Origin of the sequence: Occallatibacter savannae (assembly GCF_003131205.1) — a bacterium.
In the GTDB taxonomy this organism is placed as follows: domain Bacteria; phylum Acidobacteriota; class Terriglobia; order Terriglobales; family Acidobacteriaceae; genus Telmatobacter; species Telmatobacter savannae.
Window position 1 is genome coordinate 112,598 of sequence record NZ_QFFY01000009.1, and the last position, 57,671, is coordinate 170,268.

The following is a 57,671-nucleotide window of genomic DNA, read 5'->3' on the forward strand; positions in this document are numbered from 1 at the left end:
GCACCGGGAGCAGGCGGAAAGGGGACGACGTAGATTTCGCTCTCGCCGGATTCGTTGGAGGTGTAGGCGACGAAGCGGCCGTCTGGGGAGAACTGGCCCTGGTCTTCGGTCGCGGCCGTCTGAGCAAGAACCAGGGGATGGGAGCCGGGCTGGCCGATGGGGAGCGCGAAGAGGTCGGCGCCCGTGCCGGGATTGATTTGCGCATAGATCAGATAGCGGCCGTCGGGCGACCAGCTTTTGGGAACGGCGAGCGTGTCGGAACGCACGATGAGTTCCTGCGGCGTGCCCCCGTCGGCGGCTTTGCGGAGATGCCGTGTTCGCCGTTGTAGGCAACATAGCGTCCGTCGGAGGACCAGGCAGGATTCATCCCGCCGTAAGCACCCAAGGTGAGGCGCGTTGTGGAGCCGTGAGCGAAATCGAGGAGGGTGATGACGCCGGAGGGATCGCCGACGAGGCGCTTGCCATCAGGGGAAATTCCGACCACTCCGCCGGCATCGCCAAAGAGCGAGATGGTTTTTCCGTCGCGGTCGCGCCAGGTGTATTGTCTTTGGCTGTTCTGGCCGGAAATATAGGCAAGGAGGCCGTTGTATGAAGCTGCGAGGAGAGCGCTGGAGTTGGTGCCGAGCCCGATCTGCTGGGCGACTGCGGATGGCTCGCCCGCCGCGATGAGGTTTTTGTAGTCGAAAGGCAGGGCCATCAGTGTTCCGGCCCGGGTGAACAGGATGGCTCCGATGTGGCTGCCGGGTGGAGCATCCACGATTGCCGTGCGCGAAATGTCGGGAAGGAGTTGACGCTCGTCATGGCCATCGAGGGAGTTGAGCCAGACGCCGGTGGCTCGTCGGCTTACGTAATGCTGTCCGTCGGGAAGAAAAGCTGGATACGTGGCGTTGCCGGGGAGCTCGGAACGGAGTGCGCCGGATTCGGAAATTCTCTGGACGCCGGTAAGTGCGCCAATGAGGATGTCGCCATTCTGGTTCCAGGTGCCGCCGACTGCGCCCAGAGCATCGCACAGGGTCTGCACCGGTCCGCCGGAGCGATCGATCTTTTTCAGACGGGCGTCCGCGAAGAAGGCAAGGTGGCGGCTGTCGGCTGACCAGAAGGGATCGACGGCATTGTCGGTGCCGGCGAGTGGGGTGAGTTCTGTCGCGTCTAGAGCGCGAACCCAGATTTGCTGGCGGCCGTCTTTGACCAGGACGATTGCGATGTAGCGGCCATCGGGAGAGACGGCGAGCGAGCGGACAAGAGACTTTTCGGGGAGAAGGATGTTGGTGCGCGTGAGCGGTTGCGGTGGTGCGCTGGGCCGGAGGTATGTGAAGGCGAGGGCGGCTGCGAGGAGTACGACCGCGGCGAGAGCGGAGAGGAGAAGGAGGTTGTGTCTGCGCGCAGGCGGCGCGGCGGGAGCTTCCGCGATGGACTCAAGCTCCCATTTGAGATCGCGCGCGGATTGCCAGCGCTCGTCAGGGTCGGGCTGGAGGCAGCGGTGAATGACGCGTTCCAGTTGAGGAGCCAAGTCGGTGGGATCGGCGCTGCGTTTGCCGGTGGCCATTTCGGCGAGGATGAGGCCGAGGGCGTAGATGTCGGAGCGGGGATCGGCGTCTTTGCCTTCGAGGCGCTCAGGTGCGAGATAAGCGGGAGTGCCCATGACGCCGTCGGGCTCGGTGAGGGAGAGATCAACGTCCGATTTGGCGAGGCCGAAGTCGAGGACCTTGATGCCGGATTTGCCACCGGATTTGGCGAGCATGATGTTGCCGGGCTTGAGGTCGCGATGGATGATGCCGGCGGCGTGGGCGATGGCGAGTGCTTCGGCGATCTGCGCACCGTAACGAAGGGTGTCGGCGAGGGAGAGCCTGCCGCGTTTGAGTCGGGCGGCCAGGGTTTCGCCGTCGACCAGTTCCATGACGAGGTAGTTGGGGCCGACATCGTAGAGGGTGCAGACGTTGGGATGGCTGATGGCAGCGATGGCGCGCGCTTCCTGCTCGAAGCGGTCGAGAAAGGGCTCGTTGCAGATCTTGATGGCGACGCGGCGGGTGAGCCGGGTGTCGGTGGCGCGGAAGACCTGGCCCATGCCGCCTTTGCCGAGGAGCGCTTCGATCTTGTAGGGGCCGAGGCGGGCTCCGGGTGAGACCGGCGTTTCGATGAGGTCGCGGATGAGGTCGGAGGCGCTGTGATCGAGGAGCCGCGGGCCGCTAGCGGAGTCCTGCGCGAGAAGCTTCTCGACTTCACGGCGAAGATCGGGGTCGGCGCCGTCGAGCACGGCTGCTCCGCGCTCACAGGCGGAGTGGTACAACGCCTCGATCTGGCGCCAGCGCTGGGAAGTCAAGGGCAGAGCAACCTCATCTGGATTGGGTGGATGGTATTATGACGCCGACTGCAGACGGTTGTACACGGCTGAGGCGGAGGCGGCGTGACGCAGAGCGGGTCTGGATCGCATTCCGGGGGGGACGAGACGTCAGAGACGACGCAGCTTCTGCGCGCCTGGGCCGATGGGGACCAGGGAGCGCTGGAGCGGTTGACGCCGCGGGTGTACCGGACGCTGCGCAGAATTGCGGGGCACCAGCTCAAAAATGAGCGCGCGGGCGACTCGATGCAGGCGACCGCGCTGGTTCACGAAGCTTATCTGGAACTGATCGATGTGACGAACGTCGACTGGCAGCACCGGGCGCATTTCTATGCGGTGTCGGCGCAGATCATGCGTCACATTCTGCTGGACCGCGCGCGCAAGCGGCTCTCGGCCAAGCGCGGCGGCAGCGCGGAGAAGGTGAACCTGGATGAGATTCCGGATCTGAGCGGTAGCCGCGCCGGAGAGCTGGTGGCGCTGGATGACGCGCTCACAACGCTGGCGAAGATGGATGAGCGCAAGGCGCGGGTCGTAGAACTGCGGTTCTTCGGCGGATTGAGCGTGGAAGAGACCGCTGAGGTGGTGGGTGTGTCCGCGGAGACGGTAATGCGCGACTGGAAGTGACGGTAATGCGCGACTGGAAGTTTGCGCGCTCGTGGCTGCACGCGGAGCTGAGCGGGAAGTGATGTCGTGCTGCCCGCATTTCGGATCGACGGCCGGGCAAGCAACACCGGTCCACAATCCAGCCCGCAGGCCATTCTGGTGAAAGAAGCCTTCCGTATCGGCGGTGATTGGACCAGAACTCGGTTTACGGCTCGACGAGTGACGTGGCGTTTTGGCGTAAACCCAGGAGAGGCGTGACCGCAGGCAACTTGCCCGCTCCGACTGGCCTAGTCTGAAACGCGGAGTGTTTCAATTAGCGCTGCCAAGGCGGCTGGCTGGTTTCGGCGACTCGGGTAATAGAGGAAGTATCCGGGGAACGAAGGGCACCAGTCCTGTAGCACCTGCACCAGGCGTCTTCGATTCAGCAACACCGCAAGATTCCCCTCCATCGATGTGCCAATGCCGACTCCGTCCAACACTGCCTGGATCACCAGGTCGGGATCATCGAATGAAACGGGGCCTTGTGGACTAACGGTGAGTGCTTTCCGGCCCTTCTCAAATTCCCATCGATACAAGCCATTCGTGAAGCGGAAGCCAATGCATGGGTGGTCTTTCAAGTCTCGCGGGTGCCTGGGGATGGGGTTCGATTGGAAATAGGCCGGAGAGCCCACGACGGCCAGACGCATCTCTCCAGTCACGCGAACAGCAATCATGTCGCGCTGTATGTACTCTCCCAGCTGAACACCAGCATCATATTCGCCAGCCACGAGGTCGACGGGATCATTGGAAGAAGTAACTTCCAGCACGATGTCCGGATATTTCCGAGTGAATGCGGCGAGCTTCGGCATCAGCACCATCTCTGCGGCCGAGCGAGGAATGATGAGTCTGATTCTGCCCGCCGGACGCTCTCGAAGTTGCATTGTTTCCGCAACAGCTCGTCCAATCTTTTCCAAAGCAGGCGCCACTTCCTGCAACAGCGCGGCGCCTGCGGCTGTCGCGGAGACGCTGCGTGTCGTCCTTGCGATGAGCTGTACGCCCATGCGCTTTTCGAGACTGCGCATGGAGTGACTAAGTGCAGACTGCGAAACGCCGAGCCGAGCTGCTGCTCGTGTGAAGCTGCGCTCTTCCACGACCGTTGCGAATGCAGCTAAATCCGGCAGCTCGCTTCTGACCATTTATGAATCGTACTCATGTCGCCATGCCGAAACAAGTGGATCATAAGGGTAAAAGATGTCGTCTCATAATCAGTGAAGTCACTGATTGACCCGCCGAATCTGGTGAGTTGCAGGAGGGTGAATAATGAGCAACTGGACAAGTGCCGAACTGGCAACGATCGCGACAGCCGACGATCTTCACATCTCGCCCTTCCGCGAGGATGGCGTGACCTACGGGACGCCAACCTGGATCTGGTCGGTTGTTGTCGACGGCGCTCTTTATGTCCGCGCGTACAACGGAAAGAACTCGCGGTGGTACAAGGCAGCCGTGGCTCAGAAGAATGGGCGAGTGCGCGTGGCCGGGATCGAAAAGGAGGTCGTCTTTGAACCCGTTGAGGGCATCATCAATGAAGCGATTGATGCGGCGTATCGAGCGAAGTACGAGGGTAGCCCTTACCTTGCCCCGATGATCGGGAACCGTGCAGGCTCGGCAACAGTGAAGATCAAGCCTCGCTGAGAGAGCAATCAAAGGAGAGATTTCGATGGCGGCTAACAACACATTTCGTTCTACGATCACCCCAGCCGATGTGCAGGCAGTGTCACCCGCTCTCGCCAGCTACACCAGGAGTGCAGTGGTCGAAGGCGTATGGAACAGGCCGGGACTATCAAGACGAGATCGAAGCATCGTGACCGTCGCGACGCTGATCGCACGCATACAGACCATCGGGATGGAGCACTATTTTGCAATTGCCCTCAACAGTGGTGTGACTCCTGCAGAGGTTTCGGAGATCGTGACGCATCTTGCCTTTTACTGCGGCTGGTCGAACGCGTTTCAGGCGGTAGACGTCCTGCAAGGCATTTTTGCATCACGTGGCATTGGCGCGGACCAGCTTCCTGAGATCTCGCCGGAACTGCTTCCGCTCAACGAAGAAGCTGAGGCAAAGCGAGCTGCGCAGGTGCAGGAAAACTTCGGAGATACGTCACAGGGCGTAATTGACAACACCGCGAAGTTCCTCTTTCGCGACCTTTGGATCCGGCCAGCACTTGCCCCGCGCGATCGGAGTCTGGTGACCGTGGTTGCGCTCGTGGCGGCTGGTCAGGTCGCGCAGATTCCGTATCACCTGAATCGGGCTATGGACAGCGGCCTCACGCGCGATGAGGCATCGGAGGTGCTTACTCACATGGCCTTCTACTCCGGCTGGCCGACGATCTTTTCGGCTCTACCCGTCTTCAAAGACGTGTTCGCGGGACGAAAGAACTAGCTAAGTTATGTTTGCAAAGGATTGGAGTGAGTGATGGAAAAGCGAAAGCTTGGAAACAACGGTTTGGAAGTTTCGGCGCTGGGCCTCGGCTGCATGGGGATGAGCTGGTCCTATGGGCAGGCGAAAGATAAGCAGGAGATGATCTCGCTGATCCATGCTGCTGTGGAACGCGGCGTGACGTTCTTCGATACAGCTGAGGTCTACGGTCCGCTCGAGAACGAAGAGCTCGTGGGTGAAGCGCTGGCGCCTTACCGCGAAAAGGTAGTGATTGCAACGAAGTTCGGTTGGGAGCCCAATCCGGGCGACAGTGATCGTTGGAGCGCGCTCAACAGCAGGCCCGAACACATCAAGCAGGTGGCCGAGGCGTCCCTGAAGCGGCTAAGGACTGATGTCATCGACCTGTTTTACCAACACCGCGTTGACTTGAACGTTCCCATTGAAGATGTCGCTGGAGCGGTTCGAGATCTCATACAGGAAGGCAAAGTAAAGCACTTCGGCCTCTCAGAGGCGAGTGCACAGACCATACGCAAAGCTCATGCTGTTCAGCCGGTGACGGCGCTTCAGAGCGAATACTCCTTGTTCTGGCGCGAGCCGGAGCAGACCGTGATGCCCACGCTTGAGGAACTCGGTATCGGCTTCGTGCCATTCAGTCCGCTCGGCAAAGGATTTCTGACCGGCAAGATCGACGCGAATACGAAATTCGACAGCACAGACTTCCGCAACAGCGTGCCCCGGTTTAGCGAAGAGAATCGCAGGGCGAACCAGGCGCTTGTGGACGTGATCACTTCATACGCAGCGAAGCATCAGGCCACTCCAGCACAGATCGCCCTCGCGTGGCTTCTTGCGAAGAAGCCGTGGATCGCGCCGATTCCAGGGACAACCAAGCTTTCGCGCCTTGAGGAGAATCTTGGAGCCGCGCATGTAAAGCTCACGGCAGACGACGTGCGCTCGCTTGAAGAGGCGTCCTCGAAGATCAAACTCGAAGGAGCGCGATACCCTGAGTTCCATCAGAAGCTGGTCGGGCGATGAGTCTGGGAGAACAACGATGAAAACTTTACAATGGCTTCTGGTCGCGACTGTATTGATCGTGACCGGCGCTCAGGCGCAGTCTCCTAAGCGTTCTTCGGACAGAGATGCCCTGATCGGCGCATGGCATCTCGTTCGAATCGATGTGTCCGGTGCGGTTGGCAATGAGCCGCAACCGAAAGGCATGCTGATCTACACGCGCGACGGTCACATGTCTGTACAACTGATGTATCCAAAGTCAGCCAATTCGCCAGACAACGAGTATGTATTGGGTGGATACGAAGCATCGTTTGGCAGCTATGACCTTGACGAAGCAAAGCACATCGTCACGCATCATGTGCAAGGTTCCGTCACGCGGGATCTTCTCGTCGGCAAAGACCTGGCCCGTGCGTATCAATTGAAAGCAGACGGGCATTTGATCATTCGCTCGGCGGACCCTGGGGAGCACTGGTCCGTGACCTGGGAACGCTTCTAAGCTAGGGGACTAGCGTCTCCGGAGCTCGGCCAAAACTAAATTCCGAAATTCTTTTGAGATCGTGCCAGTTTTCTCCGGCGGTTTGCGCCTAGAGGGACAAAGGCGATCAGAACGCGGTCCGGAACGGTCCCGCTCGGTCTGATCCGTATCCCCAGTTCAAACCGAAAAGGAGAGTGACATGACAAAGAGTTTCTTTCGGAATTGCGTGATGGCGGTTCTCGGCCTGGCGGCCGTGCAGATGACGCTGGCAGCACAGGAGAGAGGCACGCTCGAGGGCGATTGGGACGTGAGCGTGACGGTGACAAATTGCCAGACGGGCGCGCCGATCCGGGTCGTCCGTTCGATCCAGGCGTATCACCATGATGGTTCGTTCACCGAGACGGCGAACAGCGCCTCGCGCGGCATCAGCGAGGGTGTGTGGAGCCCAGCCGGAGGTCAGAACTATGTGGCGCGGTACTGGTTCTTCCGGTACAAGGCCGACGGCACGTTCGCATCGTTTGCGAGCGCGCACAACACGGTGAGCCTGGGTACGGACGGGCACTTCACGGCAACGGGAACGATTCAGGACTATGACGCAAATGGAAACCTGCTTTCGACCGGGTGCGTGGTGCAGACTGCCTATCTGCTGGCAACTCGGAAACCAACCTCGCGAACCAGTAGAGAGTAAAGGTTTAGCGAACTTGTCGAGATCCGCGCGGTTGGCGCGGATCTCTTGTTTTTCAAGCAATTTGAGCTGGCCGGATCAGGGTTTTCCCCGGGGAAGCCAGCCTGAAGTGAGGCGCCAACCGACCGCAAAAAAAGATGATTTCCGGCGTTCAAGGCGACTGATTTGGGGCCACAATAGGTGCGGAGGATCACGCCATGGAACGGTTTATCCAGCTCAATTTGCGCAGCGACAGCGAGAAAGCCGCGGCCGACAATTCTCCCAACCCCATCATGCGAGAGCCCGAGCCCTCTGCGATGGGAAGCAAGCGATTGAACAAGATGCTGCGAAAGGCCGCGCACAAGGCGTCCGCGGAGTATGGGCGCGGCGGCAAGGGCGGCATCTTCTCGAAATAGGGCCTGACAAATGATTGAGCGCTGCCCGGATTTCGTATCTCGGGTGGCGGAGCTGAAGCCTGTCGTCCTGCGACGATCGGGCCGGCGGGCTTTGCGCTTGTATTGTTATGAAATTCTGCCCTGAACCTCATTCGATCTTTATGCCGTAGCCGTTCAAATACGGTATCGTGCGGAGCGGCTTTAAGTCGGGCAGCAAGAGATTCAGGATCGCCGTAGTGGTTGCGGTCATGGTTGCGGTGCTGACAGTTTTGATTGCGCCGTCGATCGATATGCCGGAGACCGTTCTGCGCGAACACCACGTTGCCGCGCACACCATGGTCAACGGCAATTCGGGAACACTGACCGTCGTCGGGATCATCTCGGTTGCAGATGCGATCGATGGGCACGCAGTCCTGCTGAACGACGGTTCGCGAAACCCCGAGCACGGCCATAGCCAGACGTCTCTCGTCCTGCGCTGTTAGAGAGCTGCCAAGCCTCTCCTTCCCATCAATTCAACATTTTTGCTGACGCGTGTTTGCAGGCCGATGAGGTCGCGTTGCGACTTATTGCGCTCGCAGCCGCTCGCGCCAGCGATGCCGGCCGGCTCACGCGTGTGCGTGCTGCAGACGGGCTGAATGTTGCATTGATGCGGAGCGACGGAAACCAGCACTCGACAGATTTGTCAGGAGTTCTTATGAGACGAAGTGGATCAATGATGTTTGCTGTTCTTTTGTTGTTGGTTGCCGGTTGTGCGATCGGCAATGCGCAAGGTTCTGCGCCGGCGCTCACGGTATCGAACGCGGACAACGCGTGGATGCTGGTGAGTTCGGCGCTGGTGCTGATGATGACGGGGCCCGGGCTGGCGCTGTTCTATGGCGGGCTGGTGCGGAAGAAGAATGTGCTTTCGGTGATGATGCAGAGCTTCGCGATGATGGCGCTGGTGACTCTGTTGTGGGCTTTGGTGAGTTACAGCCTTGCGTTCGATGCGGGAACGAGCTTTATCGGCGGACTGCATCATGCGTTCATGCGCGATGTGGCGCTGACGCCGGATCCGGATTACGGAGCGACGATTCCGGTGCAGACGTTCATGGTCTATCAGCTGATGTTCGCCATCATCACGCCGGCGCTGATCACCGGAGCGTTTGCAGAACGGATGAAGTTCAGCGCGATGGCGGTTTTCCTGATGCTGTGGTCGCTTGTGGTGTATTCGCCGATGGCGCACATGGTGTGGGGAAAAGGCGGCTTGTTGAATGCCGCGCTGGGTGGGGCGATTTCGACGCTGGATTTTGCGGGCGGAACGGTGGTGCATATTACGTCGGGCGTGTCGGCGCTGGTGTGCGCAATCTACCTGGGCAAGCGGCTTGGATATCCGCACGAGCCTGCGCCGCCGCACTCGGTGGTGCTGAGTTTTATTGGGGCATGTTTGCTGTGGGTGGGCTGGTTCGGATTCAACGCGGGCAGTGCGTTGTCGTCGGGAGCGCTGGCCACGAGCGCGTTTGTGAATACACATTTCGCAACGGCCGGGGCTGCAATGAGCTGGGCAGCGGCGGAGTGGATTCGGAACAAGAAGCCGAGCGCGCTGGGTGCGATTTCCGGCGCGGTTGCCGGCCTGGTGGCGATCACTCCGGCGGCGGGATTCGTGCAGCCGATGTGGGCCATTGTCATCGGGATCTTCGCGGGCGTCTGCTGCTACTTCATGGTGGCGAAGGTGAAGCACATGTTTGGCTACGATGATGCGCTGGATGCCTTCGGAGTCCACGGAGTGGGCGGAACGCTTGGCGCCATTCTCACGGGGATCTTCGCTTCAAGCGCAATCAATCCGATGTTCAAAGATGCTGCAGGGAACCCGCTTCCTTCAGGGCTCATTGAGGGGAACGGACACCAGTTGCTCAATCAGTTGGGCGGAGTCGCGATTGCGTGGGGTATCTCGATTGTGGGAACGCTGGTGCTGCTGTTTGTGGTGGACAAGACGATCGGGCTGCGCGTTTCGCCGAGCGAGGAGATTGAGGGACTGGATATTACACAGCATGGCGAAGAGGGGTACGACCGCGTGGCGTGATGAGTCTGCAGACGCTGCGGATTCATGACCAAAAGTTTCAGAACCCAGAGCAAGTGGAGGTTTGAGAGATGCAGAAGGTAGAAGCGATTATTCAGCCGTCGAAGGTTGAGGCAGTGAAGGCGGCTCTGATTGAGGCAGGCATTACCGGCATGACCATCGTGGAAGCGCGCGGGCACGGCAGGCAGAAGGGACACACCGAGTTCTACCGTGGGCGGGAGTATTCGGTGGATCTGCTGCCCAAAGGGAAGGTGGAGGTCGTGGTGCAGGACGAGATGGTGGAGACGGCTATCCGGGCGATCATTGCGGGCGCGCGAACCGGAAAGATCGGGGACGGGAAGATCTTTGTGTCGCCGGTCGCACAGGTGATCCGGATCCGCAATGACGAGCGCGGAGAGGGAGCTCTGTAGGCTGTCGGGTTTGCAGCGGGCGCCGGCAGAACGTCGGCGCTTTCCGCTTCTGGATGGTCGTTTGGCCCCTTGCGCAACGGAATCAGCGGACGGGGGCCGGACCCCCGGGATCCCAGAGCCCTGCCTTGACGAGGAGCGGCTCGATCTTGGGGACCATTCCCATTTTGGCCCAAGTTCCGAAATAACACTTAGGTAACATCTACCTACCACCTTCGTGACTCTGAGCACAAGGCGGCGTGAGTACTTCAGCTTAGATTACCCTCGTTGGTACGAAACTGTCCGTCTTTTTTCCGTTGAAGAAAAGGCTGCCGGATAGACGCCCGCTACTACGTTCAGGGGTTGCTAAATTGCACACTATAAGGGCCTTAATCCACTCTCTCCTTTCGAGTTCTGTTCGCCTCAACTCCAAAAATGCAAGCCGACTGGCAAGCAGTCTGGCTTTGGTACCTATGCTGATAGCCGGGCCGGGTCTGATGTCCGGTTGTGGCGCGAACACCTACACGGCGATGTCGCGAACCGCTTCGGGTGAAATGAGTTTCGAAGATACAGGCACTGCCGGCGGGGATTCCGGTTTACACCAGCCGTCCGTGGGCCGCGCGCCGGAGGCCGGCCAGTCCGAGTGGCGCATGGAACGCGGAAGACGCTCCGAGTCTCAGGGCGGGCCGGGCTCGACCGAAGCGGGGGGCAGTCCCACCACTTCGACGGCCAGCGCTGGACTGGCGGCCAGGGAGGTCTCCCCCTTCAAGGTTCGGAAGGTGCTTGGAGTGCGGTCGCTTTCCTGCGCGAATCAGTCGTTCACGGGCTCGGGCAGCACGACCTGCAGCCTGACGTTGAGTTCCACGGCGCCGAACGGCGGGTTGACGGTGAACCTGGCCAGCGACAACACGGCGCTGTCGGTGCCGGCGTCGGTGGTGATGCCCGCTGGAGCGTCGAAGGTTTCGTTTGCGGCGACTGCGGCTGCGGTGAGTACGACGCAGACGGCAACGGTCGCGGCGAATGCGGGAGGTTCGACGGCGAGCGTCAGCATTCAGCTGAATGCGTTCAGCCCGGCGCTTTCGCTCGGCGCCACGACGGTCAATCTCGGCGCAGTGGTCGTGGGGCAGACGGCGACGAACACAATCACGCTGACGTCGTCGGGGAGCGCGCCTTTGACAATTTCGTCAGTGGCGGTGACGGGTTCGGGGTTCACGGCGACGGGCGTGACCGCGCCTCTGACGTTGAATCCGGGGCAGACAGCGGCGTTGACGCTGCGGTTCTACTCCGATCACACGAGTTCGTTTTCAGGAACTGTAACGATCGCGAGCAATGCAGCGCAGGGCGCGGTGACGATCAGCCTGAGTGCGGACGGTGTTCCCGCGCTCAGCGGGGTGACGTGTGCGACGCAGTCGTATGTGGGCGCCGGGACGGACCTGTGCGTGGTGAGCCTGTACGGCGCGGCGACCTCGGCGGGGTTCCCGGTTTCCCTTACGAGCAACAGCGCTTCGGTTGCAGTGCCGGCTACGGTGACGGTGGCACCGGGCGCGATGAGCGCGACCTTTGCTGCGAATGTAAGCGCGGTGAGTACGAGCCAGACGGCTACGCTGACTGCGGCGGCCGGCGGTGGGTCGAAGAGCTTTGCTCTGCAGCTTGGACCGGGAACGGCGGCGTTGACGGCCAATGCGAGCAGTGTGTCTTTTGGCAGCGTGCTGGTGAATGCTCCGGCGGAGCAGTCGATCACGCTGACGGCGTCGGGCAACACGCCGGTGACGATCAGTTCAGTGGGAGTTACCGGAGCGGGGTTCAGCGCATCGGGGCTGACCGCGCCGGTAACTTTGAATCCGGGGCAGACGGCGACGGTGAATGTGCAGTTCACGCCGACGGCTGCAGGGTCCGCATCAGGTCAGCTGACGATCGGGAGCAATGCCACGGGCGGGGCGCTTTCGATCGCGATGACCGGAACCGGATACCGGCATAGCGTGCAGCTGAGCTGGAACGCGCCGTCATCGAGTGCCATTGCCGGCTACAACGTTTACAGGGCTGCGATTGGCACAACCGGGTATCAGCGGGTGAATACAGGCGCGGTGTCATCGACGGCGTTCGCCGATGGGAATGTGCAGTGCGGCGTGTCCTACACGTACTACGTGACCAGCGTGGACGGATCGGGAGTGGAGAGCGTGGCTTCGAACACCACGACGGCGGGGATTCCGACGCCGTAGAAAGACTCGTCGAGAGAGGCTCCGTCACCGTTCGGGGTGGCGGGCCTTTTCGTTTTGATGTGGCGTAAGGCGACCGGAAAATTGCTGGTCAGCGGTAAGCAGCGTCGGTAGGATGAGGGAAGCTTCCCTGGAGGTCCTTGTCTGAGCGCGATGCGCCGTCTTCCGCCATTGTGGGTGATGGGCCTGGCGAACGGCACGCTTGGGTTTGCAAGCGGGATCATGAACTTCGTGATGCCGCAGCTGATGGCGAGCGTGCACGTTCCGGAGCCGAAGATCGCGCTGATCACGGCAATCGCGGTGTCGCCGAATTTCTGGTGTTTCATGTTCGGGCCGATGCTGGATGTGCGGTTCAGCAGGCGCTGGTATGCGACTGTGCTGGCGATCGTGTCCGGCGCAGCCGCGACGATTGCGATGCTGAGCCTGCATCATCTGCTGGTTCTGCAAGCGGCGATGGTGATGTGCAACGCGTCGGCGGCGCTGTCAGCGGCGGCGCTGGGCGGATGGCTTTCGAACATTGTGCCGGACGTGCAAAAAAACTCTCTCAGCAAGTGGATCAACATCGCGTTGGTATGCGGGACAGGACTGATTGTGGGTCTCAGCGGGGAACTCGTGCGAGGTCTGGGGATTGTGCCGGCCGCGGTGGCGCTGGGATTGCTGATTGTGCTTCCGACCTGCACATTTGTTCTGATCCCGGCGCCCGGGCCGGATCGGCGGCTGGCGGGTGAGAGCTTTGCGCAGTTCAACCGCGAGGTGCTGGCGCTGCTGAGGAGGCGCGAGGTGCTCATCGTCCTGCTGCTGTTCCTCTCGCCGTGCAGTTCGTTTGTGATGCCGAACCTGATGGGTGGGCTGGGCGCGGACTTCCACGCCTCGGCCCGCGCGGTGAGCTTCTGGGGAGGCGTGGGGGCGTTCATACCGGGCCTGCTGGGATGTTTTCTGTTTCCAGTGATTGCGCGCAGACTCAAGCTGAGGTTCTTCTATCTGGCGAACGGGATTCTGGGATGTCTGTTCACGCTGAGCCTGGTGGCCATGCCGCATACGACGGCGACGTTTGCCGGAGCGCTCTTCGGCGAGTACATGTTCCAGGCGGTGGCATTTTCAATTCAGATCGGCATTGTGTTTGAGGCGATCGGGCCGGATAATCCGCTGGCGGCGACGACGTTCTCGTTTCTGACGGCGGCGACAAACGTGCCGGTGACCTATGTGACGGCGATCGATGGCCGGGCGTATGCGCGGGCGGGAATCACGGGGACGTTGTTTATGGATGCGGCGATCGGGATTGTGACGTGCCTCGTTGCCGGAGTGGTGCTGGCGCAACTGGAGCGAGGGCGCGGACAATCCGGCTCCGGAAAGATGGAGCTGGTCGAAGCGGTGCGCGAGGAAGTTTGATGCGGCGCGGAAGGCGCGGCCGCCGGTCACATCGCTCTGGGAAGACGAAACGCTATACTCGTCGTCGAATAAGGGCGGCGGTGTGATGGAAGTTGACGCGAGGCTCGTTCGAGGGATGAGCAGGGCTGCCCAGACTTCCTATGTGCTTGTGGCCATCCTGCTGGTGCTGATTGCGTGGCTGCACCTGGGCACGCTGCTGCTGACAGCGCTATTCGGCTACCTGGCGCTCCAGGTCTTCTACTTTCGGCGCAACAAGACGCTGAGCGTAACCCTGTATCTCTGTGCGGTGGTCGTGGTAGGAGCGGGGCTTATCTACTTCGCGGGCCTCGCTTATCGCACGCTCCCGAAACTCGCGCAGACCGCGATTCCCGCAATGGTTGAGTTTGCGGAGAAGCACGGGATCGATCTGCCGTTTACGGATTACGAGAGCCTGAAGAACTCTGCCGTGGCCCAGGCCAGCGAGGGCATCTCTACCATCGGCCGGTATGCGAGCGTGGTGTCGCTGCAGACTCTGCTTCTTCTCGCAGGCCTGGTGGTGGCGCTGAGCGTGTTCGTGAATCCTGCGTGGACGGCGGGCGGCGGAGACGCAGCAGACGGGCGGAATATTTACTGGCAGCTCACGCGAGAGATAGGCGCGCGATTCGAGAACCTCTATCTGAGCTTTGCAAAGGTGATGGGTGCGCAGATCAAGATTTCTGCGATCAATACGGTGCTCACGACAGCGTTTCTGATCATCAGCGGTTACCCCTCTGCCGCTTTGCTGGTGGGGCTGGTGTTCCTGTGCGGGCTGTTGCCGATTGTCGGGAATCTGATCAGCAACTCGATCATCGTGGGCGTCGGTTTCACGATCTCGCCAAGGGCAGGACTGGTGGCGCTGATCTTCCTCGTCGTCATTCATAAGCTCGAGTACTTCCTCAACAGCAAGATCATTGGACAGCGGATCGACAGCCCGGTGTGGCTGACGCTTATCGGCCTGGTGCTGGGCGAGAGGCTGATGGGGATATCGGGAATGATCCTTGCGCCGGTTCTGCTGTACTACATCAAGGTCGAAGCATCCGGCTTTGCAATCGGGAGTCCGGACGCCAAGGGTGGAGTGCTCGAACGGCGCTGAAGGGTCGGAGCGATTTGGCCCGGGCTACCGGCCGCGGCGAATCCCGGATCCGGCGGAAATCGATGCTTCAAGCCGGGTCCAGAGGCCCACGTATCGAGATGGTGACGCGTTTTCCAAATCTTCATGGCCGGTGGGATTGACGGAATTTGAGTCCAGCGCTACTCTCTCCCCATACATAGCCACTTGGTTGCCTGCGCCAATACGAAGTTCGCCGGGAAGGTCTTCAATCGAGTGCGCCTTATAGCTCCTTCGGCCGGTTCCGGCAGAAATTTCCACCCAATTCCGCTGCTGCAACATCCAATCAACAGCCGCACTCTGCCCGTTGGGCAGGGCTACAGGAGGAATTCTGAACGCTGATCTGGAGATCACGCCAAATCTTGAGCCCCTTTTTGGGACCCGCGATGAAAACCTCAGACTTATGGAGGACTCGCTCGGAGTCAGGATCGATCTTAGGTCTGACTCAGTGCATGTGAAGGGGCCGGACGAAGCAGTCGCCAGGGTCCAGCGCATCTTTCAGGACTTCGAGTCGCTGCGGCGCCAGGGGATCAATCTTCATAATGGCGAACTGAACGGAATGCTGCGGCTGGTGGTCGCAGACCCGGCAGTGACTCTGCGCTCGCTCGCGGATGCGGGAAAGGCTCGCTCCAGCGGGATCAAGCGCACGGTGCAGCCGCGGTCGATGAACCAGCGGAAGTACATCGAAGCCATCGAGCAGAACGACATGGTGTTCGGCGTGGGGCCGGCGGGTACGGGCAAGACATATCTCGCGGTAGCCATGGCCGTGGCGGCGATGAACGCGAAAAAGGTGAGCCGCATCGTGCTGGTGCGTCCGGCAGTGGAAGCGGGCGAAAGGCTGGGCTTTTTGCCGGGCACGCTGCAGGAGAAGGTGGACCCGTATCTTCGGCCGCTGTATGACGCGTTGTATGACTTGCTCGATCCGGAGAAGGTCGACAAGATGCTCGAGAAGAACATCATCGAGGTGGCTCCGCTGGCGTTTATGCGCGGGCGCACGCTGAATGATGCCTTCATCATCATGGACGAGGCGCAGAACACGACCATCGAGCAGATGAAGATGTTCCTGACGCGCATGGGGAACAACTCGAAGGCAGTGATCACGGGCGACATTACGCAGATCGATCTGCCCAATCCGCGGAAGTCGGGCTTGCTGGATGCGATCAACATTCTCGATGGGGTGGAGGGAATTTCATTCTGCCACTTCGCGGATGGAGACGTGGTGCGTCACGCGCTGGTGCAGCGGATCGTGCGTGCGTACGACGCGGCCAAGCCGCAGCAGCAGGAGCTGCCGTTATCGATGGGCGAAGGAATGCCGGCGCAGGCTGCGGAGCAACAGGGAACGCAGCAGCAGGCGGTGCATCCGGCGAAGCCGCAGTAAGTTCGCGATAGGCGTTGATTTGTTTGAAGGTCCGCTCTGAGGAGCGGACCTTCTTGCTTTGCAGGCTTGGTGAACCCGTGTAACACCGTTCATCTGCGGTCACCGTGCGTCTCTTGGAAATTCGGATACTATGTTCAAAATCATGTGAGCTGACAGCGAGTGGCTCATCTCATTCTGCGTTGAACCAACCGAAGGAGTGGGCCGATGGCCGAAAGCGCACTGGCGGGAGCACTAACTGCAGCACTCGAAGATCCTGAATCGGCTGAGAAGAAGATTCGAGAAGTCTCCATGGAGCCGGTAGTCACCGTAAAAGAAGCAGAACTCGTTGTCCGGTTGCTCAGAATGTTTCCGCTATCCGCAGATTCGGCAGCCAAACGTGCAGTCGGGTCCTCGCTGCGAGACGTCATTGGAATGATGCAGCGGCCAAAAGGTGAGGAAGCGGTCAAACTCCTTCGAGAGGCAGGCTGTCCTGAACTTCTTCGCATCTTCGATACATTAAGCGCCACGGCCGACAAGCGCACGAGAGACGACCTGCTTTTTCTCTTAAAAGTTGTTTCTATGTATGCGCCGCAGGGAGGCTTGAACAGGGTCGTCACGGCCGCGCGCTCCCCGCTGCTAAACGACGGATTTCCATGGTCAATGATCTTTCATATGCTCGCGAAAGATCGTCATCCGTGGAGGGCAGAGATCATCGAGGCGCTTCGCGAGCCTCTTCCTGAGGGCTTCGTTGCCATCACCTTTCTGGATCTCTGCAACGCGGCTGGAAGGTCTGGTGGGCTCAAGCATCACCCATTCGATACTGAGTCTGGACTGGAGATGCTACTGAGCTGGGTGCGTGAAACAGGAGACCGTTCGAGTCACGCACTTAGTGCCGCGGCGAGCATTCCGTTCCTGTCGCCAAGAGTGCGAGGGGAGGTGCAGACCCTCGCAAATCAGCATCCCGATCGCGGCGTGCAGTTAGAGGCGGCATGGGCTGCGGCTGCGTGCGGCGATGAACGTGGCTTTCAGAAGCTTGAGGCGGCGAGTGCTGTTCCACAGGACGCAGCCGCGGCCATGCATTATCTGACTGAACTTGGAGCTGAGAATCGAATACCACCGCAATCTCGAACGGACGACTTCAAAGCGATCTCGGAGATGTGCCAGTGGTTGGGACATCCGAATGAGTTTGGAGCACCACCGGAGGAAATCCAACAAGTAGATGCGCGTGAGCTCTTCTGGCCGCCGAAAGACGATCGGCGCAAGCTTTGGGTGTTTCGCTACAGGTATCCGCCGGACGAGGGTAAGACGGAGCCAAAAATGGGATACGGGATGGTGGGCTCAGTTACATTCGCACTTTTCGGCGAGGCCACTGCCGACCTCTCTCCGGAGCAGGTGTTTGGCCTGCACTGCGCCTGGGAACTGGAGTGTAATGGCGATCCGCGCGCTCCGAAGAAGCGAACGCCGGAGGCGGGGGTCGAAATATTGAAGAGGTACAATCCTGATTTCGGGTGATCCGCGAAAAGCAACTGCAGATGTGTCGACTCCCCCTTTACTTCGTGAAGGGTCCGCTCAATAGATCGATGTTTCGACGGCTCCTGTATACTCGCGGGCAATGTGACTGCGCTTTGCGCGGAGGAGATGGAATAGACATGTCCCTTAGTCGACGGGGTTTGCTGGTTCGTTCTGCGGCGGTGATGGCGGGTGTGCAGGTGGCCGGGGTGAAGCGGATGTTTGGCGCGGATGAGAAGTCCAAACCCGGCGTGCAGATGTATATGGTGCAGGCGGATTACAAGAAAGATCCGGCGGGGACCTTGAAGCAGCTGGCGGCGATCGGCTACGGCTATGTGGAAGCGTTTGCTATGGGGATCAGCAGCATTCCCGACTTCAAGAAGATGCTTGCGGATGCGGGGCTGGGATGTCCGGCGGGGCATTTCGGGTTCGGCTTCATGCCGACGGAGAAGGTGCTGGACCAGGCGAGCGAGCTTGGCGTGAAGTACGCGATCAGCTCGGTGCTGCCGCCGGGGCCGGCAAACGGGGCTGCCGCAGCGGCGGGGATGATGGCGAAGATGAATCATCTGACTGCCGATGACTTCAAAGGCATGGCAGCGAACGCGAACCAGATCGGCGAGGCCGCGAAGAAGAAGGGGCTCCAGTTTGCGTACCACAATCACAATGTGGAGTTCAAAAAGTTTGAGGGCGGGCAGACCGGGTACGACATTCTGCTGAAGGAAACCGATCCTGCGCTGGTGAAGCTGGAGGTGGACGCCGGGTGGGTGGCGGCCGGAGGGAGCGATCCGGCAAAGCTGATTTCTGCGCACGCCGACCTGGTGAAGCTGATTCACTTCAAGGATTTCAGCACGGTGACTCCGCCGATTAACGAGCTGGGACCTGAGGCCGGCGGGCATATTGTGGACCTGGGGACGGGTGTGGCTCCGCTGAAGGCTGCATACGAGGCGGCGAAGAAAGCGGGCGTGGAGTACTTCATCGTGGATCACGATCCGCCGTTCAAGGGCAAGACCGCACTGGAGGCGGCGAAGCTGGATTATGCGTATGTCGCGGGGTTGATGAAGGCCTGAAGGCGTCATTCGCATAAAATGTATGGACCGGGGCCTGCTGAGTGCGGGCTCCGCGTACGATGATCATTCTTGACCCAGACCTGGAGACTGACCGATCGAGCACGTCTTTGACGGCGGGTCGGCGGCGGTCGGCGGTAACCCCTTCCCGGGCTCAATCCCAGAGCAATCGAATTCCGTCTGCGCGCACGCTGGTGCGGTTTCTGCGCGAGGCGCAGAGCGTGGTGAAGCTGCGCGGGCAGGTCTCGGTGTTGCTGACGACGGATAAGGAGATCCGGCGGTTGAACCGGACGTTCAGGGGAAAGAACAAGGCGACGGATGTGTTGTCGTTTCCGAGTTACGTATCCCGCATCTCCAAAAGCGGGAGATACGGGGCACCCCGGAGTTTGGAGATTGCGGGGGATCTGGCGATCAGTGTGGATACGGCGCGGAGGCAGGCGGCCCGGATCGGGCATTCTGTCTCCACCGAGATCAAGGTGCTGATGCTGCATGGGCTGCTGCACTTGGCGGGGTATGATCACGAGACGGATGCTGGGGAGATGGCGCGGCTGGAGGAGAGGCTGAGGGCGAAGTTGCGGCTGCCGCATGGGCTCATTGAGCGGGCGGAGGGTCTGCCGTTTCCCGCTCATCGCAAAAGCGATGAACGGGGCACAGCTTCGCGTCGTTCGACTGGGCGGAGTGTGCACGCATGAGCTGGACGACGATTTTGCTGCTCGTGCTTGTGGCGCTGGTGGATACGTTTGCGGCGTACATCAGCCGGCTTTACTCGGAGTTTGGAAAGATTTTGCCGCGCGAGGTGCAGGACAACCTCGACGAGTGGGAAGAGAAGGTTGAGCCGTTCATCGGGTTGACGCGCGAGCACGCGGCCTTGTGCGCGGCGGTGCTTCAGCAACTGACGCTGGGGACGATTGCGCTGGCGGTTGGGGCGGTGCTCTTCGATCGCGGACCGCACGCAGGCCGTCCGGATTTCGCGGAGATCACGCAGGCGGTGCTGGTGGTGCTGCTGGTGCTGGTGTTCTGCAACCAGATTCTGCCGAACCTGCTGTTCACGCACACGAAGGGAAGATGGGCGTCGCGGCTGGTGTGGCCGATCCGGCTGCTGCTGTGGATGATGACGCCGATCACGGTGGTGGTGCGATTCTTCTTCTCGCTGGCATCGCTCGCGGAGGCTCCCGCAACGAAAGACGAAGAACCGGTGGCCGACGTGGAGTCGCTGCTCGAGGCGGGCGAGGAAGAAGGAATTCTCGAAGAGAGCGATCGCGATCTGGTGCGCTCGGCGGTGGAGTTCGGCGACAAGCTGGTGCGTGAGGTGATGACGCCGAGGCCGCAGATCTTCGCCGTGCCGCAGTCGATAACGCTGGAGACGTTTCTCGAGCGGCTGAAAGAGCATAACTACTCGCGCGTGCCGGTGTATGAAAAAACGCTGGACTCGATTACGGGAATCGCGTTTGCCCACGATCTGCTGCAGATCAGCGATGAAGAGGCACGCAGCCGGACGGTCGCGAGCATTCAGCAGCCCGCGGTATTTGTGCCGGAGACGAAGCGCGGCTATGAGCTGCTGCGCGAGATGCAGCGCGAGAAGCAGCACATGCGCATCGTGATCGATGAATACGGCGGAGTGGCGGGGCTGGTGACGATCGAAGACCTGCTGGAGGAGATTGTCGGCGACATCCGCGACGAACACGAGGAAGACGCGCACGCGGCCGATCCGCAGAAGGAGCCCGGCGGTGCGTGGGTTGTGCCGGGAGATTTTCCGGTTGGTGAGGTGCCGCGGTTGTTCAAGGATGGCGTAGAGATCAATGAGGAGTACGAGGCCACAACCGTGGGCGGATTGGTGAGTGAGATCGAGGGCCGCATTCCGCTGCCGGGTGAGGTGGTGCTGCTGGAGCAGAGTGGTTTGCGCATGCAGGTGGTGGCGTCCACGGATCGGAGAGTGGATCGGTTGAGGATTTATCCGCCGGCGAAGGAAGAAGCGACGGCGATGCCGTAGGAGCAGGGACTAGGGACGTAGGGACTGAGTGATACTCATCGGGAGTGAACTGATTTGAAGTCTGGATTTGTGGCGATACTGGGGCGGCCGAATGCGGGAAAAAGCACACTGCTGAATGCTCTGACGGGCGAGAAGGTGGCGATTGTCACAGCGAAGCCGCAGACGACGCGCAACCGCATCATGGGCGTCGTCGAGGTGCCGGCAAAGAAGAAGGTACATCCGGCCGCGCAGATCGTGTTTGTGGATACGCCCGGAGTGCACAAGCCTGCTTCGCAACTGGACCGCCGCATGCTGCAGGAAGTGCACGAGGCGCTGGAGACGCGCGACCTGGTGTTGGTGCTGATCGATGCCAGCAGGCGCGTACAGCTTGAAGCGGCGGGGGAGCCGGCGCAGGCGCATCAGCACAAGTCGAACTGGGCGAGCGAGGATGAGTTTCTGTTTTCGCTCATCAAGGGGCTGGATTGCCCGGCGTTTCTGGTGCTGACGAAAATTGACTTGGTGGCGAAGGATGTTCTGCTGCCCTTGATCGAGACGCTGACCAGGCAGTACAGCTTCGCGGAAGTGATTCCGGTGAGCGCGCGCAAGAAGGACGGGCTGGAGATTCTTGTCCGCAAAATTGTGGATGCGCTGCCCGCCGGCGAACGGTATTACCCGAAGGACCAGTACACCGATCAGCCGATGCGGTTCATGGTGGCCGAGCTGATTCGCGAGCGGATTCTGGTCGAGACGGGCGAAGAAGTTCCGTATGCATCGGCGGTCGTGATTGAGAGATTCGAAGAGCCGCCCGCGGAGGAACCAAGAAAGAAGGGTCCGGCGAAACTGCCGCTGACCAGAATCGCGGCCGCGATCTACTGCGAGCGCGAGGGACAGAAGGCGATTCTGATCGGCAAGGGCGGTGCGAAGCTGAAGGAGATCGGGACCGGAGCGCGGAAGCAGATCGAGTCGCTGCTGGGGACGCGGGTGTTTCTGGAGCTGCACGTCATCGTGGAGCCGAACTGGCGGGAGTCGCGGGCGTTTGTGGAGTCGCTGGACTGGAGAAGGCAGATCGAGGAGCTGGCGGCGAAGCAGGGCGACAAGGGACCAGGGACTAGGGACTAAGGGACCAAAAGGGCTTGTATGCGAAGGCCCTCTACGCGCCGCGGACTTTGCCGCGGCCGTTGCTTTTTACGGCGTACATGCGGGAGTCGGCCGTGCCGATGATGGCGTGCACTGCGTTCTCTGGCGGGCAGGTGGCGAGGCCGACGCTGGCGCTGGCGGTGAGTTCGAGGCCGTTGCTCATGCGGAAGACGCTGTGGATGAGCAGATGGTGCAGGTGCGTGGCTGTGGCGAGCGCTTCTTCGGCTGACGTCTCGGGCATCATCACGACGAACTCGTCGCCGCCATAGCGAAAGCACATGTCTTTGGGACGGGCGATCTGCTTGATGCGCGCGCCGACGCGGCCGAGCAGTTCGCTGCCGATGAGGTGGCCGTGCACGTCGTTGACGGACTTGAAGCGGTCGAGATCGATAAATGCGAGACTCACGGGCTTGCTGTTCTGCTGTGAGCGCTCCACTTCCTGCTCGAGAACTTTGTAGAGATGGCGCACGTTGTAGAGGCCGGTGGTGTCGTCAGTAATGGTGAGCTGGTGGATGCGCGCTACGTCCTGGGCGTTTTCGATGGCGATGGCCGCGTGATCGCAGAGGATGTGGAGGAAGGCTATGGTGTAGTCGCTCATCTGGCTGGCGCGCGGATTCAGGATTTCGATGACGCCCTGAACGCCTTTGCGGCCGCGGAGCGGCATGGCAATGACGGAGCGAACGACGCGCTGATCGGGACTGGATGTTTGATGGAGCCGCGGATCGTCTTCTGATTCTGGCACGATGAGCGTTTCGGAGTGCTCGGCAACCCAGCCGGCAACTCCCTCGCCGACACGGACCCGCAAATCCCGCAGCGAGCTTTCGCCGTTGCCTGATGCGATGGCGTAGTAGAGCTCCTCCCGCGACTCGTCCATCATCAGCAGTGTCCACATGTCGGCGGTGATAAGCCGCTCCATCTGTTCAAGGATGGTGCGCAGGATGGTGTCGAGGTCGAGACTGGAGTTGAGCGACCGCGCGAGCTGATGGAAGACCATCAGGTCATCGAGGGGGATTCGATTCTCTGTTGACTGAGTCATTTACGCGCGGCAGGGGAATTTTCTTCTGCTGAAGCGATTTTGGCACATCCGAACGTGCAAATTACGAACGTGGGATATCTTTGGTCGCGGGTGGGGTGTACGAAAGTCACAAAGGCAGGGATTAGGGACTAGGGACTAGGGACTAGGGAAGATCTCTCAACCGCCGATGTGGACCATGGAGCGGGAAGGTTTGAGGAAGCCGGGTTCGCCGATGTGGTGGCGTGCTTCTTTCTCGTTGATGGTCCGGACGATGTAGGCGGAAAGTTCGGCGTCGGACTGGCCGGCGCGCATACGGCCGTAGAGGTCGTGCTCGACTTGCGAGAAGAGGCAGGTGCGGATCTTGCCGTCGGAGGTGAGGCGGACGCGGCTGCACGCTCCGCAGAAGGCCTGGCTGACGGGAGCGATGATGCCGATCTCGCCCTTGCCGTCAGAGAAGGTGTAGCGGCGGGCTGTTTCGCTGGGCTCGCGCGGGGCGAGCGGGACGAGCGGCATCTCGCGCGAGATGCGGGCGACGATCTCCTTAAGCGGAACGACGATCTCGGGCGACCAGAGGCGGTCTTCTTCGAGCGGCATGAACTCGATGAAGCGGACCACTACATCTTCTTCGCGGGCAAAGCGGGCGAAGCCTTCAATCTCGTTGTCGTTGAATCCACGGAGCAGAACGCAGTTCACCTTGAGCGGAGTAAGGCCGGCGGCTTTGGCAACGCGAATTCCGTTTAAGACTTTGTTGAAGCTGCCCGGGACGCGGGTGATGCGCTCGAAGGTGGGCGCGTCAACGGCATCCATGCTGACGGTGACGCGATTGAGACCGGCGCCCTTGAGCGGCGCTGCCATCTTGTCGAGCAGGTGGCCGTTGGTGGTGAGGGCGATGTCAAGGGCCTGGCCGGATGTGGTGCGCAGCGAGGCAAGTTCCTGGATGAGTTCGATGAGACCGTTGCGGAGCAGCGGCTCGCCACCCGTGAGACGGACCTTCTCGATGCCGAGGTCGACGAAGAGCCTGATCAGGCGGAGATATTCTTCGATCGCAAGCTCGGGATACTGCGCGCCGTATTCGCCCGTGCGGCAGTAGATGCACTTGTAGTTGCAGCGATCGGTAACCGAGACGCGCAGGTCGTGGATCACGCGGCCGTGACTGTCGATCAGGCGGCGTTTCGTTGCGTTCTCGGCAGATGTGGTTGGGGAAGCTGCAGCCATCGGCACACTTTCAGGCTATACCGTTTCGGCGAGCTGTGCAGAAGCTGTGACGAGAAGAGCCGGCGCAAAGGCCGGCTCTTGAGAGATGCAAACTGCTCGTGATGCGAGGCTTCAGTCGATGCGAGGCGTGCCGGAGCGCAGTGCGAGGCCGGCCACGCCCAGTACCAGGACGAGGCCGCAGGCGATGGCGAAGTAGAAGGCCATGGGGTGCACCCAGCCTGGCGAATATTGCAGGTCCTGTCCGACCCAGAGAAGGAGCACGGTGGCGATGACGGCAAACTGGCAGGCGATGACCAGCAGTGTGTGTCCCCACTCGCGACGCTTGTCGAGCAGCTCTACCTGATCGGGAGTAAGGTTGCGCTCTTCGGGGGGAAGAAGGGAATTAGCCATCAGAGTCTGTCTCCTGCTGGGGCCCGTGTTCGGCCGGGTGGCCGTGGGCTCACTCTTTCGATTCAATCACATGAGGGTGGTGGAGTTCCACTGGAGTGTACGGAAGGGCGGTCGCCGAGCGGGTCCTTTACAGTGCGGTGAAAAGCGGGTGCAGCGGGATGATGACCGCTGTGCTGCGATAGCTCCGGAGTCTATCCAGCGCGGGCCTACTCGTTGATGAAGGCAAGTGACTGGAGCGAGGTGATTTCAAATGGCTTCCGGCAGCGGATGTTCGCGCACGAGAGCTTGTCGTCTCGGCGAACCATATAGGACTGAGCCTTGGCGAACTTGGCGCGATCGCGTTCGTCGGCGTGCCGCGGAAGCTGCGGGCGTTTGCGGCGAACAACCCAGGTGACCTTGTATTCCCCGGCCTGGCCGCACTTGGGGCAGGTGAGGTTGTGAGTTCGAGTTTCGGTAGTCTCGTTGAAAAATCGCGTTCTTCCATCTTCTACAACTCCGGAAAGAGAAGCCGCGTCGACGGGAAGGGAGGGCGGGGCTTCGCGAGATGAGCCGAAGGTTTCCACTCCGGCTGGACCTATCCATACTAATCCTGCCGGCAGCGGTAAGCAGGATGAAGAGGCCCGACCGGCGCGCGGCAGGCGCTTATGAATCCCTTACATTGCCCTTAGCTCTCGCTACCGAATTGAGCAGAATACTTTGCTCATGTACGCGATAGGCAAAGTGCTGATCGATGTGATCGTGGTTCTCTTCTTCGTGGGAATGGCGGGATCGGCCATTGTGGTGATCATCTCGTTCTTCGAGGACTTCAAGGAGCTGCTTGGCGACGACGATGCCCTGCCGGAGCCGCCTCCTCATGCGCCAGCGAAGACCGCGGAAGCGAAAGCAGGCCTGGCTTACCAGGCTTCGAAGCCGCACATCCAGCTCTGATCTGGCTGAGCGATCTCCTCACGATGCAAGTCTCTCTTCCATTGTTGGGAAGCTATATTCTCGCTTTGGCATCGCCTTGGAACACTCCACCTTCACGCTCCAACGGACATTGATCATCGTTTGTTGATGGTCATCGGCCTCAAGTTGTTCGATACTGAAGGTCGAATGACGAAAAGGAAGCCAGCGAAGTTCTCGGCCACCAAAGCCGTGAAGGCGAATGCCCGCGAGCGCGTAGGGCAGCCAAAGCCCGTGCGGGTGGTGGAAGAAAAACCTAAGACCGGCCGGCAAGCCAAATACAAGCGCAAGCTTGAACAGATTCTGCAGACAGAAGAGTAGGGGCGAACTCTCGCGCCTGAAATTCTTCGCAGCGCGAAGCGATTCGGCTGTTCGTGTAAATGTCGTAATACGATACGAATTGCGATTGAATTAGAGATTGCGTTTGTGCGCCTGTTCTCGTGTCGGGCAGCGCTCCTGGCGCGGGATCTCCGCACTATCAGTCGCCGCTCACGGCTCTCGCTCAATCCACATTGCGCTTCTGTTGGTGGTAAGATTGGCTTTCCTCGGCGGGCCCCTTCGCCGTGGAGACTAAACCCAAAGGCCCAGAGTTTGTCTTGAAGCGAGCCGCTCATGAGCAGCGTTGATGGCTCGGCCTCTGGACCCACCAGTCTCCGTTGCAAGTGTTCCGCCTGAGCGGCAACCAACTTCGTTTGCAGAAGCGTGCATCACAGGATTTTTACCCGGCCAAGCTAAAAGGTTGCGGATTCAGTGAAATCTAGAGCGAATCTCGTTCGGCGTTGGCTCTTCGCAGCAGGAGTGCTGCTGCTGAGCGAGTGTGCATGGAGCGCGCCTTCCTCCACCTCGATCTTTTCGAACAAGACAACGCCGGCTCATCAGCTGAACGATCTATCCATGTTCGTGCTGGGCATTACGGGATTGATCTATGTGGGCGTGAGCAGCCTTTTGCTTTACGCGATTGTTAAATTTCGCGCGCGCAAAGGGGATACGACCGAGCCGCCGCAGGTTTTCGGCAGCATACAAATCGAACTGTCGTGGACCATCATTCCGATCCTGATCATCGTGGTGCTGTTTCTGACCACGGCGCGCGTGCTGTTCAGCGTGCAGGATGCGCCGAAGCCAAAGAACGCGCTGGATGTGATTGTGGTGGGGCATCAGTTCTGGTGGGAGTTTCGCTATCCGCAGTACAACGTGGTGACCGCGAATGAACTGCACCTGCCGGTAAGCAGCAAGGATGCGCCGCGGCCGGCGTTTATGAAGCTGACGTCGGCCGACGTGATGCATAGCTTCTGGGTTCCGCAGCTGGACGGGAAAACGGATGTGCTGCCGAATCGCGTAAACGAGATGTGGATTGACCCGCACGAAACGGGGCTGTACTTAGGCCAGTGTGCGCAGTTCTGCGGACCGGAGCACGCCAAGATGCTGCTGCGCGTTTATGTGGATACGCCGGAGCAGTTCAAGGCGTGGATTGCTGCCCAGCAGCGCACGCAGGCGGAGTTGACAGCAGTACCGGGCGGGCCGGAGGGCAGCGCAAACGAGGCTGCGCCAAATGTGGGGAATGAAGCTGGAGTGGTGCAGGCGGCGGCGACGAGCAAAGCTCCGCCCAACTCTCCAACAACGCGCGGGAATGTGACACCAAGTATGGGTGAGCAGCAGCAGATCTCCGCGCGGATGGGCCAGTATGTGTTCGAGCATGAGGCGTGCATCAGCTGCCACACGGTGGCGGGCACTGTAGCGACCGGGCGGTATGGACCGGATCTGACGCACATGATGAGCCGCGAGACGATTGCGTCGGGAGCGGTTCCGCTGACAAAGGAGAACCTGCTTGCGTGGATCAATGATCCCAATCAGCTCAAGCCGGGATCGCTGATGCCGGCGATGCACTTGAGCGAAAGACAGAACGAACAGATCACGGCGTATCTGATGACGTTGAAATAACGCGGGAGCGGAGATGGGTACAGACAGCATGCCGGCGCCCCAGGGAATTGAGACGGGGCTCGACCGCACGCAGGAGCTGAGCAGGCCGGGGACCTACCTGGAGCTTGTTCACAGCTGGATTGTGACGGTGGATCACAAGCGGCTCGGGATTCTGTACATCTGCTACGCGCTGGTGTTTCTGCTGGTAGCGGGCGTGGAAGCGCTGATGATTCGCATTCAGCTCTTCTATCCGCACAATGATTTCGTTTCGCCCTACACCTTCAACCGACTGTTCACCATGCATGGAACAACAATGGTGTTTCTGGTGGGCATGCCGATTCTGTTTGGGTTTGGCAATTACCTTGTACCGTTGATGATCGGCGCGCGCGATATGGCGTTTCCGCGGCTGAATGCGTTCAGCTTCTGGATCAGCGCGTTTGCGGGGCTGCTGCTCTATTACAGCTTCATCGGCGGAGTGGGTTTGTATGGCACGGGCTCAGCTCCGGATGTCGCGTGGTTTGCATATGCGCCGCTGACGGAGCGGCCGTTTTCGCCGGGGCACTCAACGGACTACTGGGCCATCGCGATTCTTGCAAACGGAATAGGGAGCATCGGTACGGCGATCAACATTATCGCGACGGTATTCTGCATGCGATGCAAGGGGATGACGCTGTCTCGGATTCCGCTGCTGCCGTGGCTATATGCAACCGTTTCGTTTCTTGTTCTGGTCGCGGTGAGCCCGCTGACTGCGGCGCAGGCCATGCTGCTGATCGATCGCTATCTGGGCGGACACTTCTTCGACACGCAGATGGGCGGGTCGGCAATTTTGTGGGCGCACTTCTTCTGGATCTTCGGGCATCCGGAGGTGTACGTGCTGGTGTTGCCGGCATTCGCGTTTGCAAACGAGATCATTCCGGTGTTTTCGCGGAAGGCGATCTTCGGGTATCCGGCGATGGTCGCGGCTTCGGTGGGCATCGGATTCATCAGCCTGGGCGTGTGGGCGCACCACATGTTCACCATCGGCATGACGTCGTTTGGCAATGCGTTCTTCACGCTGTCGACGATGCTGGTTTCGATTCCGACTGGGATCAAAACCTTCAATTGGCTGGCTACGTTGTGGGGCGGCAAGATTCGCTTCCAGACCCCGATGTTGTTCTCGATCGCGTTTCTGTTTCAGTGGGTCATCGCAGGATTGACGGGGATCATGTTGTCTGTCTCTGCATGGAATTGGCAGCTGCATAACAGCTACTTCGTGGTTGCGCATTTCCATTACGTGCTGGTGGGCGCCATCGTGTTCATGATCTTCGCAGCGATCTACTACTGGTATCCAAAGATGACCGGACGGATGCTGGATGAACGGCTGGGCAAGCTGCACTTCTGGCTGATGGTGATTGGATTTCATATGACGTTCGATGTCATGCATTTTCCGGGACTGCTGGGGATGCCGCGGCAGATCTTTACCTATGAACCGGACCGCGGGTGGACGCTGCTGAATCAGATCGTGTCGGTTGGCGGATTCATCCAGGGGATTGCGGTGCTGGTGCTGGTCTATAACCTTGTGCACTCGTACTTCAGAGGCGTGCTCGCCGGGCCGGATCCGTGGGATGCGTGGACGCTGGAGTGGGCGACGACTTCGCCTCCACCGGCATACAACTTCGTTGTTGATCCGGTGGTGGCGAGCCGCAGGCCACTGTGGGACCTGAAGCATCCGGAAGATCCGGATTCTGCATTTGAGTGAGGAGATGATGGCGACGGTTCCGCTGCAACACGCGACGCAAGAGGGCGAGTGGAGACTGCCTTCGCGCGGCATGGTGGCGATGGCCGGGCTGATTACGGCCGAGTCATCGATCTTCCTGATCTTCGTGGTCGCATATCTCTACTATCTCGGGCGCGATGTGCAGGGACCGACGCCGAGAGAGGTGCTGGAGATTCCCTACTTCGGCACGGTGTGCCTGCTCTCGAGCAGCGGATTCATCATGCTGGCGGAGCGCGCCATTGAGCACGGAAAGATTGCGGCGTTCCGGCTGTGGTGGGGCGTGACGATTCTGCTGGCAGCGATCTTCCTCGGTGACACGGGGCTGGAGTGGCGCAAGCTGATCGTGCACGATCATCTGACAATTCACACGAATCTGTTCGGCACATGTTTCTATTCGCTCGTGGGACTGCATGCCTCGCACGTAATCGTGGGCATGCTGATGATGCTCGTCACGATGGTGTTTGCGCTCACGGGACACTTGAGGGCAGAGCATAGCTATCGGGTGAAGGTGCTGGCGCTCTACTGGCACTTCGTGGATGCGGTGTGGGTGGTGGTTTTCACGGTGGTGTACGTGGTGGGCAGATGACAGAGACGCATTCAAGACTGGGTACGACGGAACAGGGCGACGTGCACACGCACACGATCCATCTGCCGGCGCCGACTGCGTGGCCGTTCATGATGGCGTTAGGGCTGACGTTGGTGAGCGCTTCACTGGTCACGACGGCGGCGATCGGAATGCTTGGCGCGTTACTCGCGATTGTGGCGGCAGTTGGTTGGTTCCGCGAGGTGCTGCCGCATGAGAAGCATGAAGACGTTCCGGTGACGGACGAGGTGGTAACAATTGTGCCTGCGCGCGAAAAGGTGGCGCGCATTCAGGTAGACGAGACGCATCGTGCGCAGTTGCCGCTGCAGACGTTTCCGTTGTCGAGCGGGATTGTGGGTGGAATTGCAGGCGGGATTGCGATGGTGATTCCCGCGGAGATTTACGGGATCATCCGATTTCACAGTATCTGGTACGTGGTGAATCTGCTGGGCGGCGCGGGTGTGGGCAACTGGGTGAATCCGACGATGGAGCAGATGACGCACTTTAACCTCGGCGCGTTTGTGACGGCGAACGTGATTCAAGGTGCGACGACGCTGCTGGTGGGACTGCTGTACGGCGCGATGCTGCCGATATGGCCGCGGCACCCGATGCTGCTGGGCGGGATTATTGCGCCGGCGGCGTGGACGGGGCTGCTGCATAGCGTGATCGGAATTGTGAATCCGTTTCTCGCGGAGCACATCGACTGGTGGTCGTTCGCGGCGGCGCAGGTGATCTTTGGGCTGGTCGCCGGATATGTGGTGGCGAAACGCGGGAAGTTGAAGCGACTGAGGCAGGCGCCGCTTGCGGTAAGGCTGGGCGTGGAAGCTCCGGGGTTGATGCACGAGCGCGATGGAGATGAGCCGAAGCGATGAAGAGTCGGATCGCGACTGGGGTTGTGTCCGCGCTGGCGCTCATCGCGGCGGCGGGATGCAACCTGCCCGGAAAGCCGAAGGCCGGCCCCGAGGTGCCGCGTCCGGAAGAGGTGATGTCGTTCGACAAACTGTATGGCGACAACTGCGCGGGATGTCATGGAGTGGATGGAAGGAACGGATCGGCGACGAATCTTGCGAATCCGAAGTACGAGGCGTGGATCGACGATGCGACTTTGCGCGATGTGATCGCGAAGGGTGAGAAGGAATCGCTGATGCCGGCGTTTGCGCTGGAAAGCGGCGGCGTGCTGACGGATCAGCAGATCGATGCGCTGGTGAAGGGGATGCGCGAGCGATGGAAGAAGGGCGATGCGTTTGGGGGCGACACGCCTCCGCCGTACAGAGCTACTCATGCGGGAGATGCGGCAAAGGGCAAGAGCGTCTATGCGATTGCGTGCGCGCGCTGTCATGGGATGACGCGCGAGCAGCCGGGAAAGGCCGGAACGATTCTGGATGGATCGTTTCTGGCGCTGGTGAACGAGCAGACGATTCGAACCACGATTGTGCCGGGCCGGCCGGATATCGGCGAGCCGGACTGGCGGGGGCATATTCCCGGACGCGCGATGACGGATGACGAAGTGACGGATGTGAGCGCGTGGCTGATGTCGCAGAAGCCGGTGCTGCCGGGGCAGCCGTATCCAAACACGAATCAGCTTTCAGGCAAGCCGGGCGATGAGCCCCCTTCGGCGATTAAGAAATAGAGGAGAAGGTATGGAAGAGATGATTCCGCCGCCCAGTCCGCAGGAGCAACAGGAGCGCCTGCACGAGGAGAAGGTATCGAGGCGGACATTCATGATGAATGTCGGTATTGCGCTGAATGCGCTGGTGGCGCTGGCGATTGCGACGCCGGTAGTTGGGTACGTGCTGGGGCCAGTGCTGCGGCGCAAGGAATATCTCGCGTGGGTGCCGGTGGGCAACGTGAGTGATTTTCCGGAAGGCGAAACGAAGCTGATCTCGTTTCAGAACCCGTTCACGGACGCTTGGGACGGAGCGACGGCAAAGATCCCGGCGTATGTGCGGCACACGGCGGCGAATGAGTTCACGGTGTTTGCGATCAACTGCGCGCACTTGAATTGTCCGGTGCGGTGGTTTTCGGAATCGCAGTTGTTCATGTGCCCGTGCCACGGCGGGGTGTACTACGCGGATGGGAACAGGGCATCGGGACCGCCGGAGCGGGGACTCTTCAAATATCCGCTGAAGATCGAGAATGGCAAGCTGCTGATTCAGGCAGGGCAGATGCCGACGTTACAGAACAAGGCGAAGCTGGAGTGCCCTGGAGCGGGGCAGGCGGAGCCGCCAAAAATAGTTGCGAGGATTGAGCAATGCCCGACGCAAGGGGGCCGACCGGCCCCTGGTACAAGCGCCTCTACGATTGGGTAGAGCGGCGCGTACAACTTGAAGGGCCGGTAAAAGAAGCGGCTCTGCATCCCGTGCCGAAGAGCACCGCGAGCTGGTGGTATGTTTTTGGAAGCGCGAGCCTCGTGCTGCTGATTCTGCAGGTGGCGACCGGCATCATGCTGGCGCTGGTGTACGCGCCTTCCGCCGCGCACGCATGGACTTCGCTTGAAGTTCTGAATCATGATTTGCCGCTGGGTTGGTTTCTGCGCGCGATGCACGGGTGGGGATCGAACTTCATGGTCGCCGTAGTCCTCATCCATATGGCGCAGGTATTTCTGTTTGGCGCATACAAGTTCCCGCGCGAGCTGACGTGGATTGTCGGCGTCTTCATGCTTCTGATGACGCTGGGCATGGCCTTTACGGGGCAGGTGCTGCGCTTCGACCAGGATGCGTACTGGGGACTGGGCATTGGCGCGTCGATCATGGGGCGTGTGCCGTGGATCGGCGGGCAGCTTGTGCATCTGCTGCTGGGCGGGCCGATCATCAGCGGCGCAACGCTGACCCGGTTCTTCGCTCTGCATGTCTTCGTGATTCCTGGAACACTGCTCGCGCTCACGGGTCTGCATGTGTGGATAGTGCTGAAACTCGGCATCAACGAGTGGCCCATGCCGGGACGCATTGTTAGGCGCGATACATACGTGCGGGAGTACAACGAGCTTGCGCACAACGACGGTATTCCGTTTGTGCCGGGCGCGGTGTGGAAGGACCTGGTGTTCTCCGCGGCGATCCTGTTTGCCGTGGCCGTGTGCGCGGCTGCGTTCGGGCCGTATGGACCGAAGGGATTTCCGGATCCCACGATCATCAACACAGTGCCCAAGCCGGACTTCTTTTTTCTGTGGATTTACACGGTGCTGTCGTTTTTGCCGCCCGAGATGGAAACGCCGTTCATCCTGATTGCGCCTGTCGTGGCGGTGGTGATTCTGGTTGCGCTACCGCTGGTGGCGGGCGTGGGCGAGAAGAGCTGGTGGCGCCGGCCTGTGGCGGTGTTCACGCTGATGTTTGTTGCGGTGTGCTGGGGCACGTGGACGCATCTCGGCACGTACACGCCGTGGAGCCCCGTGATGAATGCGTGGAGCGGCGCGGAGGTGCCGCCCGATCTGCTGCATGGCAGGACTCCGCTGGAGCGGCAGGGCGCCAATGTGCTGCAGGAGAAGCAGTGCCGCAATTGTCACGCGCTGGGCGGCAAAGGCGGACAGCGCGGACCGGCGCTGGACGAAGTGGCGACGCGGCTGACCGAGGACCAGCTGTACCGGCAGATTCTGCTGGGCGGCGGAAACATGCCGGCGTATGGAAGCGCGCTCTCGCCTGCGGAGAGCACGGCGCTGGTGCGGTATCTGGAGACACTGCATCCGGGGTACCAGCCGGCTGCAGAGGATGCATCGCGGTACGTGGTGGGTGATGGCGGGCGCGTACCGCCGAACTCAACTGTGCAGCGCGGGGCTGGGCAGACGAAGGTGCGGTGAGGGCTTGATGCTGGCGGTGAAACGGGGCTTGCGGGAATGATGCTCGCGCTGTTCGAAGCGGATGCGGGGCGCGCGCCGGCGCTGAGCGAACTGCTGCGCACGTGGTCTGTGCCGGTGGGGCCACTGATTGCGCTGGTCATCGTGCTCGTCCTGTATCTGCGCGGTTGGCGTGTTGCACGGAGAACTCGTGAACGCGAGCTGCCGCTGTGGCGTGCGGGTTGCTTTGTGGGCGGGGTTGTTGCGCTTTGGATTGCGATTGCTTCGCCCATCGATGCGCTGGATGACTACCTGCTGACGGCGCACATGATTCAGCACTTCATCCTGATGTCAATTGCGCCGCCGATGATTGCGCTGGGTGCGCCGGTTGTGCCAATGCTGCGGGGTCTTCCGCGCGTGGTGGTTGCCGGGCTGCGGCCGCTGTTTCGTGCCCGGTGGCTGCGCAGGTTCGGACATGCGCTGCTGCATCCTGTTGTTGCGTGGCTGGCGATGAACGTTGCGTATGTGGTGTGGCATGTTCCGGCGATGTTCGAGCTGACGTTCCGGAGTGAGCGCATCCACGACTTCGAACATCTGTGTTTCTTTGCGACGTCGCTCCTGTTCTGGTGGGTGGTGGTCGAGCCATGGCCGGCAAGGGCGCGGTGGCCGCGATGGGCGGTGATTCCGTACCTGCTCAGCGCGGATGTGGTGAACACGGCGTTATCGGCGACGCTGGCGTTCGCGGGCAAGGTGCTGTACGCGTCGTACGCGGAGGCGCCGCGGGTTTGCTTTCTGAGTCCATTGAAAGATCAGGTGGCGGCGGGGTCGGAGATGTGGGTGCTGAACTCGACGGTGATGCTGCTGCCGGCAGTGGTGATCGCAGTGCGGGAGTTGTCGCCGAAGTGGATGATGCGGGTCGAGGATGAGGTTTCGGTCCGGGGATGAGATGGATCCCAGGTCTCCAAAAGCGGGAGACCTGGGGCACCCGATCTGACTAGGGAGATCGGCGAAAAGCAGATCCTTCGCTCACCACCCCCACGCTGATGCAAGCGCGTGGGGCCCCGTGCGCTCAGGATGACAGCCACTAGTGATTGGATACTTGAGATGTGGCGGCGTCGAGATTCTTGAGCATCGTGGCGATTTCGGGATTGGACATGAAGCTCTTCCACACAAGGCCCGTGCGGTGGTTCTCGATCATGACGACGATGGGCGCCTGATTCAATCCCATGTAAATGGGAGAGACCCAGTTCGCGGCGGGGTTGATGGCGTCGCGCAGGCCGTAGATGCCCCACATTGTGTCGCCGTAATCGCGATAGAGATGCTTGAGCGCGGCCATCGAGGCTTCCGGTGTGTAGGGCATCGAAGCGAGCGAGCCGGTGGGCGTGATGTTGCCGATGTCGTCGGGCTCATCGGGCGCCTGGGCGACATAGCCGTTGGGGCCGTCGCTGGCGGTGAGTCCCCAGGCATCGGGGCCGTAGCCGGCGTAGTGCTTGGGGTTGGCCGTGACGTAAGCGCGGTTGATGAGCGCGATGTTGCGGTTGTTGTCGAAGTAAGAACTCGTGTAGCGGTCATGAAGAGCGTGCGGATCCATGCCCATGAAGGAGTAATGCGTGAAGAAGAGCGGGCCGCCGCGACCGACGCCGACGTCGAGCTTGATGCCGTAGTAGGTGTTGCCGTTGAAGTAGTGGTTGCCGTCTTTGGTGCCGCCCCAGCCCTCGCGGTAGTGCTGCGCAGTTTCGGACTGCGAAGCCCAGCCGGAGTAGTACATCGACGCGGGCACGCCGTGCGTTGGAGAGGCCATGGAGAGCAGGTAGGTGATCATTACTTCGTTCCACCCGATGAGCGGGTGGTGAATCTGATAAGCCCATTGAGGAGACCAGTGCCAGTAAAGGAAGTCGCTCGTTGGAGTCTGACGATGCCAGTTCCACTCGACTGACTCCCAGAGCGCGGTGATGCGTTTGCGGAGCGACTCTTCGGCTAGATCGGAACCGTGGAAGTATCCGCGTGCGGCGAGCAGGCCCTGCACGAGAAATGAGGTCTCGACGAGATCGCCGCCGTTATCGTACATGCCGAAGACCGGCATGGTGTGCCCGGTTGCGCCGTTCATGTAGTGCGACCAGACGCCGTGATAGCGGTCGGCGTGCTCGAGGAAGTTGACGATCTTCGTGAGGCGCCCGACGCCTTCAGTGCGCGTGATGAAGTGGCGATCGACTCCGACGAGGAGGGCCATGATGCCGAAGCCACTTGCGCCGGTGGCAACGATGCGGTCGTCTCCAGGAATGTTTTCGCGCGTCATGCCGGAGTGGGGATCGGCGCCGTCCCAGTAGTAGTGAAAGCACGCCTGCTGCATCATCGTGAGCAGTTCGTCATCGCTGAGTTCGCGGGTGGTGGCTTCGGCGACATTGGATTGTGAGGATTCGTTATAGCTCCAACCGGCGGCGGCGACCCTGTAGCTGGCGTGAACGCCAGATTTTCCGAGGAAGTCCTCGTAGCGATGGAAGCCGGGAAGCTGGATTCCTATGGGCTTGTACGGGCCGTTGTCGAGCGAGCGATAGATGACGTAGCGGGCCAGACGTGCGGGATCGGAGGATGACCACTCGAGTTCAATGTGGCGATCGTAGCCGGTTGCGTGCAGGTGGCTGGGAGCAGGCAGCGCTGAAGCAGTTGGATCATCGGCCACGCGGATCTCATCGATGACGAGTGTGTGGCGCGCGTTATCGGCGCGGTCCTGATGGAAGGTGAGGCTCTGCAGGTACTCGGGCTTGAAGGGATAAATGGATGCCGTGGTGATGTCGGAGAAGGGAACGCGGACCTCGGTCCACTTATCGGCCGGAATGTTGCCTGTGTATTTGCCGAGCGCAAGCGGCGCGCTGAAGCTGGCGGGGAACTCGGCTACCTGAAGCCCTTCGGGAGAGGTAGAAAGAACGAGCTTCGGCAAGTCGGCAGCGGCGATGGCCTGCGGAGCATAGAGCCAGAAGTAGAGGTTGTGGCCGTCCAGACCAGGGCGCCGATTGCGGAAGTTCAGCATGGAGATCTGCGCATTCCAGCCGCCGTCGGGCGCGGACTGCCAGGTAAGGCGGATGGCATTCGGCGGAGTGCGGAAGTGCTCGGAGTCGACGGGCAACCGGCCCTTCTGGTTATCGACGAAGCTGTTCCCGTTCGTCTGCGCCTGCGAGTGGTAGTAGGTGTCGTGGGTGAGGCTGTTGTCGAAAATGACGTGGCGGTAGTAGTCGCCCTGAGCGCTTGCATACGGAGTCACGACGATCGCGGCGAGAGAGAGGGCGAACAGAACCGCAACGCAAAGGTTGCGAGAATGCAGATGAGGCTTAACGTACTTCATTTCGTCTCTTTCGGTTTGTCGGTACAGGACGTCTGGCAGATGGCGTGGGCCACATATCCTGCGGCGGTGGCGAAGGCGCGACCCGCCTGATCCATGCGGGCGGTGGCGGGGTCTACGCCTTCGGTGATGATGCCGCCATCCCAGTTGCTGGTGAGCAAAATCTTGAGTGCCTTATCGTGGCCAGCTTTGAGGCGCAGTTCGTCGGCGATGCTCCACGCGGTGGTGAAGGGGACGCGGTAGCTGCCGGGCAGGCCGTACGGCTGGTCGCCGTAGGAATACTTGTAGTTGCTCGATTGCAGCCACTGAAATGTGCGGACGAAGGTCGCGTCGGACTCAGGAACGAAGCCGAGCAGCGGGAGCTTGAAGAGAGAGCCGGGTGGGATGTCCGTAAACACGAAGTTCTTTCCGTCCGTCGCGGAGGCGAAGATAGGGCCGGCGGCTCCGGGCGCGGATGCGGAAACACAGTGGGTCAGGATCGCTTGATGCAGGGATGAAGCCCGCTTTGTCATATCGGCCGCGTTTGCCGAGTCATTGAGGCGACCGTAGAGATCGGCGAGATCGTAAGCGCCCTCCAGACGAGGGCGTTGTCGTAGGTGAGGAAGGGAAGCTTCTGGAATTCATCCTGCGAGTCCTGCAGTGATGAGTAGAGACCGGTAGCGGGATCGAAGCGGGCCAGCAGCCCATCGCGCAGACGCGTCAGCGCGGACTGATGCGCGGTGAGGAAGGCAGTGTCGCCGGTCTGCCTGATGTAGTCGGCGAGGGCCACGATGGGAGCGGCGGCTTCGTCGAGCTGAAAACCATCTTCGAGGACAACGCCGTCGATGAAGCGCGAGTGCGTGCCGGTGTTGCGCAGCTGAATGGTCAGCGCGTACTCGAGTGCATCGCGGGCCAGGGCAGGATCGCTGTCGAGCAGAGCGGGGAAACTCCACAGCATGGCATCGCGATCCCAGTAAGCGGCGGAGACGTAGTAGCGCGGGCTGCGCGAGGTGATGCCGACGAGCTGCTCGGTGTCGATGGTGCGCCCCCACGCGTAGAACTCGGTAAAGAGGAAATTGCGATTCATCAGCAGGTCCAGATCCGACTTCCCAGTCGTGCGTATCCGCGCGTTCAGAGCTGCGGCGGTCTGGTCGATGATGGCCTCCGCTCCGCTGCGTTCGATCTGCTCGCGAAGAGCGCGGGCATTGTGTGCGGCGCTGAATTCCTCGATTCCGCCGGAGAGCACGAAGTTCGCTTCGATCGTTTCGCCGGGTGCCAGAGTTTTCGATTGGCCGGCATCGACTGACGGAGTTGGTGTCGTCGGGGGCGCGTTGATGGCGCCCTTGGATCCGGGGTGCAGCAGGGTCCACGCAAAGTCGGTGTCGGTGGTGAGGTAGCTGAAGGTTTCCGCCGGCTCTACCCAGGTTGCCGGCGCCACCCCGCGCTCGCCGCGGAGCGCGACGGGAACATACGTGACGCGATCGATGGAGCCGAACGCGGCGCGAACGCCAAGCGTGACGTCGGCCGCCGCGCTGCGATGGTTGGTCAGCGTCATGCGCAGAAAGGCTGCGCGCGATTCAGGCGGAGCGCACCAGGTGAGTGTCGCGTCGAGGCCGTCGACGGTGAGACGCGCGGTCGGAATCCAGTACTGGATGAGTTCCCACGTGGGGTTCTGAAATGCGAGTGGCTTGCCGCCGACGGTGAAGTAGGGCTGGAGGACGGGCGAGCCCTTGTCGCCGCTGACCTGGAGGAGCCCGCGATGGCGCATGGAAAGGAAGTTGAATGTGCCCAGAGCGCCGTCGCTGGCGCGGATATCGGGCAGGGAGATCCATTGGTTGCCGGTGGGGAGAATGTCGTCGGATCGGAGCTTGAGCGGGGTGCGGGATTCAGCCCCTTCGAGACACATTGAGAGTGCAAGTACGGCAAGCGCGCACGCGAGTACGCGCGAAAGGCGACGAACTACTGGCCGCAAGGTCTACCTCCGATTGCAATGCCGGGACAAGCATACACGCCCGGAATCGACCAGGCAGGAGCCTGTTCGAGGACGAGAACCAGAACCTTTGCCGCACTTTTTTCCACAGAGGCGGTCAGAAGCGCTCAAACGAATTAGTTCGGCCCAAGCTGAATCGAGATGCGGAAGAATGCAGGCGGGTTGGTTGGTTCCGCCCAAGATCAACATTGACAGAGGGGATAGGGCCGGTGGTACCTTTCCGTCCGGTTGCGCAATCGTTTGCGCACTGAGCACAAACGATTGTGCTTGACGCGTTGGCTGTACCCCTTGTAACCGAATCTCAGGAGAACGTGATGCAGGAAAACAATGTACTCAGCTCTCGATCGACCGGCTGGGAACACGGGATTGTCGCGCATCTGCGGGTTGGGTTGTGGACCCTCGCAGCGATGCTTCTTGTCCTGTGTGCTCTTCCCGCCCACGCCCAATACCGAGCCAGCCTGCAGGGAACGGTTGCCGATTCCCAGGGTGCAATGATCCCAGGGGCGCAGCTGACTCTGACCGACACAGAGACAAACCGCGCGATTACGGCCACGAGCGACGGGGAAGGAAACTTCGTTTTCAACCAGCTTGCGCCGAGCACCTACAAGCTTGAACTGACGCGCGACGGGTTCAAGAAGAAGCAGCTCGACGGCGTTCGCATCATTGCCGAGCAGGCGAACTCGCGGAACGTCGTGCTCGAGACCGGCGGTACCACGGAGACCGTCACCGTGAATGCCGGCGATGCTCCGGTGATCGACACGGCTACTGGAAGCATCAGCGGAACCATCACGCAGGAGAACCTGGCGAAGATGCCGGACTTCGGCCGCGATCCGCTGCAGCTTGCAAATCTGGCGCCGGGAATGTTCGGCGACTCTTCACACAACGGCGACGGCGGATCCGCCGGGCTGCCTGGCAATCAGGGACCGGGAAGCGTGGGATCGAGCGATGGTCCCTACAAGACGGAAAACAGGCCGCAGGTCTCGGGCAATGGCGGACGCAGTGACAGCAATGGAGTCACCATCGACGGCGTTCAATCGACAAGCGTGACGTGGGGATCGGCCTCCGTGGTGACGCCGAATCCAGACACCATCAAAGAAATGAAAGTGGTCACGAACCCGTATGACGCCGAGCTTGGCCGCTTTAGCGGAGCGCAGATTCAGCTGATCACGCAGAACGGCACGAATCAGTTCCATGGAACTGGGCTGTTCAAGCTGGATCGGCCAGGGCTGAATGCCAAGCAGCGCTTCGAGCCGAATAATAATCCGCAGAAGAATACCGCCCGGTTCAATGAATTTGGCGGAACCGTGGGAGGGCCGATCGTTCTCAACCGGCTGTTCTTCTTCTTCGGATACGACACGATTCGCAACCATGGCACAAACACCGGCGGCGGATGGTACGAGACATCGACCTTCGACAGTTCATCGGCGTCTGGAACCAACGCAAACAAGTTTCTGACCGTGAAGGGCGTTGGAGTTTCGGCGAAGAACATCCTTGAGGGCGCCGGCGATCCGCACAAGTGCGCGGATGTAGGGCTGGTGCAGGGAGTGAACTGCAACTGGATTCAGGGCAAGGGCCTGGATCTTGGAAAGCCGCTGACGATCGGAGTGGGCAAGCACGATCCTTCGTATGCCGATCCGACGACGGTAGAAGGCGTGAAGACGTTCACGCCCGGGCTCGGTGGAGACGGCACCGGCAGCTACGCGGCGAACATGGATGGCAATGCGGACATGTTCTACGTCTCGACCGAGGGCCCGAACAATACGGTCAACACGCAGTACAACGGACGTGTCGACGTGCAGGTGACGAACAAGGATCTGGTAGCCGGCAACATCTATTACGTTCCCGTCTCGTCGGACAGCTTCTCCGATCGGCCGCAGAACATCTTCCATCACAGAGCGAAGAACTATTCGATGGGAGCGCTCTACAACCATACGTTCAGCGGCACGATGCTGAATGAAGCGCGCGCCGATATGGCCGGGTGGAAGTGGAACGAGCTTAAAGACAATCCGCAGGCGCCGCTGGGTCTGCCTTTTGCGAACCTGTACCACGTGGATGGTTCCAATTCATTTTCGAACGTCAATCCGAACGGCTTTGGTCCGAGCATCGGCAGCATCTTCGACCAGTGGACGCTCAACTTCAAAGACGTGCTCACCAAGGTATATAGGAGCCACAACCTGAAGTTTGGCGGGCAGTACACGCGACTCGCCCAACTCGATTCGGCTCCCTGGGGCGCCAGCGAGAACTTCTACTTCAACAATTACTGGGACTTCCTGAACGATGCGCCGCAGGCGGAGCAGATCAACGGCGCAGATCCACTGACGGGCCGTCCGACCGATTCCAGAAAAGACGACCGCCAGAACATTCCGTCGATATTCGTGCAGGACGACTGGAAGGTGAAGCCAAACCTGACGCTGAACCTTGGCCTTCGCTGGGAGTACTTCGGCGGCATGACGGAGAAGAAGGGCAACAATCCGCGGCTCGACCTCGGCAGCGGTTCCGGCACCTTCACCGGAATGGCAATCGTTCTGAAGCAGCCGCAGGTGGATGCGCAGAAGGCGAACTTCGGCCCGCAGATCGGGTTTGCCTGGATGCCGATGAAGCACCAGGGCAAGCTGGTACTGCGCGGTGGGTTCGGCTTGTCGTACAACGGGCTGGAGCAGGCCATCACGACCAACACGCGTTTCGATCCGCCGTTCCTGACCAACAGCAAATCGCTCACGGGCAATCAGATTGCCTACAACATCAGCGACGTCTTCAAGTACGGATCGCTGTCGGGCAGTCCGGCGCTGATTTCGAACTTCAACTCCGCGAATCTGCCGACGAGCGGAATCGCGATCAACGTCACGGCTGTAGATCCCAAACTGCCGACCACGTATGTGTACCGGTACTCGGTGGAGGCGCAGTACGACCTGGGCAGCCAATGGGTAGCGACCCTTGGTTACACGGGAAGTTCGGGGCGCAATCTGCCGCTGCAGTACAACCTGTACAACAAATTCGCACCGCAGATTCTGACCGGAGCCGTGGCGTTCAACCCGGCGGTGAACTTCATTGATTGGTACGAAGATTCCGGCACCTCGCACTACAACGCGATGAGGGCTGAGATTCGCCACCAGTTCGCGCACACCTTCGAGGCGGATGTGCAGTACCAGTGGGCACACTCGCTTGACGATGGATCGGGACCCTACACGCAGTCCGACTACCAATGGCTGCCCGGGCAAAACTGGGGCAATTCGGACTACGACGTGCGGAACACGATCAAGATGTTCGGCATGTGGTCGCCGCGGATCTTCCATGGCAATTCAATGGCGGAGAAAGTGCTGGGTGGATGGACGTTCAGTCCGATCTTCATCTATCACTCCGGCTTCCCATACAACCCGCACTACGGCGGACTCGGCTGCAACGCGTTCTACAAGAACAACGGAGATTGCGATCTGCGTGCAGTCGCCTACAAGGGCGGTGCATCCAGCAGCCAATCTACAGACAGCTTCAAGACAGCGGCCGGGCACTTTCCGAAAGGCGGAAAGGCATATTTCACGCAGCCGGACGTCGTGAACAACACCAGCCCCGACTGGAACGATATCAAGTCTGTCCCGACGCCGAGTGCTCTTCCGCAGGCTCCGGGAGTGGGCAGGAACGCGTTCTATGGACCGCTCTACTCGAATCTTGACTTCGCGGCGACCAAGGCTTTTGGCTTGCCGCCGATGAAGGTGCTGGGTGAGAATGCCCGGTTCGAGATTCGCGCCAACGCCTTCAACGTGTTCAACAAGGTGAACCTCACCAACATCGACACCAACATCACGGACACAAACTTTGGGCGAGCAAATAACGCCCTTGGTTCGCGGACCATCGAAGGTGAGTTCCACTTCAAGTTCTAACCTGGCCTGCCTTTTCTCCCTGCTCTTCGGGGCAGGGAGATTTCACCAATTGAGCCGTCGGCGAAGCGTCGCAGAGTTGACGATCGACGGCGGCTTTCTTGTTTTCCTCTGAGATGAGAGTCTTGATCTGACGGGAATTGTTTACGAGGCCCGATGCGGAAAAGGTTTTCATTCAATGGTGTCCTGGTGTTTGCGATGGCGACAGCTGTCGGATTGAGCCAATCGGGAACACCGAGGGCCGTGAGTTCACGGGCCGGGGGAGCGCAGGGTTCGGGCGTTCCGTCTCGCAATCTCGAATCCTTGAAGAAGAAAGCCGATGAGGCGAGAGATGCCGGGCAGCTGGAGGAAGCAGCGAAGCTCTACCATCGCGCGCTGGTCCTCAACCCGAAGTGGACCGAGGGCTGGTGGTCGCTGGGGACGCTGCAGTATGACAGCGATCGCTACGCGGAGGCAGAGCTGGCGTTCGAAAAGGTGGTTGCGCTCGATCCAGGCCACGGGACCGCGCGAGCCATGTTGGGGCTCTGCGAATTTGAGCTGGGGCAGCAGGACCGCGCATTGAAGGACATCCAGCAAAGCGAGAAGCTCGGCGTGCTCGAAGATCAGCAACTGCGGGACGTCGTGATGTATCACGAGGGAGTGCTGCTGCAGAGGGCAGGGAAGTTTGAAGCGGCGAAAGGCGCGCTGGCTTCCTTGTGTCTGGGGGGCTTGCGGAGCGCGGAACTTGCAGGAACGTTCGGCATGGTCGCGCTGCGCATGCGGGACGTCGCGCAGCCGAGCGCCAGAACAGAGGCAGGGCAGATCGTGCAGCATGTGGGGCAAGCAGCGTGCCTGAGCGGGGCAAAAGAATACGACGCGGCGAAAGCGGAGTTTCTGGAGGTAATTGCACGAGCGCCGAATTTCCCGCTGCTGCATTACGCGTACGGGCGCATGTTGCAGGATGCGCGCGATCACGATGGCGCGATCAAGGAGTTTGAGGCAGAGATTGCGGTGCAGCCGAACAGCGTGTTGCCTCGTCTGCGAATCGCCGCGGCCGAGTACAAGTGGAATCCCGAGGAGGGACTCAAATTCGCGGAAGAAGCGGTGAAGCTGCAGCCCGATCTTCCGCTGGGCCACTATCTGCTGGGTCTGCTGCTGCTGGAGACGGGGGTCTATCAACGGGCTATTCCGGAGCTCGAAACAGCGCGGAAGGCCTTTCCGCAGGAGACAAAAATCGACATATCGCTGGCCAATGCCTACACGCAGGTCGGGCGAACGCAGGACGCTGCGCGTGCGCGTGCGGAGTTCGCGCGCAAGAAGCAGGCGCAACAGGCTGCAGGCGAAGAAGCGGTCGAAATTACCGACGCGATGGACGCGAGATCGAAGCCATAGATGCAAGCGCAAGCAACAATTTCGGGATCAGCGGTGCGGTACGCGTCAGGACTTCGGTTCTTCAATAGTGAGGATCTGATCGGCGGCGATGTCGGTCAGGGTTTGCACCGCGCGGCTCGGCCAGGTCACTTGAATTTCTTTGATCGCGGTGTTGGCGCCGAGGCCGAAGTGCACGCGCGGGTCGCTGGAGCAGGCGTAACCAACTGCGGTGGTCGCTTCGTTCCATTGCTTGTGGCCGTCGGGAGTTGTGACGCGGATCTGCGCGCCGAGGCCCATGCGATTGCTGCAGGTTCCGACAAGACGGATGAGAATCCAATGCTGTCCTGCTGCGCCGATGTTGCGGAAGAGCTTGATGGGCTCGTTGAGGCTGCTGACGACCACGTCGATGCGGCCGGTGTTAAAGATGTCGCCGAAGGCTGCGCCGCGGTGAGCGCCGGGCACTTGAAACGACGGTCCTGCGCTAGCGCTGACGTCCTGAAACTTGCCGTTGCCGAGATTGCGCAAGACGCTGTTGGGTTCGGGGTAGGCCTGCGCGGGGATGGCCTGCTGGATGTTGTCCATCACGTTGGCGCGCGCGACGAAGAGGTCCTTCCAGCCGTCGTTGTCGAAGTCGTAGACGCCGTTGCTCCAGCCGGTCATGCGATTGGTGAGCTGGCCGAGCCCGCTCGTTACAGTGGCGTCGGCGAAGACATTGCCCCCCTGGTTGATGTAGAGCGGGAAGTCCTCGTGCTCGACGGCTGTGTGCCAGAGATCGGGGCGGCCGTCGTTGTTGATATCGCGGAAGTCGGCGCCCATGCCGGAGAGCGCGTTGCCATCGAGCGAGTACGCCACGCCCGCAGACACGGCGATCTCTTCGAACTTCTTTCCGCCCATGTTGCGGAAGAGAAAGTTGGGCATGGTGTCGTTGGTGACGAAGGCGTCAAGAAAACCGTCGCCATCGACATCGGCAAACGTCACGGCCATTCCCTTGCCAAAGAATGCGTCGATGCCGGTTTCGTGCGAAACGTCGGTAAAGGTTCCGTCGCCATTGTTGCGGTAGAGCGTGTTGTGCAGCGGCGCGTACTGGTTGGGATGGCAGTAGCCGCGCAGGCCCTCTTTCAGCGCGCAGTAGGGGTCTTTGTTGACCTCCCAGTGGCAGTAGTTGACGACGAAGAGGTCGAGAAGGCCGTCGTTGTTGTAGTCGAACCAGCCCGCGCCCACCGACCACATCTTCTTGCCGTGAGCCTGGACGCCGGCCACTCCCGCCTTCGCGGTGACGTCGCTGAAGGTGCCGTCGCCGTTGTTATGAAAGAGCTGATTGGCGGTAACGTTGGCAACGAAAATGTCGGCGCGGCCATCGTTGTCGTAGTCACCCACGGCGACGCCCATGCCGTAGCCTGCTCCGGCCACGCCTGCTTTCTGGGTGACGTCGGTGAATGTGCCGTCGTGGTTGTTGCGGTAGAGGCGATTCCAGTAGTCGGGAGAGGTCTTTTGGAGCGAGGGGATGTCGGCGCCGTTGACGCAGTAGATGTCGAGGAAGCCGTCGTTGTCGTAGTCGAACAGCGCAACGCCGGCAACCATGGTTTCCGGCTGATTCTTGTTCGGGGTGGCGCAGTTGCGTGTGACGAAGTGAAGGCCGGCCTGCTGGGCGATCTCTTCAAACTGGATCGCAGGCTTTGGTACGGCTGCTGCCGGAGAAGCCTGCAGAGCAGAGGGCCAGAGACGGCGCGGCGCGAGCGCGGAAGCAGTCAGCGCACCGATGTATCGGAGAATCCTTCGGCGCTGCACGCTCGAGATGTGATCGTCGGCCATGGACGTGATCGGCAGCGAACCCGCGTTCGATCCCTCAGTACTGTTATAGAACGCGGAGTTCACGAAAGGCAGTGAGATGAGAAGTTGCAAGTGAAAGTGGTGGCCGCGCTCGCGAGGACCTGAAGTGCACCGAGTGCGCAGATTGAGTTTCGGGTGTTTCGAAGTGAACAGATTCAGCGGACATGAGATTTGAAGCTGAACGCGAAGTGAACTGAGGTTCGAGAAGGACATGGCTCTTATGAAGTTATTCCGGAATTTTCTGGAGTCGGAAGCGAAGCATCGTGGTGGATCTCCGTGGATCCTTGTGGCATTGCTGGTGCTGACGAGCGCTGGAGCGGAGGGCGCGCACTCTCAATCTGCAGTCGCCCCAGCTGCTCCATCGAACAAGCAGCTCGCGTCGCCGGAGATCGAGCGAAAAGTCGACGCACTGCTGAAGAAGATGACACTGGAGGAGAAGCTCGGGCAGCTGGTCCAGTACAGCGACAGCGGGTACAGCGGACAGGCGAAGACGGCGGACGAAACGGCGAATCCGGGAAAGAATCCGACGGCTCCGCATCCGGTGGATGCGATGGAGCTGGTCTCCACGGGCAGGCTGGGATCGCTGCTCAATCTCGTCGGACAGGCTCGGACGAACGAACTGCAACACGCGGCGGTGGAGAAGAGCCGCCTGCACATTCCGCTGATGTTCGGCGCCGACATCATCCACGGTTACAAGACGATCTATCCGATGCCGCTGGCGCTCGCTGCGTCGTTCGATCCGGAACTGGTAAGTTCGCTCGCGCACATCTCGGCAAGTGAGGCGAGAACCGGCGGAGTGGACTGGTTCTATTCGCCCATGGTGGACATCTCGCGCGACCCGCGCTGGGGAAGGACGCAGGAGGGCGCGGGCGAGGATCCGTATCTCGGCGCGGCAATGGCGCGCGCGTACATCCGCGGTTATCAGCAGGGAGATCTCTCATCGCCAACCAGCGTTGCGGCCAGCGTGAAGCACTATGCGGCCTACGGGGCATCCGAAGCCGGCCGCGAATATAACACTACCGATATGTCGATGAGCCGTCTGCACCAGGTCTATTTGCCTCCATACAAGGCGGCGGTGGAAGAGGGCGCGGCCACCATGATGAGCGCGTTCAATGCGCTCAACGGAGTGCCCGCGACAGCGAACAAGTATCTGCTGCAATCGGTTCTGCGCGACGCGTGGGGCTTCGATGGCTTTGTGGTCAGCGACTACACCGCTGTGATGGAGCTGCGTAATCATGGCATCGCCCTCGATGCGGCCACCGCGGCGAAGAAGGCCATCACGGCCGGGGTTGATATGGACATGATGTCGCACTACTACGACGCGGAGCTGCCCGGGCTGATCAAGTCGGGGCAGATTCCCATGAGCGTGGTCGACGAGGCGGTGCGGCGCGTGTTGCGCGTGAAGTTTGCAATGGGGCTGTTTGAGCATCCGTATGCCGATGGCAAGGAAGTGACGGCGGCTGTTCCGGAGCATCGCCCGCTGGTGCGTAAGGCCGCGGAAGAAGCCATCGTCCTGCTCAAAAACGACGGACCTGGCGGTGCGGCTGTGTTGCCTCTCAACAAAGACGCGAAGAAGATTGCGTTGATTGGCCCTCTGGCCGACGACACGGGAGAGATGATCGGCGCATGGGGACTGACAAAGAGAGAGCCGGATGTTGTCACCGTGAAAGATGCCCTTGAGCAGCGGATGAAGCAATCAGGCGGGTCTTTGCTCTATGCGAAGGGTACGGAGATCGAAACGGATTCGGAAGCTGGCTTTGCTGAAGCCGTAGCGCAGGCGAAGCAGGCGGACGTGGTGGTGATGGCTCTGGGCGAGTCGGCGGAGATGAGCGGCGAGGCGGGATCGCGCGCGTATCTCGATCTGCCGGGCAACCAGGAGAAGTTGCTCGAGCAGGTTGCGGCAACTGGAAAACCTGTAGTCCTGCTCGTTTTTTCCGGGCGCCCTTTGGTGCTGGACTGGGCCGCAAAGCATGTCGCAGCGATCATGGAGGCGTGGTTTCCGGGGACAGAGGCGGGAAATGCGATCGCCGATCTGATGTTCGGCGACGTGACCCCGAGCGCGAAGCTGCCCATGAGCTTCCCGCGCGCCGTTGGGCAGGAGCCGCTCTACTACAATCAGTTTCCCACCGGGAGACCGCCGGTGGGCCTCGATCTGAGCAAGCCTCCAAGCGGCGATTCGCGCTTCTTCTCGCGCTATGTTGATGTGCCCAACGACGCACTGTTTCCATTCGGATTCGGAATGAGCTATACGAAATTCGCGTATGACGGAGTCTCGGTTTCAAAGCATTCCGTCCCTTTGAGAGATGCAAGCCGCATGGATGCTAAAGACCTCGTTACGGTGACGGCGACGGTGAAGAACACGGGCGATCGCGATGGGACAGAGATCGTGCAGTGCTACGTGCAAAACCTCGGCGCCACTCTCGAACAGCCCGTCAGAAGCTTGAAGGGGTTCGAGCGGGTGACGTTGAAGCCGGGCGAGTCGAAGCAGGTCACGTTCAAGCTAGGGTTCCCGGAGCTTTCGTTCTTCAACAACGATGGGCGTGCGGTGATCGAGCCGACGGATTACACCGTCTGGGTGGGAGGCAGCTCGGCCGCCGATCTGCACGATGAGTTCAAGATTGTGCAGTGAAGCTTAGAGTGCAGTTCGAGCCGTACGAATGCGGGAAACATAGGATTCACAAAGAGCGGCGATACTGGTTGCAATGAACCGATATCGCCGTTTTCTTGTTTGTCTGGCATATAGCGCTGCAGGGCTGGGGTTCGCGCAGGATGGCGCGATGACTACACTGCCCAACGGCCGGCAGATTGAGCCCGCAGGCAAGTGGATTCCCGTAGCGCCCTACCCATTTGCCGTGGCGATTCGCGGCGACGGCAAGCAGGCTGCTGTGCCATCGATCGGGTACCCGTTTGCGTTGAATGTGATCGACGACCCCGCGTCGGATCATCCGCGAACGCAGCAATTTCCGCGTGGCAAAGAAAACGATCCGGCGGTCGAGGTCCATGCGGGTGTTGCGTACTCGCCAGATGGGATGCGGCTGTATGTTGCGACCGGCGACACCGGCAAGGTGCGCGCGTACCGAACGTCTGACTGGTCGATTGCAGGAGAAGCATCGCTGGACGGGTCTGTCCAGGGCAGGAGCTTTGAGAAGAGCTTTGCGGGTGCGCTGACAATTTCGAAAAATGGAAAGCTGCTGTACGTCGTCGACGAGGCGAACTGGCGCGTCGTGGTTCTGAATACGGAGTTGATGAAAACGGTCGGGAGCGTGGGGACGGGAAGGTATCCGTTCGGACTTGCACTTTCTCCGGATGGAACGAAGCTTTACGTCACCAACACCGGCCTGTTTGAGTACCGGACGATTCCCGGAGTTCAGGCCAGCGCGAATCCTGCGGGCGGACTGCGCTTTCCGCCATTCGGATATCCCTCCGCAGCCGCGCGGAAGGGAGCGGCCGTCGAGGGAAAGCACGTGCCGGGGTTGGGCGACGAGAACTCCGATGAAGGCAGCTCGATATGGACCATCGATGTAAGCGATCCCGCAAAGCCGGTCGTCGTCGGCAAGCTGCGCCTGGGCGAGCGCGTTTCAGCATCGGGCAGAGGCGCGATCGGCGGCAGTGCGCCGACGGGAGTAGCTGCGGGCGCAGACGGTGTCTACGTCTCATTGGCGCATGCAGATTCCGTAGTCAAGATCAGTGCGGATGGTACGCGGGTTCTCGCGGAGGCGCAGCTCTCGCCCTTCACGGGTGCAGCGTTTGAGGATGCGCAGCATCGGCCGTTGCGCGGAGTGATGCCGAGCGGATTGGCCCTGCACGGGGATCGACTGTACGTCGCGGAGTCCGGAATCAATGCCGTGGCAGTCGTGGAGACGGCCACGATGCATGTGATCGAGCACATTCCTGTTGGATGGAATCCCGCGGCGGTTGCAGTAGACGAAGCAGGCCAGGATCTCGTCGTTGTGAATGCGAAAGGAAAAGGTGCGGGGCCGAACGGCGGCAGCAACCATGATCCCCATGCGCCGACTTACATCGGTTCGCTGGAACTGGGCAGCCTGAGTGTCATTCCTCTCGCAGACAGAGACTCGCCTGATGCATCGACAAAGCGCGTCGTGGCGCTCAATACCACCGACGTTGCCGACCATTCCAGGCTGCCCCGCCTGAAGCACTGTTTCCTCATTATTCGCGAGAACCGGACCTTCGATGAGGTGCTGGGAGATTTGCCGGGTGTCGACGGCGACGCATCGCTGGCGCGTTTCGGAATCGATGGATGGGCTGAACTCGACGATCAAGCAGACTACAAGCGCGTCAGCACACCCGGAGCGAAGCACCTTAGCGTGACACCGAATCTGCACGCGCTCGCACGGCAGTTTGCGGTCAGCGACAACTTCTTTGTGGAGTCCGAAGTTTCTGCTGACGGTCACCGCTGGGTGGTCGGCATCAATCCCACGCCGTTCTTCAACACTGCGTGGACCTCGAACTACGGTGGCCGCCGGCATGAGGATGCGCGCGTAGCACAGCCAGGCAGGCGAGCGCTGTTCGGAGGCGCCGATGGCCCGATGCCGGAGGATGAGCCGCAGTTCGGATCGCTCTGGGAACATGTGGCGGCCGGGGGGACGAGCGGTCCCGGCATCCTGAACTACGGCGAGGGCCTGGAACTCGAAGGGAACGATGAGCGCGCCGGGGCGGAACCGGAAGGGCAGCGGCTGCTGTTGAATGCGCCACTGCCGCTGCCCGTCTTTGAAGCGAGCGACCGGCGCTTTCCGACCTTCAATTTGGGGATCCCCGATCAGATGAGGGTTGAGGAGTTCGAGCGCGACTTCAGTCGAAGGCTGGCGGCGGGAAAGATTCCTGGGCTCATTGTGATTCGCCTGCCCAACGACCACACGGCTGAGCCGAGGCCGAAGGACGGGTATCCGTATCGCGCCTCGTATGTCGCGGACAACGATCTTGCGCTGGGCAGGATTGTTGCGTTCTTGTCGAAGACGCCGATCTGGAAAGATTCCGCGTTGTTCGTGACGGAGGACGACGCGCAGGGCGGCGTCGATCATGTGGACGCGCACCGCAGCATTCTGCTGGTTGCCAGCCCGTGGGTAAAGCCTGGAACTGTGGCGCACGGGCACAGCAGCATGGGATCAATCATCAAGACCATTGACGAACTGCTGGGTCTGGGTCCGCTGAATCTCGAGGACGCGCTGGCCGGCGATCTGGCGGAGATGTTCGACATGCAGCCGCATGAGGAATCCTTCAAGGCAGTGCCGGCCGACGCGCGGGTGTTTGTGCCGGCTCACGCGCGCGTGGCCCGCCCCAAGACGAAGAAAGAAGCCGCGGAATTGCGAGACATGGATGATGCCGTCGAGATTCAGGAGCAGCTGAAGAAGTCTGCCGAATCGCTGCACAGGCCCAGATAGAGGCTCGCAGAGGCTTCGTCGCAGTACCGATGCTTCCGGAACTCTGAATTGCGCTCGAACTCTGAGGCCGGTTGCCGTCCCGCTGTGCCCTGCAACAATCAAGTACTTGACTGCGATAGGGAAGCGTTTACACTGGCATTTTTCTGATGGCATTTGAACCGCTTTTGGTCACTCTGAAAGATCGGACTTGCTAAAACAGCGCAAAACACTTCAAGATGTGTCCGGCGTCATCCTATGGTACGGATACGGGGTTACGGCTTCGGGATTCACTTGGGAATGTTGGAGACTTGGAAGAGAGCACCAGAAGTGAGTATCGGTAGGAGTTGATTTGTCGGAAGGAGGTGGCCCCGCATGGCGTCACTTGCAACACCCGACGTATATCGTGGAGGCCGAGACGAAACTTCCGAAGAAATTCCGCGAGATGCTCAGGAGCTTCTCTGGCGGGTGGCTGCTGCCTTCAGGCGGAGCGATCGCATGAAGGAGACCATGCACGATATCCCGGCCGAAGAGTCAGCTTCGAGTATTGAGGCGAAATACCGCGCGCTGCTCGAGCAGATGCCGGCCATTGTCTTCATGGCCTATATCGATCGAGGCACCAGCGAGGCTTACGTCAGTCCCGAGATCGAGGCCGCTCTTGGCTACCCGCGCGAAGGGTGGCTTTCAGACCCCGCCCAATGGTACGAGCGCATACATCCAGACGACAAAGAGAGATGGAGACGGGAAACCACGGAGATGTTTGTCGCGGGGAGGCCACTCCGCTCCTCTTATCGCGTGCTGGCGCAGAGCGGGCGCGTTGTGTGGTTTCGGTGTGACGCGCGCATGGTGCGTAGGCCGGATGGGCAGCCATGGTTCGTGCATGGGATCGCGTTCGACATCTCCGATCTGAAAGAGACGGAGAGAGCGCTTCAGCAGGAACGAAATTTTGCCTCGGGAATTCTCGACACCGTGGGGGCCTTGGTCATCGTTCTGGATAAGGACGGAAGGATCCTTCGTGGGAATCGTGCCTTTGAAGTCACGACGGGATACCGCCCGGAAGACGTACGAGGAAAGTACATCACTGACTTCCTCGCGCTACCGGAAGAGGTTGCGCGCGCAAGGTCCGTGATGGAGCAGTTACGCGGCGGTGCGACGACCATCGAGTGCAAGAGCCATTGGGTTACGCGCGAGGGCCCAACCCGGCTGATTGCATGGTCCAGCACAGCGTTGCCCGCGACGGAAGAGCAGGATCTCTGCTTCATCGCCACCGGAATCGACATCACGGAGCGTGAACATCTCGAGCGTGCTCTGCTCGATGTGAGCGCGCGTGAGCAGCGCAGGATAGGACAGGACCTTCACGATGGGCTTGGCCAGCAACTGACGGGAATCGCGTTCATGGCCAAGGTGCTCGAGAAGAAGTTGTCAGAGACCGATCCGGCCACTAGCGCGGAGGCCGAGAAACTGGTGCGTCTGGTGAACGAGTCGGTTCGCAAGAGCCGCGAGCTGGCCCGCGGCCTGCTTCCGGTGATGTCCGATTCGCAGGGACTGATGTCAGCGCTGCAACTGTGGGCGGATGAGGTAGAGGACATATACGGCATCACCTGCAGGTTCGATTGTTCGTGCCCTGTGCTGATGCACGACATCGCCGTATCAACGCACCTGCACCACATCGCGCAGGAAGCGGTGAATAACGCGATCAAGCATGGCGGGGCGAAGCACATTGCGATCCGGCTCACAACTGAGAGTGAGACGGGTACGCTGCAGATTGTGGATGATGGTCTTGGCATTCCGGAGGACCGCGAGAATTCGCGCGGGATGGGAATGCACATCATGAGCTACCGGTCGGCGATGATCGGCGGCCGAATTGAGATTACGCGAAATGCACTTCGGGGTACGACGGTTTCCTGTACGTTTCCTGTCAAGCAGTAGCAGTAGAAGGTGCGGGTTGCAGAGGGAATGAAAATGACGAACGCTTCCGTTTCTGAGCAGGTTGCGCCTCTTGTGAAGAAGTCGGTGCTGGTCATCGACGATCATCCATTGCTTCGCCAGGGATTGGCGATGCTCATCAACCAGCAGGGTGACCTGCGAGTCTGCGGCGAAGCCGAGGACCTGCGTGTCGCGATGCAAGCCATCGTGCAGTTGAACCCCGACATCGTGGTTCTGGATATTTCGCTGAAGGGGCCTGACGGGTTGGAGGTCCTGAAGACGATCCGCGCCGCGAATCCCACTCTGCCTGTGCTGGTCCTCTCCATGCACGATGAAGCCATATACGCGGAGCGGGCGCTGCGCGCGCGCGCCAACGGCTACATCATGAAGCAGGAGGCCACGGAGAAGGTTCTCGTCGCTATCCGCAGCATCCTTAACGGAGAGGTCTACCTCAGCGATGCGATGTCGCGGAAGCTGCTGCAGCAGTTCATCGACGGTACCCCTTCGTTTCTCGACTCGCGCGAAGGCGTACTTTCCGATCGCGAGCTGGAAGTATTCCGCCTTATCGGAGAAGGACGCTCAACCCGCGAGATCGCCGAAGAACTTCGCCTTAGCGTGAAGACGGTGGAGACTTACCAGGCGCACATCAAGGAGAAGCTCGGATTGAAGAGCGGCCGTGAACTGATTCAGCACGCCATCCAGTCGAAGCTCAATGGAAAGCCCCGGATCTGAACGTGCAGTGCTTCCCAAGACGCTGATCCTTTTCTGGCGGCGCCGGAGTGATCCTCCGGCGCCGTTCCCGTGTTCGGTCGATTAAGATTCTCGAGGCAGATTGATCGATGCGGGAGACTGCATGAAAAGTATTGATTCACTGCGGCGAGAGCTTTTGCGCACTGGCGGTTTTGGTGTGGCCGGGGCCGCGATGCCATCCATGAGGTTTGGAGCCGCGATTTCTGGCGTCACAGAATCAGCCACGGCCGGGAATGGCATCTTCGACGTGAGAACCTACGGCGCTGCGGGCGACGGCAAGACGCTCGATACCAATGCAGTTAACCGCGCCATCGATGCGGCTGCCGCGGCGGGCGGCGGACTGGTGCTTCTTCCGGCGGGCAAATATCTCTGCTTCTCGATTCACTTGAAAAGCCAGGTGCATCTCTTTCTCAGTCAGGGATGCACGATCGTCGCCGCGGACTCTCCCAGGCCGGGCGAACAGACCGGCTACAACGGCGGCAAGTACGATGCTGCGGAACCCAACGCGCCATGGGAGAGCTACCAGGATTACGGTCATAATCACTGGCACAATTCGCTGATCTGGGGCGAAGGCATCCACGATTTCAGCATCACGGGGCCGGGCCTGATCTTCGGCAAGGGGCTCAGCTTCGGCGGAGATCGTGAGAAGCGCGGAGACTATCCGATCTACATTGCCGAGCAGGCCGGCGTGGGCAACAAGGCCATCGCCCTGAAGAACTGTCGCAACGTGATTCTGCGCGACTTTTCGGTTCTGAAGGGCGGACACTTCTGTCTGCTGCTCACAGGCGTCGACAACCTTACGATCGACAATTTGAAACTCGATACGGATCGCGATGGAATCGACATCGACTGCTGCCAGAACGTGCGCGTTTCCAATTGCACGGTCAATTCGCCGTGGGACGACGGTATCTGTCCGAAGTCGAGCTACGCGCTGGGGTATGCGCGCCCGACTCGAAACCTCACGATCACGAATTGCTTTGTCGCCGGCTCGTACGTGCTCGGTTCGGTGCAGGATGGCACGTTCAAGAAATATGCGGAGGGCGAGCACGTGGGCCGCACGGGCCGCATCAAGTTCGGCACGGAATCGAACGGCGGCTTCATCAACGTCACCATCTCGAATTGCGTCTTCGAAGGCTGCCTGGGCTACGCGCTGGAGAGCGTGGATGGCGCATTGCTTGAAGACTTCACCATCACCAACACCACCATGCGCGATCTCTACAGCGGGCCTCTCTTCATGCGTCTGGGCCGACGTCTGCGCGGGCCGAAAGAGAGCACGAAGGTTGGATCGATGAAGCGCGTGCTGATCAGCAACCTGGTGTGTCACAACGCGCCTCTGCCCGGCTCGATTCTGACCGGAATTCCCGGCGCAGTCATCGAAGACGTGAAGCTTGCGAACATATACATCGAGACTGCCGGTGGTGGAACTGCGGAGATGGCCAGGACCGTTCCGCCTGAACTGGAGGACGGGTATCCGGACCCGCACCGGTTCGGCCCGATCCCCGCGTCAGGCTTCTTCCTGCGGCATATGCGGAACGTGGAGATGAGTCATGTCGAGATCGCGCACGCAACAGCGGACGCGCGGCCCGCGTTTCATCTGCACGACGTGGAACGGGCGGATTTCTTCGCCGTCACCGCGCCTCGCGCGACGGATGGCGCCTTCGCGCTGCGTGCTGTGAAGGACCTGCGCATCGGCTGGAGCCGCGCAGCCGCGGATACGACGCTGCAGGCCGCAGACCAGAAAATGGTTTGAGTCGGAGCGAAGACTATTGCGCGTCCACTGCGCCGGCAACCGCTCTGCCCCTATACCGAACATCCAGCAGCGTCCAGTCGTCCTGCGCTTCGGGCGAAGCCTGGATCTGCTGCAGCTCGTTCACGATCTCGTCGAGGGTGGGCAGATGTGCGAGCGCGATCAGGCCTTCTGTGCTGATGAGCTGTCCGGAGCGATTTTTGATCTCGGTTACGCCGTCGGTGGTGAGCAGTATGCGATCGCCCGGCCGCAGCGTGATTTCAGACGCGGAGTAGGTTGCCTGCTCGATGAGGCCCACGATGGGGTTGGCTGTCTCGAGTTCCACGATCTCCCCCGCTGAACTGATGAGCAGCGGCGGTACGTGGCCGCAGTTCAGGAACTCGACGCATCCGCCGGGGAAGAGCTTGAGCAGAATCATCGTTGCGTACTTGCCCACCTGGCGGGCGCACAAGAAGCGGTTGATCAGGTCGGCTGTCTCCGGCAGAGACTGGCCGGTCAGCATCAGCGCGTGAATAATACCCTGCAGTGTGGCCGCAACGATGGAGGCAGGCACACCCTTGCCTGAAACGTCCGCGATGGCAAGGCAAACGCAGTCGCGTAATTCGATGACATCGTAGAAGTCGCCGCCGATGGCATGGCAGGGGATGGTGCGCGCCTGAACCTCCGCGTAATCGAGCCGCGGAAGCGTGATGGACATCAGGCCGGAATGAATGGAGGCAGCGATGGCGAGCTCTTCCTCGGCCTGCCGGGCCTTCAACTCCGTATCGGCGAGCAGGGCATTGTGCAGAAGCGTTGATGCCTCTGTAGCCAGCGTGTCCAGCACCTGCTGATCGATATCGCTCAGGCTTTTTGCTCCGAGCTGCGCATCGAGATAGAGAACGCCGAGGCAACTGCTCGGCTCGGTTTGGGAGTGCTTGCGCAGCGGAATGCAGTAGATGCTGCGAATGGAGTGCGCCATGACGCTGGCCCACTGCGCGGCGCTGTCGTCGCTGAGTGTGTCGCTCAAGTAAAATCGCGAGTCACTTTCAACGGCCTTCTGCATGGCCCGGCGCGACACCGACGAATCCTCTTCAATGAGGGTACCGTCGGAGCGAAGCCCGAGCTCCGAGGTCAGCTCTCCTTCTTTCATCAGGAACACGAAACCGCGTTCGGTCCCGGTGAGCTGCATGGAAAGCTTGAGCAGAGCCAGGAAGATGTCGTTGATGGCGCCGCCTGAGTTCAGCTGGCGGGCGGCGCTCAGCAGGAAGCTCAGCTTTTCAATCTCGCGTGCGGGCTTGGGAACGTTGCCGGTTGTGGGCGGCTCGAATCCGGAGAGGGCGGCGAGCAGTTCATCTGCGCGAACGCCGGACATACTTGCACTCTCGGGGAACTCGAACCGGTAGCAGACGGCGTTGACCGACCCGAACTGAAGGGTGTCGCCGGACCGCAGCTTGGCGCGGTCAATGCGCTTTCCATTGACGTAAGTGCCGTGGGAGCTGTTCTGGTCGATGACCTCGAAAGCGCCGTTCTGGCGGACGATGGTTGCGTGACGACGCGAGGCGAATGCCTCCTTCAGAACCAGGTCCTGGTCGGCGGATCGACCGATCGACGTGCACTCGCTTTGGATCTCAAAGGCGTTCTCACCGTCGAAATCGTCGTAGTGCAGGCTCGGCTTTGTGAATTGCAGCGACACTGTCGGCATTCTATTCGGTGCAGCGCGTCGAGGGCGATGGTTAAGTTCGCGAGCTGAAAATTGGGACGGGGCGCCTCTTCCTCGGCGCAACACCAGTTCTTCGACAGCGTCGCCTTCTCCGTTTGCCGATCGGAACAAGAACAACAACAAGAAA

The 57,671-nt window shown here is 60.5% G+C and carries 48 protein-coding genes (1 of these 48 cut by a window edge); 36 read left to right on the plus strand and 12 right to left on the minus strand.

Annotated elements, in window-relative coordinates; genetic code table 11:
- Together DHV10_RS25320 and DHV10_RS25325 are read right to left on the minus strand one after the other, a co-directional pair.
- Nucleotides 1-266: the beginning of a TolB family protein gene (locus DHV10_RS25320; protein ID WP_162601883.1), read on the minus strand. 307 nt of this gene lie to the left of the window's left edge; only the first 266 of its 573 coding nucleotides appear in the window; its start codon is at nucleotides 264-266; its stop codon lies off the left edge, out of view.
- Complete coding sequence (locus tag DHV10_RS25325; protein ID WP_109489216.1) at nucleotides 209-2,320, minus strand: protein kinase domain-containing protein; 2,112 nt, start codon at nucleotides 2,318-2,320, stop codon at nucleotides 209-211. The genes DHV10_RS25320 and DHV10_RS25325 overlap by 58 nt, the downstream gene beginning before the upstream one ends.
- A gap of 84 nt (nucleotides 2,321-2,404) precedes the next feature.
- Here DHV10_RS25325 and DHV10_RS25330 point away from each other — a divergent pair, with 84 nt between their 5' ends.
- Entirely contained in the window at nucleotides 2,405-2,962 is a 558-nt protein-coding gene (locus tag DHV10_RS25330) for a sigma-70 family RNA polymerase sigma factor (protein ID WP_204101527.1), read from the plus strand.
- Nucleotides 2,963-3,228: 266 nt separating this feature from the next.
- Here DHV10_RS25330 and DHV10_RS25335 read toward each other — a convergent pair whose 3' ends face one another.
- Nucleotides 3,229-4,116 (minus strand): LysR family transcriptional regulator, encoded by an 888-nt coding sequence (locus tag DHV10_RS25335; protein WP_109489217.1) that lies wholly within the window; start codon nucleotides 4,114-4,116, stop codon nucleotides 3,229-3,231.
- 124 nt (nucleotides 4,117-4,240) lie between these two features.
- Here DHV10_RS25335 and DHV10_RS25340 point away from each other — a divergent pair, with 124 nt between their 5' ends.
- The 18 genes from DHV10_RS25340 (at nucleotide 4,241) to era (ending at nucleotide 22,087) form a co-directional block, all read left to right on the plus strand.
- Entirely contained in the window at nucleotides 4,241-4,612 is a 372-nt protein-coding gene (locus DHV10_RS25340; protein WP_109489218.1) for a DUF2255 family protein, read from the plus strand.
- A gap of 25 nt (nucleotides 4,613-4,637) precedes the next feature.
- Nucleotides 4,638-5,357 (plus strand): carboxymuconolactone decarboxylase family protein, encoded by a 720-nt coding sequence (locus DHV10_RS25345; protein ID WP_109489219.1) that lies wholly within the window; start codon nucleotides 4,638-4,640, stop codon nucleotides 5,355-5,357.
- Between the two features lie 33 nt (nucleotides 5,358-5,390).
- On the plus strand, nucleotides 5,391-6,386 hold the full coding sequence (locus DHV10_RS25350; protein WP_109489220.1) for an aldo/keto reductase: 996 nt from the start codon (nucleotides 5,391-5,393) through the stop codon (nucleotides 6,384-6,386).
- Nucleotides 6,387-6,402: 16 nt separating this feature from the next.
- Complete coding sequence (locus DHV10_RS25355; protein ID WP_109489221.1) at nucleotides 6,403-6,858, plus strand: lipocalin-like domain-containing protein; 456 nt, start codon at nucleotides 6,403-6,405, stop codon at nucleotides 6,856-6,858.
- Between the two features lie 178 nt (nucleotides 6,859-7,036).
- Entirely contained in the window at nucleotides 7,037-7,525 is a 489-nt protein-coding gene (locus DHV10_RS25360) for a hypothetical protein (protein WP_109489222.1), read from the plus strand.
- A gap of 194 nt (nucleotides 7,526-7,719) precedes the next feature.
- Nucleotides 7,720-7,917 (plus strand): hypothetical protein, encoded by a 198-nt coding sequence (locus DHV10_RS25365; RefSeq protein ID WP_109489223.1) that lies wholly within the window; start codon nucleotides 7,720-7,722, stop codon nucleotides 7,915-7,917.
- Between the two features lie 167 nt (nucleotides 7,918-8,084).
- On the plus strand, nucleotides 8,085-8,378 hold the full coding sequence (locus tag DHV10_RS25370; RefSeq protein WP_204101528.1) for a hypothetical protein: 294 nt from the start codon (nucleotides 8,085-8,087) through the stop codon (nucleotides 8,376-8,378).
- A gap of 212 nt (nucleotides 8,379-8,590) precedes the next feature.
- Complete coding sequence (locus DHV10_RS25375) at nucleotides 8,591-9,955, plus strand: ammonium transporter (RefSeq protein WP_109489302.1); 1,365 nt, start codon at nucleotides 8,591-8,593, stop codon at nucleotides 9,953-9,955.
- Between the two features lie 68 nt (nucleotides 9,956-10,023).
- Nucleotides 10,024-10,362 carry a P-II family nitrogen regulator gene (locus tag DHV10_RS25380; RefSeq protein ID WP_109489225.1) on the plus strand — a complete coding sequence of 113 codons (339 nt, stop codon included), beginning with the start codon at nucleotides 10,024-10,026 and terminating at the stop codon, nucleotides 10,360-10,362.
- 473 nt (nucleotides 10,363-10,835) lie between these two features.
- Complete coding sequence (locus DHV10_RS25385) at nucleotides 10,836-12,557, plus strand: choice-of-anchor D domain-containing protein (protein WP_162601885.1); 1,722 nt, start codon at nucleotides 10,836-10,838, stop codon at nucleotides 12,555-12,557.
- Nucleotides 12,558-12,707: 150 nt separating this feature from the next.
- A complete protein-coding gene (locus tag DHV10_RS25390; RefSeq protein ID WP_109489227.1) occupies nucleotides 12,708-13,943 on the plus strand; it encodes an MFS transporter in 1,236 nt (411 codons plus the stop codon).
- A 115-nt stretch (nucleotides 13,944-14,058) separates the two neighbouring features.
- On the plus strand, nucleotides 14,059-15,054 hold the full coding sequence (locus tag DHV10_RS25395; protein WP_162601886.1) for an AI-2E family transporter: 996 nt from the start codon (nucleotides 14,059-14,061) through the stop codon (nucleotides 15,052-15,054).
- A gap of 418 nt (nucleotides 15,055-15,472) precedes the next feature.
- The gene (locus DHV10_RS25405; RefSeq protein ID WP_420818761.1) at nucleotides 15,473-16,447 is read left to right on the plus strand and encodes a PhoH family protein; all 975 of its coding nucleotides are present in this window, start codon (nucleotides 15,473-15,475) and stop codon (nucleotides 16,445-16,447) included.
- A gap of 204 nt (nucleotides 16,448-16,651) precedes the next feature.
- Nucleotides 16,652-17,938 (plus strand): hypothetical protein, encoded by a 1,287-nt coding sequence (locus DHV10_RS25410; RefSeq protein WP_109489230.1) that lies wholly within the window; start codon nucleotides 16,652-16,654, stop codon nucleotides 17,936-17,938.
- A 137-nt stretch (nucleotides 17,939-18,075) separates the two neighbouring features.
- Nucleotides 18,076-19,002, plus strand: a complete 927-nt coding sequence (locus DHV10_RS25415) for a sugar phosphate isomerase/epimerase family protein (RefSeq protein ID WP_162601887.1) — start codon at nucleotides 18,076-18,078, stop codon at nucleotides 19,000-19,002.
- A gap of 59 nt (nucleotides 19,003-19,061) precedes the next feature.
- Entirely contained in the window at nucleotides 19,062-19,691 is a 630-nt protein-coding gene (ybeY, locus tag DHV10_RS25420) for an rRNA maturation RNase YbeY (protein WP_109489232.1), read from the plus strand.
- The gene (locus tag DHV10_RS25425) at nucleotides 19,688-20,989 is read left to right on the plus strand and encodes a hemolysin family protein (RefSeq protein ID WP_109489233.1); all 1,302 of its coding nucleotides are present in this window, start codon (nucleotides 19,688-19,690) and stop codon (nucleotides 20,987-20,989) included. Before ybeY ends, DHV10_RS25425 begins: the two co-directional genes overlap by 4 nt.
- 54 nt (nucleotides 20,990-21,043) lie before the next feature.
- Nucleotides 21,044-22,087, plus strand: a complete 1,044-nt coding sequence (gene era, locus DHV10_RS25430) for a GTPase Era (RefSeq protein WP_109489234.1) — start codon at nucleotides 21,044-21,046, stop codon at nucleotides 22,085-22,087.
- A gap of 31 nt (nucleotides 22,088-22,118) precedes the next feature.
- Here era and DHV10_RS25435 read toward each other — a convergent pair whose 3' ends face one another.
- The 4 genes from DHV10_RS25435 to DHV10_RS25450 form a co-directional block, all read right to left on the minus strand.
- Nucleotides 22,119-23,141 carry a GGDEF domain-containing protein gene (locus DHV10_RS25435; protein ID WP_109489235.1) on the minus strand — a complete coding sequence of 341 codons (1,023 nt, stop codon included), beginning with the start codon at nucleotides 23,139-23,141 and terminating at the stop codon, nucleotides 22,119-22,121.
- Between the two features lie 156 nt (nucleotides 23,142-23,297).
- The gene (gene moaA / locus DHV10_RS25440) at nucleotides 23,298-24,335 is read right to left on the minus strand and encodes a GTP 3',8-cyclase MoaA (RefSeq protein WP_109489236.1); all 1,038 of its coding nucleotides are present in this window, start codon (nucleotides 24,333-24,335) and stop codon (nucleotides 23,298-23,300) included.
- A 111-nt stretch (nucleotides 24,336-24,446) separates the two neighbouring features.
- Nucleotides 24,447-24,725 carry a hypothetical protein gene (locus tag DHV10_RS25445; RefSeq protein ID WP_109489237.1) on the minus strand — a complete coding sequence of 93 codons (279 nt, stop codon included), beginning with the start codon at nucleotides 24,723-24,725 and terminating at the stop codon, nucleotides 24,447-24,449.
- Between the two features lie 206 nt (nucleotides 24,726-24,931).
- Complete coding sequence (locus tag DHV10_RS25450) at nucleotides 24,932-25,288, minus strand: hypothetical protein (protein ID WP_239462041.1); 357 nt, start codon at nucleotides 25,286-25,288, stop codon at nucleotides 24,932-24,934.
- 139 nt (nucleotides 25,289-25,427) lie between these two features.
- On the opposite strand from DHV10_RS25450, the gene DHV10_RS25455 reads away from it, so the two are divergent.
- The 10 genes from DHV10_RS25455 (at nucleotide 25,428) to DHV10_RS25500 (ending at nucleotide 34,634) form a co-directional block, all read left to right on the plus strand.
- On the plus strand, nucleotides 25,428-25,652 hold the full coding sequence (locus tag DHV10_RS25455) for a hypothetical protein (protein ID WP_109489238.1): 225 nt from the start codon (nucleotides 25,428-25,430) through the stop codon (nucleotides 25,650-25,652).
- Nucleotides 25,653-25,817: 165 nt separating this feature from the next.
- Entirely contained in the window at nucleotides 25,818-25,988 is a 171-nt protein-coding gene (locus tag DHV10_RS27610; protein ID WP_204101529.1) for a hypothetical protein, read from the plus strand.
- A gap of 429 nt (nucleotides 25,989-26,417) precedes the next feature.
- Nucleotides 26,418-27,605 carry a cytochrome c oxidase subunit II gene (coxB, locus tag DHV10_RS25465; RefSeq protein WP_239462042.1) on the plus strand — a complete coding sequence of 396 codons (1,188 nt, stop codon included), beginning with the start codon at nucleotides 26,418-26,420 and terminating at the stop codon, nucleotides 27,603-27,605.
- A 13-nt stretch (nucleotides 27,606-27,618) separates the two neighbouring features.
- Nucleotides 27,619-29,322, plus strand: a complete 1,704-nt coding sequence (ctaD, locus tag DHV10_RS25470) for a cytochrome c oxidase subunit I (protein WP_109489240.1) — start codon at nucleotides 27,619-27,621, stop codon at nucleotides 29,320-29,322.
- Nucleotides 29,323-29,326: 4 nt separating this feature from the next.
- A complete protein-coding gene (locus DHV10_RS25475) occupies nucleotides 29,327-29,926 on the plus strand; it encodes a cytochrome c oxidase subunit 3 (protein ID WP_239462043.1) in 600 nt (199 codons plus the stop codon).
- Complete coding sequence (locus tag DHV10_RS25480; RefSeq protein WP_109489242.1) at nucleotides 29,923-30,795, plus strand: hypothetical protein; 873 nt, start codon at nucleotides 29,923-29,925, stop codon at nucleotides 30,793-30,795. The genes DHV10_RS25475 and DHV10_RS25480 overlap by 4 nt, the downstream gene beginning before the upstream one ends.
- Nucleotides 30,792-31,553: a cytochrome c gene (locus DHV10_RS25485; RefSeq protein WP_109489243.1), complete on the plus strand. Its 762-nt coding sequence runs from the start codon at nucleotides 30,792-30,794 to the stop codon at nucleotides 31,551-31,553. The genes DHV10_RS25480 and DHV10_RS25485 overlap by 4 nt, the downstream gene beginning before the upstream one ends.
- Before the next feature lie 10 nt (nucleotides 31,554-31,563).
- A complete protein-coding gene (locus DHV10_RS25490; RefSeq protein WP_239462044.1) occupies nucleotides 31,564-32,232 on the plus strand; it encodes a QcrA and Rieske domain-containing protein in 669 nt (222 codons plus the stop codon).
- On the plus strand, nucleotides 32,175-33,713 hold the full coding sequence (locus DHV10_RS25495; protein WP_109489244.1) for a cytochrome b N-terminal domain-containing protein: 1,539 nt from the start codon (nucleotides 32,175-32,177) through the stop codon (nucleotides 33,711-33,713). Before DHV10_RS25490 ends, DHV10_RS25495 begins: the two co-directional genes overlap by 58 nt.
- Before the next feature lie 36 nt (nucleotides 33,714-33,749).
- Nucleotides 33,750-34,634, plus strand: a complete 885-nt coding sequence (locus DHV10_RS25500) for a cytochrome c oxidase assembly protein (RefSeq protein WP_239462045.1) — start codon at nucleotides 33,750-33,752, stop codon at nucleotides 34,632-34,634.
- A 139-nt stretch (nucleotides 34,635-34,773) separates the two neighbouring features.
- On the opposite strand, the gene DHV10_RS25505 is transcribed toward DHV10_RS25500, so the two are convergent.
- Genes DHV10_RS25505 through DHV10_RS25515 form a run of 3 tightly spaced genes read right to left on the minus strand, consistent with a single transcriptional unit; the run spans nucleotide 34,774 to nucleotide 38,977 of the window.
- The gene (locus DHV10_RS25505; RefSeq protein ID WP_109489245.1) at nucleotides 34,774-37,029 is read right to left on the minus strand and encodes a glucoamylase family protein; all 2,256 of its coding nucleotides are present in this window, start codon (nucleotides 37,027-37,029) and stop codon (nucleotides 34,774-34,776) included.
- Nucleotides 37,026-37,538, minus strand: coding sequence for a glycoside hydrolase family 125 protein (locus tag DHV10_RS25510; protein WP_109489246.1), 513 nt, complete (start codon nucleotides 37,536-37,538; stop codon nucleotides 37,026-37,028). The genes DHV10_RS25505 and DHV10_RS25510 overlap by 4 nt, the downstream gene beginning before the upstream one ends.
- Nucleotides 37,535-38,977, minus strand: a complete 1,443-nt coding sequence (locus DHV10_RS25515) for a hypothetical protein (RefSeq protein ID WP_162601888.1) — start codon at nucleotides 38,975-38,977, stop codon at nucleotides 37,535-37,537. Before DHV10_RS25515 ends, DHV10_RS25510 begins: the two co-directional genes overlap by 4 nt.
- Before the next feature lie 332 nt (nucleotides 38,978-39,309).
- Between DHV10_RS25515 and DHV10_RS25520 the strand changes: the two genes are divergently transcribed.
- Together DHV10_RS25520 and DHV10_RS25525 are read left to right on the plus strand one after the other, a co-directional pair.
- A complete protein-coding gene (locus tag DHV10_RS25520) occupies nucleotides 39,310-42,870 on the plus strand; it encodes a TonB-dependent receptor (protein WP_109489248.1) in 3,561 nt (1,186 codons plus the stop codon).
- 153 nt (nucleotides 42,871-43,023) lie between these two features.
- Nucleotides 43,024-44,238, plus strand: coding sequence for a tetratricopeptide repeat protein (locus DHV10_RS25525; RefSeq protein WP_109489249.1), 1,215 nt, complete (start codon nucleotides 43,024-43,026; stop codon nucleotides 44,236-44,238).
- 45 nt (nucleotides 44,239-44,283) lie between these two features.
- Here the strand turns inward: DHV10_RS25525 and DHV10_RS25530 are convergent, their stop codons facing one another.
- Nucleotides 44,284-46,029, minus strand: a complete 1,746-nt coding sequence (locus tag DHV10_RS25530; RefSeq protein WP_109489307.1) for a CRTAC1 family protein — start codon at nucleotides 46,027-46,029, stop codon at nucleotides 44,284-44,286.
- Nucleotides 46,030-46,267: 238 nt separating this feature from the next.
- Between DHV10_RS25530 and bglX the strand changes: the two genes are divergently transcribed.
- From bglX to DHV10_RS25555, 5 genes are all read left to right on the plus strand, one after another.
- A complete protein-coding gene (gene bglX / locus DHV10_RS25535) occupies nucleotides 46,268-48,676 on the plus strand; it encodes a beta-glucosidase BglX (RefSeq protein WP_109489308.1) in 2,409 nt (802 codons plus the stop codon).
- A 148-nt stretch (nucleotides 48,677-48,824) separates the two neighbouring features.
- The gene (locus DHV10_RS25540) at nucleotides 48,825-51,446 is read left to right on the plus strand and encodes a bifunctional YncE family protein/alkaline phosphatase family protein (protein WP_162601889.1); all 2,622 of its coding nucleotides are present in this window, start codon (nucleotides 48,825-48,827) and stop codon (nucleotides 51,444-51,446) included.
- A 351-nt stretch (nucleotides 51,447-51,797) separates the two neighbouring features.
- A complete protein-coding gene (locus DHV10_RS25545) occupies nucleotides 51,798-53,351 on the plus strand; it encodes a PAS domain-containing sensor histidine kinase (protein WP_109489251.1) in 1,554 nt (517 codons plus the stop codon).
- 33 nt (nucleotides 53,352-53,384) lie between these two features.
- Nucleotides 53,385-54,080 carry a response regulator transcription factor gene (locus DHV10_RS25550; RefSeq protein WP_109489309.1) on the plus strand — a complete coding sequence of 232 codons (696 nt, stop codon included), beginning with the start codon at nucleotides 53,385-53,387 and terminating at the stop codon, nucleotides 54,078-54,080.
- A gap of 121 nt (nucleotides 54,081-54,201) precedes the next feature.
- The gene (locus tag DHV10_RS25555; RefSeq protein WP_109489252.1) at nucleotides 54,202-55,848 is read left to right on the plus strand and encodes a rhamnogalacturonidase; all 1,647 of its coding nucleotides are present in this window, start codon (nucleotides 54,202-54,204) and stop codon (nucleotides 55,846-55,848) included.
- A 13-nt stretch (nucleotides 55,849-55,861) separates the two neighbouring features.
- Here the strand turns inward: DHV10_RS25555 and DHV10_RS25560 are convergent, their stop codons facing one another.
- Nucleotides 55,862-57,517, minus strand: coding sequence for a SpoIIE family protein phosphatase (locus tag DHV10_RS25560; protein ID WP_239462046.1), 1,656 nt, complete (start codon nucleotides 57,515-57,517; stop codon nucleotides 55,862-55,864).
- Nucleotides 57,518-57,671 lie beyond the last annotated feature (154 nt).

Excerpts from the sequence above, each read along its gene's own strand:
- DHV10_RS25520 (WP_109489248.1), top strand. The coding sequence starts at position 39,310 with ATGCAGGAAAACAATGTACTCAGCTCTCGATCGACCGGCTGGGAACAC.
- DHV10_RS25375 (WP_109489302.1), top strand. The coding sequence starts at position 8,591 with ATGAGACGAAGTGGATCAATGATGTTTGCTGTTCTTTTGTTGTTGGTT.
- DHV10_RS25335 (WP_109489217.1), bottom strand. The coding sequence starts at position 4,116 with ATGGTCAGAAGCGAGCTGCCGGATTTAGCTGCATTCGCAACGGTCGTG.
- DHV10_RS25555 (WP_109489252.1), top strand. The coding sequence starts at position 54,202 with ATGAAAAGTATTGATTCACTGCGGCGAGAGCTTTTGCGCACTGGCGGT.
- DHV10_RS25425 (WP_109489233.1), top strand. The coding sequence starts at position 19,688 with ATGAGCTGGACGACGATTTTGCTGCTCGTGCTTGTGGCGCTGGTGGAT.
- DHV10_RS25550 (WP_109489309.1), top strand. The coding sequence starts at position 53,385 with ATGACGAACGCTTCCGTTTCTGAGCAGGTTGCGCCTCTTGTGAAGAAG.
- DHV10_RS25360 (WP_109489222.1), top strand. The coding sequence starts at position 7,037 with ATGACAAAGAGTTTCTTTCGGAATTGCGTGATGGCGGTTCTCGGCCTG.
- ybeY (WP_109489232.1), top strand. The coding sequence starts at position 19,062 with ATGATCATTCTTGACCCAGACCTGGAGACTGACCGATCGAGCACGTCT.
- DHV10_RS25495 (WP_109489244.1), top strand. The coding sequence starts at position 32,175 with ATGCCCGACGCAAGGGGGCCGACCGGCCCCTGGTACAAGCGCCTCTAC.
- DHV10_RS25345 (WP_109489219.1), top strand. The coding sequence starts at position 4,638 with ATGGCGGCTAACAACACATTTCGTTCTACGATCACCCCAGCCGATGTG.
- DHV10_RS25340 (WP_109489218.1), top strand. The coding sequence starts at position 4,241 with ATGAGCAACTGGACAAGTGCCGAACTGGCAACGATCGCGACAGCCGAC.
- DHV10_RS25390 (WP_109489227.1), top strand. The coding sequence starts at position 12,708 with ATGCGCCGTCTTCCGCCATTGTGGGTGATGGGCCTGGCGAACGGCACG.
- ctaD (WP_109489240.1), top strand. The coding sequence starts at position 27,619 with ATGGGTACAGACAGCATGCCGGCGCCCCAGGGAATTGAGACGGGGCTC.
- DHV10_RS25355 (WP_109489221.1), top strand. The coding sequence starts at position 6,403 with ATGAAAACTTTACAATGGCTTCTGGTCGCGACTGTATTGATCGTGACC.
- moaA (WP_109489236.1), bottom strand. The coding sequence starts at position 24,335 with ATGGCTGCAGCTTCCCCAACCACATCTGCCGAGAACGCAACGAAACGC.
- DHV10_RS27610 (WP_204101529.1), top strand. The coding sequence starts at position 25,818 with ATGACGAAAAGGAAGCCAGCGAAGTTCTCGGCCACCAAAGCCGTGAAG.
- DHV10_RS25540 (WP_162601889.1), top strand. The coding sequence starts at position 48,825 with ATGACTACACTGCCCAACGGCCGGCAGATTGAGCCCGCAGGCAAGTGG.
- DHV10_RS25505 (WP_109489245.1), bottom strand. The coding sequence starts at position 37,029 with ATGAAGTACGTTAAGCCTCATCTGCATTCTCGCAACCTTTGCGTTGCG.
- DHV10_RS25380 (WP_109489225.1), top strand. The coding sequence starts at position 10,024 with ATGCAGAAGGTAGAAGCGATTATTCAGCCGTCGAAGGTTGAGGCAGTG.
- DHV10_RS25385 (WP_162601885.1), top strand. The coding sequence starts at position 10,836 with ATGTCCGGTTGTGGCGCGAACACCTACACGGCGATGTCGCGAACCGCT.
- DHV10_RS25485 (WP_109489243.1), top strand. The coding sequence starts at position 30,792 with ATGAAGAGTCGGATCGCGACTGGGGTTGTGTCCGCGCTGGCGCTCATC.
- DHV10_RS25480 (WP_109489242.1), top strand. The coding sequence starts at position 29,923 with ATGACAGAGACGCATTCAAGACTGGGTACGACGGAACAGGGCGACGTG.
- bglX (WP_109489308.1), top strand. The coding sequence starts at position 46,268 with ATGAAGTTATTCCGGAATTTTCTGGAGTCGGAAGCGAAGCATCGTGGT.
- DHV10_RS25525 (WP_109489249.1), top strand. The coding sequence starts at position 43,024 with ATGCGGAAAAGGTTTTCATTCAATGGTGTCCTGGTGTTTGCGATGGCG.
- DHV10_RS25350 (WP_109489220.1), top strand. The coding sequence starts at position 5,391 with ATGGAAAAGCGAAAGCTTGGAAACAACGGTTTGGAAGTTTCGGCGCTG.
- DHV10_RS25510 (WP_109489246.1), bottom strand. The coding sequence starts at position 37,538 with ATGACAAAGCGGGCTTCATCCCTGCATCAAGCGATCCTGACCCACTGT.
- DHV10_RS25475 (WP_239462043.1), top strand. The coding sequence starts at position 29,327 with ATGATGGCGACGGTTCCGCTGCAACACGCGACGCAAGAGGGCGAGTGG.
- DHV10_RS25435 (WP_109489235.1), bottom strand. The coding sequence starts at position 23,141 with ATGACTCAGTCAACAGAGAATCGAATCCCCCTCGATGACCTGATGGTC.
- DHV10_RS25405 (WP_420818761.1), top strand. The coding sequence starts at position 15,473 with ATGGAGGACTCGCTCGGAGTCAGGATCGATCTTAGGTCTGACTCAGTG.
- DHV10_RS25395 (WP_162601886.1), top strand. The coding sequence starts at position 14,059 with ATGAGCAGGGCTGCCCAGACTTCCTATGTGCTTGTGGCCATCCTGCTG.
- DHV10_RS25445 (WP_109489237.1), bottom strand. The coding sequence starts at position 24,725 with ATGGCTAATTCCCTTCTTCCCCCCGAAGAGCGCAACCTTACTCCCGAT.
- DHV10_RS25530 (WP_109489307.1), bottom strand. The coding sequence starts at position 46,029 with ATGGCCGACGATCACATCTCGAGCGTGCAGCGCCGAAGGATTCTCCGA.
- DHV10_RS25410 (WP_109489230.1), top strand. The coding sequence starts at position 16,652 with ATGGCCGAAAGCGCACTGGCGGGAGCACTAACTGCAGCACTCGAAGAT.
- DHV10_RS25490 (WP_239462044.1), top strand. The coding sequence starts at position 31,564 with ATGGAAGAGATGATTCCGCCGCCCAGTCCGCAGGAGCAACAGGAGCGC.
- DHV10_RS25415 (WP_162601887.1), top strand. The coding sequence starts at position 18,076 with ATGTCCCTTAGTCGACGGGGTTTGCTGGTTCGTTCTGCGGCGGTGATG.
- DHV10_RS25455 (WP_109489238.1), top strand. The coding sequence starts at position 25,428 with ATGTACGCGATAGGCAAAGTGCTGATCGATGTGATCGTGGTTCTCTTC.
- DHV10_RS25500 (WP_239462045.1), top strand. The coding sequence starts at position 33,750 with ATGATGCTCGCGCTGTTCGAAGCGGATGCGGGGCGCGCGCCGGCGCTG.
- DHV10_RS25545 (WP_109489251.1), top strand. The coding sequence starts at position 51,798 with ATGGCGTCACTTGCAACACCCGACGTATATCGTGGAGGCCGAGACGAA.
- DHV10_RS25365 (WP_109489223.1), top strand. The coding sequence starts at position 7,720 with ATGGAACGGTTTATCCAGCTCAATTTGCGCAGCGACAGCGAGAAAGCC.